At 49.1% G+C, this 57671-nt stretch carries 46 protein-coding genes and 1 pseudogene (1 of these 47 running past the window's edge); 14 read left to right on the top strand and 33 right to left on the bottom strand.

Translation table 11 applies throughout. The annotated features are described in order from the left end of the window. The 3 genes from ACMP1L_RS00420 to ACMP1L_RS00430 all read right to left on the bottom strand — a co-directional run. The coding region (locus ACMP1L_RS00420) for a tripartite tricarboxylate transporter permease (protein WP_418451593.1) at positions 1-1233 on the bottom strand (1233 nt) is incomplete at its 3' end. Between the two features lie 18 nt (positions 1234-1251). Then, on the bottom strand, positions 1252-1689 hold the full coding sequence (locus tag ACMP1L_RS00425) for a tripartite tricarboxylate transporter TctB family protein (protein ID WP_418451595.1): 438 nt from the start codon (positions 1687-1689) through the stop codon (positions 1252-1254). A 65-nt stretch (positions 1690-1754) separates the two neighbouring features. Then, a complete protein-coding gene (locus tag ACMP1L_RS00430; RefSeq protein WP_418451597.1) occupies positions 1755-2879 on the bottom strand; it encodes a type 2 periplasmic-binding domain-containing protein in 1125 nt (374 codons plus the stop codon). Positions 2880-2980: 101 nt separating this feature from the next. Between ACMP1L_RS00430 and ACMP1L_RS00435 the strand changes: the two genes are divergently transcribed. Continuing rightward, a complete protein-coding gene (locus tag ACMP1L_RS00435) occupies positions 2981-3850 on the top strand; it encodes a hypothetical protein (protein ID WP_418451599.1) in 870 nt (289 codons plus the stop codon). 298 nt (positions 3851-4148) lie between these two features. Continuing rightward, positions 4149-5057 carry a LysR family transcriptional regulator gene (locus ACMP1L_RS00440; protein ID WP_418451600.1) on the top strand — a complete coding sequence of 303 codons (909 nt, stop codon included), beginning with the start codon at positions 4149-4151 and terminating at the stop codon, positions 5055-5057. A 75-nt stretch (positions 5058-5132) separates the two neighbouring features. Here the strand turns inward: ACMP1L_RS00440 and ACMP1L_RS00445 are convergent, their stop codons facing one another. Both ACMP1L_RS00445 and ACMP1L_RS00450 read right to left on the bottom strand, forming a co-directional pair. After that, positions 5133-6221, bottom strand: coding sequence for an iron-containing alcohol dehydrogenase family protein (locus tag ACMP1L_RS00445; RefSeq protein ID WP_418451601.1), 1089 nt, complete (start codon positions 6219-6221; stop codon positions 5133-5135). A 200-nt stretch (positions 6222-6421) separates the two neighbouring features. Continuing rightward, positions 6422-7741, bottom strand: coding sequence for a nickel pincer cofactor-dependent isomerase, group 22 (locus ACMP1L_RS00450; protein WP_418451602.1), 1320 nt, complete (start codon positions 7739-7741; stop codon positions 6422-6424). Positions 7742-7992: 251 nt separating this feature from the next. Here ACMP1L_RS00450 and ACMP1L_RS00455 point away from each other — a divergent pair, with 251 nt between their 5' ends. Beyond that, a complete protein-coding gene (locus tag ACMP1L_RS00455) occupies positions 7993-8925 on the top strand; it encodes a LysR family transcriptional regulator (RefSeq protein ID WP_418451604.1) in 933 nt (310 codons plus the stop codon). On the opposite strand, the pseudogene ACMP1L_RS00465 reads toward ACMP1L_RS00455, so the two are convergent. After that, positions 8882-9978 (bottom strand): annotated as a pseudogene (locus ACMP1L_RS00465) (FAD-dependent oxidoreductase). The gene ACMP1L_RS00455 and the pseudogene ACMP1L_RS00465 overlap by 44 nt on opposite strands. Positions 9979-10258: 280 nt before the next feature. Continuing rightward, a complete protein-coding gene (locus tag ACMP1L_RS00470; RefSeq protein ID WP_418451610.1) occupies positions 10259-13870 on the bottom strand; it encodes an MBL fold metallo-hydrolase in 3612 nt (1203 codons plus the stop codon). Positions 13871-14075: 205 nt separating this feature from the next. Between ACMP1L_RS00470 and ACMP1L_RS00475 the strand changes: the two genes are divergently transcribed. Continuing rightward, complete coding sequence (locus ACMP1L_RS00475) at positions 14076-14993, top strand: LysR family transcriptional regulator (protein WP_418451612.1); 918 nt, start codon at positions 14076-14078, stop codon at positions 14991-14993. A 54-nt stretch (positions 14994-15047) separates the two neighbouring features. On the opposite strand, the gene ACMP1L_RS00480 is transcribed toward ACMP1L_RS00475, so the two are convergent. From ACMP1L_RS00480 to ACMP1L_RS00495, 4 genes are all read right to left on the bottom strand, one after another. Continuing rightward, a complete protein-coding gene (locus tag ACMP1L_RS00480; RefSeq protein WP_418451614.1) occupies positions 15048-16778 on the bottom strand; it encodes an AAA family ATPase in 1731 nt (576 codons plus the stop codon). Between the two features lie 117 nt (positions 16779-16895). Next, positions 16896-17255, bottom strand: coding sequence for a DUF1667 domain-containing protein (locus ACMP1L_RS00485; protein ID WP_118531625.1), 360 nt, complete (start codon positions 17253-17255; stop codon positions 16896-16898). Beyond that, positions 17249-18484 (bottom strand): NAD(P)/FAD-dependent oxidoreductase, encoded by a 1236-nt coding sequence (locus ACMP1L_RS00490; RefSeq protein ID WP_418451615.1) that lies wholly within the window; start codon positions 18482-18484, stop codon positions 17249-17251. The genes ACMP1L_RS00485 and ACMP1L_RS00490 overlap by 7 nt, the downstream gene beginning before the upstream one ends. Beyond that, the gene (locus tag ACMP1L_RS00495) at positions 18481-19944 is read right to left on the bottom strand and encodes an NAD(P)/FAD-dependent oxidoreductase (protein WP_418451616.1); all 1464 of its coding nucleotides are present in this window, start codon (positions 19942-19944) and stop codon (positions 18481-18483) included. The genes ACMP1L_RS00490 and ACMP1L_RS00495 overlap by 4 nt, the downstream gene beginning before the upstream one ends. A 177-nt stretch (positions 19945-20121) precedes the next feature. On the opposite strand from ACMP1L_RS00495, the gene ACMP1L_RS00500 reads away from it, so the two are divergent. Beyond that, positions 20122-21024: a LysR family transcriptional regulator gene (locus tag ACMP1L_RS00500; RefSeq protein ID WP_418451617.1), complete on the top strand. Its 903-nt coding sequence runs from the start codon at positions 20122-20124 to the stop codon at positions 21022-21024. A 120-nt stretch (positions 21025-21144) separates the two neighbouring features. Here the strand turns inward: ACMP1L_RS00500 and ACMP1L_RS00505 are convergent, their stop codons facing one another. Next, on the bottom strand, positions 21145-22485 hold the full coding sequence (locus ACMP1L_RS00505; RefSeq protein WP_418451618.1) for an enolase C-terminal domain-like protein: 1341 nt from the start codon (positions 22483-22485) through the stop codon (positions 21145-21147). 222 nt (positions 22486-22707) lie between these two features. On the opposite strand from ACMP1L_RS00505, the gene ACMP1L_RS00510 reads away from it, so the two are divergent. Next, positions 22708-23628, top strand: a complete 921-nt coding sequence (locus ACMP1L_RS00510; RefSeq protein WP_118531619.1) for a LysR family transcriptional regulator — start codon at positions 22708-22710, stop codon at positions 23626-23628. A gap of 189 nt (positions 23629-23817) precedes the next feature. Next, positions 23818-25200 (top strand): GntP family permease, encoded by a 1383-nt coding sequence (locus tag ACMP1L_RS00515; RefSeq protein WP_418451619.1) that lies wholly within the window; start codon positions 23818-23820, stop codon positions 25198-25200. 92 nt (positions 25201-25292) lie between these two features. Here ACMP1L_RS00515 and ACMP1L_RS00520 read toward each other — a convergent pair whose 3' ends face one another. From ACMP1L_RS00520 to ACMP1L_RS00535, 4 genes are all read right to left on the bottom strand, one after another. Then, positions 25293-26663 carry an SAF domain-containing protein gene (locus ACMP1L_RS00520; RefSeq protein ID WP_418451621.1) on the bottom strand — a complete coding sequence of 457 codons (1371 nt, stop codon included), beginning with the start codon at positions 26661-26663 and terminating at the stop codon, positions 25293-25295. A gap of 60 nt (positions 26664-26723) precedes the next feature. Continuing rightward, positions 26724-27713, bottom strand: coding sequence for a zinc-dependent alcohol dehydrogenase (locus ACMP1L_RS00525; RefSeq protein ID WP_418451623.1), 990 nt, complete (start codon positions 27711-27713; stop codon positions 26724-26726). A gap of 31 nt (positions 27714-27744) precedes the next feature. Further along, complete coding sequence (locus ACMP1L_RS00530; protein ID WP_418451625.1) at positions 27745-29070, bottom strand: GntP family permease; 1326 nt, start codon at positions 29068-29070, stop codon at positions 27745-27747. A 238-nt stretch (positions 29071-29308) separates the two neighbouring features. Continuing rightward, entirely contained in the window at positions 29309-31270 is a 1962-nt protein-coding gene (locus ACMP1L_RS00535; protein ID WP_418451627.1) for a sigma 54-interacting transcriptional regulator, read from the bottom strand. Positions 31271-31518: 248 nt separating this feature from the next. Here ACMP1L_RS00535 and otnK point away from each other — a divergent pair, with 248 nt between their 5' ends. Both otnK and ACMP1L_RS00545 read left to right on the top strand, forming a co-directional pair. Then, entirely contained in the window at positions 31519-32778 is a 1260-nt protein-coding gene (gene otnK / locus ACMP1L_RS00540) for a 3-oxo-tetronate kinase (RefSeq protein WP_418451629.1), read from the top strand. A 38-nt stretch (positions 32779-32816) separates the two neighbouring features. After that, positions 32817-33413 (top strand): class II aldolase/adducin family protein, encoded by a 597-nt coding sequence (locus tag ACMP1L_RS00545; RefSeq protein ID WP_418451631.1) that lies wholly within the window; start codon positions 32817-32819, stop codon positions 33411-33413. A 112-nt stretch (positions 33414-33525) separates the two neighbouring features. Here ACMP1L_RS00545 and nagA read toward each other — a convergent pair whose 3' ends face one another. Continuing rightward, on the bottom strand, positions 33526-34827 hold the full coding sequence (gene nagA / locus ACMP1L_RS00550) for an N-acetylglucosamine-6-phosphate deacetylase (protein ID WP_418451633.1): 1302 nt from the start codon (positions 34825-34827) through the stop codon (positions 33526-33528). A gap of 153 nt (positions 34828-34980) precedes the next feature. Here nagA and nagB point away from each other — a divergent pair, with 153 nt between their 5' ends. Beyond that, on the top strand, positions 34981-35706 hold the full coding sequence (gene nagB / locus ACMP1L_RS00555; protein WP_118531616.1) for a glucosamine-6-phosphate deaminase: 726 nt from the start codon (positions 34981-34983) through the stop codon (positions 35704-35706). An 81-nt stretch (positions 35707-35787) separates the two neighbouring features. Here nagB and ACMP1L_RS00560 read toward each other — a convergent pair whose 3' ends face one another. The 3 genes from ACMP1L_RS00560 to ACMP1L_RS00570 are packed head-to-tail and all read right to left on the bottom strand — an operon-like array spanning position 35788 to position 38901. After that, complete coding sequence (locus tag ACMP1L_RS00560) at positions 35788-36690, bottom strand: alpha/beta hydrolase (protein WP_418451635.1); 903 nt, start codon at positions 36688-36690, stop codon at positions 35788-35790. Position 36691: 1 nt separating this feature from the next. Continuing rightward, positions 36692-37591 (bottom strand): alpha/beta hydrolase, encoded by a 900-nt coding sequence (locus ACMP1L_RS00565; RefSeq protein WP_118531613.1) that lies wholly within the window; start codon positions 37589-37591, stop codon positions 36692-36694. A gap of 14 nt (positions 37592-37605) precedes the next feature. Next, positions 37606-38901, bottom strand: coding sequence for an SLC13 family permease (locus ACMP1L_RS00570; RefSeq protein WP_418451637.1), 1296 nt, complete (start codon positions 38899-38901; stop codon positions 37606-37608). A 261-nt stretch (positions 38902-39162) separates the two neighbouring features. Between ACMP1L_RS00570 and ACMP1L_RS00575 the strand changes: the two genes are divergently transcribed. Both ACMP1L_RS00575 and ACMP1L_RS00580 read left to right on the top strand, forming a co-directional pair. After that, the gene (locus ACMP1L_RS00575) at positions 39163-40152 is read left to right on the top strand and encodes a LysR family transcriptional regulator (RefSeq protein WP_418451639.1); all 990 of its coding nucleotides are present in this window, start codon (positions 39163-39165) and stop codon (positions 40150-40152) included. Then, entirely contained in the window at positions 40149-41045 is an 897-nt protein-coding gene (locus ACMP1L_RS00580; RefSeq protein ID WP_418451641.1) for a LysR family transcriptional regulator, read from the top strand. The genes ACMP1L_RS00575 and ACMP1L_RS00580 overlap by 4 nt, the downstream gene beginning before the upstream one ends. A gap of 80 nt (positions 41046-41125) precedes the next feature. Here ACMP1L_RS00580 and pflA read toward each other — a convergent pair whose 3' ends face one another. The 5 genes from pflA to ACMP1L_RS00605 form a co-directional block, all read right to left on the bottom strand. After that, positions 41126-41872 carry a pyruvate formate-lyase-activating protein gene (gene pflA, locus ACMP1L_RS00585; RefSeq protein WP_118733466.1) on the bottom strand — a complete coding sequence of 249 codons (747 nt, stop codon included), beginning with the start codon at positions 41870-41872 and terminating at the stop codon, positions 41126-41128. Between the two features lie 118 nt (positions 41873-41990). Then, positions 41991-44243 carry a formate C-acetyltransferase gene (gene pflB, locus ACMP1L_RS00590; protein ID WP_418451643.1) on the bottom strand — a complete coding sequence of 751 codons (2253 nt, stop codon included), beginning with the start codon at positions 44241-44243 and terminating at the stop codon, positions 41991-41993. 342 nt (positions 44244-44585) lie between these two features. Beyond that, positions 44586-47195, bottom strand: coding sequence for a cation-translocating P-type ATPase (locus ACMP1L_RS00595; protein WP_418451645.1), 2610 nt, complete (start codon positions 47193-47195; stop codon positions 44586-44588). 108 nt (positions 47196-47303) lie between these two features. After that, a complete protein-coding gene (locus ACMP1L_RS00600) occupies positions 47304-48164 on the bottom strand; it encodes a hypothetical protein (RefSeq protein WP_418451647.1) in 861 nt (286 codons plus the stop codon). Positions 48165-48431: 267 nt separating this feature from the next. Beyond that, positions 48432-48968 (bottom strand): HD domain-containing protein, encoded by a 537-nt coding sequence (locus ACMP1L_RS00605; protein WP_418451649.1) that lies wholly within the window; start codon positions 48966-48968, stop codon positions 48432-48434. Between the two features lie 228 nt (positions 48969-49196). Between ACMP1L_RS00605 and ACMP1L_RS00610 the strand changes: the two genes are divergently transcribed. Further along, the gene (locus ACMP1L_RS00610) at positions 49197-49961 is read left to right on the top strand and encodes a hypothetical protein (RefSeq protein ID WP_418451651.1); all 765 of its coding nucleotides are present in this window, start codon (positions 49197-49199) and stop codon (positions 49959-49961) included. 81 nt (positions 49962-50042) lie between these two features. On the opposite strand, the gene malQ is transcribed toward ACMP1L_RS00610, so the two are convergent. Continuing rightward, a complete protein-coding gene (malQ, locus tag ACMP1L_RS00615) occupies positions 50043-51599 on the bottom strand; it encodes a 4-alpha-glucanotransferase (protein WP_418451653.1) in 1557 nt (518 codons plus the stop codon). 13 nt (positions 51600-51612) lie between these two features. Beyond that, positions 51613-52932, bottom strand: coding sequence for an MATE family efflux transporter (locus ACMP1L_RS00620; RefSeq protein WP_475544497.1), 1320 nt, complete (start codon positions 52930-52932; stop codon positions 51613-51615). A 210-nt stretch (positions 52933-53142) separates the two neighbouring features. Here ACMP1L_RS00620 and ACMP1L_RS00625 point away from each other — a divergent pair, with 210 nt between their 5' ends. Then, positions 53143-53373: a hypothetical protein gene (locus ACMP1L_RS00625; RefSeq protein ID WP_118733461.1), complete on the top strand. Its 231-nt coding sequence runs from the start codon at positions 53143-53145 to the stop codon at positions 53371-53373. Positions 53374-53462: 89 nt separating this feature from the next. On the opposite strand, the gene ACMP1L_RS00630 is transcribed toward ACMP1L_RS00625, so the two are convergent. The 6 genes from ACMP1L_RS00630 to ACMP1L_RS00655 all read right to left on the bottom strand — a co-directional run. Continuing rightward, positions 53463-54032 (bottom strand): NUDIX hydrolase, encoded by a 570-nt coding sequence (locus ACMP1L_RS00630; RefSeq protein ID WP_418451656.1) that lies wholly within the window; start codon positions 54030-54032, stop codon positions 53463-53465. A 58-nt stretch (positions 54033-54090) separates the two neighbouring features. Continuing rightward, the gene (locus ACMP1L_RS00635; RefSeq protein ID WP_418451658.1) at positions 54091-54501 is read right to left on the bottom strand and encodes a TIR domain-containing protein; all 411 of its coding nucleotides are present in this window, start codon (positions 54499-54501) and stop codon (positions 54091-54093) included. Between the two features lie 196 nt (positions 54502-54697). Next, positions 54698-55387: a LytR/AlgR family response regulator transcription factor gene (locus ACMP1L_RS00640; protein ID WP_118733458.1), complete on the bottom strand. Its 690-nt coding sequence runs from the start codon at positions 55385-55387 to the stop codon at positions 54698-54700. A 160-nt stretch (positions 55388-55547) separates the two neighbouring features. Beyond that, positions 55548-56132 (bottom strand): hypothetical protein, encoded by a 585-nt coding sequence (locus ACMP1L_RS00645; RefSeq protein ID WP_418451659.1) that lies wholly within the window; start codon positions 56130-56132, stop codon positions 55548-55550. Positions 56133-56214: 82 nt separating this feature from the next. Further along, complete coding sequence (locus ACMP1L_RS00650; RefSeq protein WP_418451660.1) at positions 56215-56733, bottom strand: DDE-type integrase/transposase/recombinase; 519 nt, start codon at positions 56731-56733, stop codon at positions 56215-56217. A 310-nt stretch (positions 56734-57043) separates the two neighbouring features. Next, on the bottom strand, positions 57044-57671 hold the 3' portion of the coding sequence (locus tag ACMP1L_RS00655; RefSeq protein ID WP_418451662.1) for a hypothetical protein. Its footprint extends 368 nt past the window's final position; the window shows 628 of its 996 coding nt (coding positions 369-996); its start codon lies off the right edge, out of view; its stop codon occupies positions 57044-57046.

The raw sequence follows: 57671 nt of genomic DNA on the forward strand, positions 1-57671 counted from the left end.
GATGAGCAGTGCCCATACATCGAAGATACGGCCATTCTTGGTTGCATATGCACCAACGATACAGATCATGATGATAACCGGGTACATTCTCTGACGCGGAATGTAGATGATCTTGCTGATCCACTTGATCGGGTAGAACATGCAGATAAACATCAGGATGTTGCAGCATAACAGCGCGATCAAAATGCTGTTCCAGGTTTCCGGATTCTGGGTGATGAACAGCGGTCCTACCTGTACGCCCTGCAGCATAAATGCACTGATCAGGACAGCAGTAGTAGAGTCACCAGGAATACCAAGGCTTAACAGCGGGATCAGCGCACCGCCGGTCAGGCCGTTGTTGGAGGTCTCAGAAGCTACCAGACCCTCTGCCACACCGGTACCTAAGAGTTCCGGATGTTTGGAGAAGTTCTTTGCCTGCGCGTAAGCCAGAATGGAAGCAGCGGAACCGCCCACACCCGGAAGCACACCCATGAAAGTACCGATCAGCGCAGAACGAACCAGGTTCACGCCCTGTCCTTTAAAATCCTTCAGAGAGAATTTGGTGTTGCCGTTCATTTCGCCGTCAACTTTTTCAATCTTGAAGCGCATGCCTTCCTCTGCCTCTTCAAAAATCTGAGCGATCGCAAACAGACCAATCAGAACCGGAAGCAACTGGAAGCCGTCCTGCATTTTGGACTTGAACATAGCCGGAACCATACGGTAAGCGTTATTTACGCTGAACATACCGATCAGGCTGGTCAGTACGCCAAGGAAACCGGCAAATACGCCACGAAGCATCTGGCCCTTGGACAGAGCTGCGATAACCGTCAGCGCAAACAGGATAATAAGGAATTTCTCGACAGCGCTGAATTTCAGGGCTGCGGCACTTAACATCGGAGTGAACAGCCACAGACAGATCAGAGAGATCATACCGCCGATAAAGCTGGACAGGATACCGATTTTCAGGGCTCTTTCGCCCTCGCCGCGTTTTGCCATCGGATAACCATCAAAGGTGGTCGTGATGGAAGACGGAGTTCCCGGAATATTGATCAGAATTGCCGGAACCAGTCCGCCGGAAATACCGCCGACATACAGGCCAAGCAGCAGATACAGCGCCATATTCAGGTCATATGCGTAGGTCATCGGCAGGAATACGGCTACCGCCATGGTAGCAGTCATTCCAGGGATTGCACCGAATATGATACCTGCTACCACGCCAAGCAGTGCGATAAGTACATGAGCAATTGAAATCATAATCATGCTCTCCTTTCCTTAATATATTGTAAAGCCCCAGTTTGGGAACGGTATGGTGCAGATTCCGCTTGGGAGGGTAATATTGAAGATGACACCAAACATCACTGCGATTACTACAGAACTGATCACCGCAATCAGAATACTGATGAGCAGGGATTTTGGTGCAGTTCCTGCATATAACACATTAAACAGGAATACAAAAATGATGCTGGTGATGGTAAAGCCGATCACATTCAGACAGGCAATGTAGCCGATGAACAGGATCAAAGTGCCGAACAGCTTTACATAGTCACAGTTATCCTTGAAGAATTTACCGGGCTTTTTAAAAAACGGCTCGCCCACTTTCACCCGGGCCATGCCCTCTGTAATGATGATCGCTGCCAGAAAGACGATCAGGATTCCGATCACAATCTTCGGCACGATCCAGTGCTGTGTAGAATAAACAATATGGATCATAGTTTCCCCTTTCCGCCCCGCCGGACATTACTCCAGCGGGACCTTCCTTTTCAATGACGTTATATTTACTGGGTCAGGGTATCGAGAGACGGTGCCTTCTCGATCAGTTCTTTACACATATCACGCTTGTTGTAGATGAATTCCTTGGATGCCTCTACGCCAACCTCATCTGCGCTCAGAGCGTTGTAGTACAGCTTCTCCATATCTGCTATAAAAGCAGGATCCTCGGTCACCTTCTGCATAGCTGCCTCATACTCGGCCAGTACATTGGCATCCATGTCTTTCGGGAAGTACATGCAGAAATCCTTTGCAAACTCAAACGGCTTGCCGTTAAAGGTAATGCCATCTTTTGCCATGGAATCGATTGCTACACCCTTCACCTCACCACAGGAACCAAACATGGTCATCTTTAACTGATCTTCAACACCATCCTTTGTGTACTGCTCAAATGCGGAAGTATCACCGTAGATAACATCTGCGTTACGATCCCACAGTCTCTGCAGTTTCTCAGCGGTGGTGCCGCCAACGATTGCTTTGATACGGCCTGCTACGTCATCACCGTAGGTATCTTTTACATACAGATAGTAAGCAACGAATGCCAGATGAGAGGTTGCGCCGGACTCAATGTTAAAGGATACGGTTGCATCCGGGTTGTCCTGCAGGTATTTGGTAATATCACTTAAGTTGTTCCAGCCCTTCTCGGCTGCTGCACCGAAGCATGCGCCCGGGTTCTGGCCGATACGCGGACCAACAGTCATGTTCTCCAGCGCATACTGCTCATCAACAGAACCGAACAGAACGCTTAAGAAAGTCATGTCATGGAACATCATCACAGTCTTGCCGTCACCCTTTGCATTCTGCATCTCATCCAGAGCTGCTGCGTTGCCGATTGCATCAACCTTGCCGTTGAAGCCCATTTCCTTGCTTAAATAACGGGTTACCAGGTCTGCAATCATATAGGAATCACCAGAAGTAGATGTAGAACCAATAACTACACGGACATTCTGTCCTTTTAAGCTGCTGTTTCCGCCGCCAACATTCGCTCCGGCATCTGCTGCAGCCTCAGAGCTGCTTCCACTGTTTCCGCTATCTGCTGCAGGAGCCTCTGTTTTCCCTCCGCAGCCTGCCATGGAAATCACCATAGCTGCAGATGCCGCAACTGCCAATACTTTTTTTAATGTCTTTTTCATCTTTTTCTCCCTTCCTGTTAAGAAAAATTTTAATATCTTCACCTTTCGAAACAACTGTGCTAGAATGAATACACAATTTTTTCGAAAGGAGATATTCACAAATGATTTCAGAAGATCTGAAACTTGTCACACGGTACTACCGCCAGTTCCGGCTGTGTGTACTCGTTATGCTGTTATTTCTGGTTGCCACCCTGGCCGTGATATTTATCAAGCGGCCACTGGTTTTCGCCATGCTGGCCATTGCTGTATTGTTCCACCTGTTTGTACTCCGGCCAAAGCAGAAGGCCTATGCCGATGCGTTTTCAAAAGCGAATCTGCGCCAGACCATTTGCAAAAGGCTCGGCACTGACACCATTCTGGAAAAAGCTCACCAGAACATCAACGAGGAAACCATTGAACAGGCCCGCCTTATGCCGGGCGGCAGTGAAAAATCTGCCCCGCTTTTCCGCTGGGAAGTAAGCGGCACCATCAAAGGAATTCCGGTCACGCTCTGCGACACTACCATTCCCCAGAGCTTCAGGCTGGCTGAAAAAGGCAAACCCCGCGTCCACTTCAACGCCGGTGTCTGGGCTCATATCACACTGCCATCGGACTCCGGAATGCATTTTCGTCTGTTAGACGAAACCTCCGTTCCGACTCCGATCCGTATGGAGTACTTCTCAAAGAGCATTCGCTATGAAAACGCTCCGCTTGAAGATCGTGATCTGAAAACACACTGCGTTCTTTATCGTCCTATGGGAACGGAACAGCAGCCGTCTTACTCCTTCTGCAAGAGCTTAAAGGCTCTCATGAAGTACACTCCAGGTTATGTTGCGGTAAGCGTTCACGGTTCGTCCATGGATGTATTCATCCGCGGACGGTTTCTGACCCGCACACTTCCGCTGACTCAGAAACCAACTCAGCAGCTGTTAGAGTTTGATCCCTTTCCTGAGCTTTCTTACCTGGCTGATCTTGCCAGATCCGTCTTTTAAGACGGGTCTGACAAGATTTCTTAACGGCCATCTTTACGCTTTTTTAATGTCGACAAAGATTTTCTTTGCATCTTTTTAATAATTCTGCACAAATTATTGTCATTTCATCTGGCATATTTTGATTATATTGCATAATTCTCGATAGGTAAAATACATATATTTTAGTTTTCTCTAAATTATTTTTATACTAAATTGTCATTCCTGATTTGACGTGGTATAATACCTCATGGATAGAATTGTTTCTTTACTGATTTACCGTTTTCGGAAATCCCTTCAACATCATGCAGGAGAACACCCTATGGATTTAAAACAGATTGAATATATTTTGAAAATTGCAGAAGAGAATAATATTACTCATGCAGCAGAAAAGCTGTTCATTACTCAGCCTGCATTAAACCAGCAGCTTCTGAAGCTGGAAAAAGAACTGGGCACCCCTTTGTTTCACCGTTCCCGCTCCAACTGGAGGCTGACCGAAGCAGGGGAAATCTATGTACGCAATGCCAAACAGATTCTTCAGATTAAAAAGAATACCTACGAACAAATCCGGGATGTAGCCAACCGGCAAAAGGGCATCCTCTCCATCGGCTTTACTCCCGGGCGCGGTGTTGCCATCTTTGGTAATGTCTACCCAATCTTTCACCACGAATTTCCGGATATCACCGTAGTTCCAGTAGAGAAACGCGTAAAAGAGATGCAGAGCATGATTGCCGGAGACCAGCTGGATGTCGCCTTTATGACCTTAAACGACTACGACCGTACCAAGGACAACTACATCAGTCTTTCCAATGAGGAAATTCTTCTGGGCGTCCCGGATGGGCATCCCATCTGCCAGTCTGCCACTTCCTCCCCCGGCCATCCCTGGCCGATTCTGGATCTGAATCTGCTGAAATACGAGCCATTTGTGCTCATGGACAAAAAGTCCACCATGTGGAGTCTGGTCGAACGCATCTTCCAGGAATCCGGCTTTGAGCCCAATATCCTGTTTGAGACCCAGAACAACAACACGATTTTAACCATGATCCGCGCAAAAATCTGCTGCGGACTCATCCCAGCTTACTACGTACAGGGAGACATATCCGGAATTTCCGTTTTCTCCATGCCGGCCCACCCCTGCTGGCAGATTGCGGCCAGCTATAAAAAAGGGCGCTACTTAAGCCAGGCAGCGCAGCGGTTTATTGAAATCGCAAAAACATTCTACATATGCTAAAAAAGAGACAGGATATGCCGAACACATTTCAACATATCCTGTCTCTTTTCTAGCAATGCTATCAATGATAATCTATCAGCGCATCTGACGCATAGCCTCATGCAGACATGCATAGCTCTCTTCGCTCTTCTCTACATACGGAGAATCGATAAGGTAATCCTCCAGGAGCTTTAAGTTCTCATCGGTACTCTCTACTCCCAGTTCATCAAAGGTCAGCGGCATATCCATGGATTTCATGTAAGCCTTTAACTGCTCCTTCTCCTCGATCAGGTGGTTGTAGTACAGCTGTGCAAACAGACCGACTGCAACAATTTCACCGTGCAGTGCCTTCTTAGCCTCCTGGGTGAAGAAGGTACGGGTTCCATCGTAAATCATGTGTGCCAGGGCAGACTGGCTAAAGCTCTTGGTGATGTTTGCAATCACACCGGTAACTGCGATATTGACAAAAGCAACCTCCTCTAACACCTTGGTTACCTTGTGCTGGCGGTTATCCTCAATTGCCTGCTGGCCATATTTTTCCAGAACCTCATAGGTATTCTCAGCCATTTTGAAAGCCATATACAGATCGTACGGGTTGTCCTCCAGTCTCATGACCGGCTTACCATTCTGGATCTCAATGCGTTTTGCCATAGCATCCAGGATACCGGCTGCATTGTAGCGGATTGGGCACTGTGCGATCACATCCATATCAACCAGTACTGCGTCAATCTCATGCTCATATCTCCAGCAGTTTTTCTTTGCGCCTTCCGGTGTATACATCACACTCATGGTGGTGAACGGTGCGCAGGTAGACATGGAAGTCGGGATATTGACTACACCAAGCCCTGCTGACTCGCCCACAGCCTTTGCAAAGTCCATGATCTTTCCGCCGCCGATGCCGACAACCTCATCACAGCCTGCTGCCAGACACTTATCACCGTATTCCTTTGCTCCTTCGTAGCTGCATGCTCCCTCATAAATCTCAACCACATATTCCAGTCCTGCTTTTTCAAATCCAGGAATCAGGCGTTCTTTGACTGCTGCAAACGCACGCGGACCTGCAACGATATAAGCTTTTTTGCCAAAACGCTTTACTTCCTCACCACACTGCTCCAAGAGGCCCTGCTCCTGGCGGTATCTTCCTGCTCCAAATTTGATTGCGGTATCTAATACGATTTTTTCCATTTTTCTCTACCCCTATCCTGTGTTGTTATGTTGCTTTTTGTTTCTGTAATGATTATAACGTTCTTACTATTATAAGTAAAACTCATAGTTTTTAGAATTCTCTAATTAATTCTTTGTGCTGTTTGCATACAAAAAGGAGACCCTGCTTCTTGCTGGATCTCCCTCTTTCTCATTTCATATTTTCCGGATGTTGAAATGGCTTATTTATCCAGCTTCACCGGAGTAATCACGTTGCCATTCTCATCAAACTCCATGGCCTTCGGCTCGTCCAGTGCTTCCACACCAGGATACTTGCCGTTCCTGACATCTTCATAGTAAGACTCAGAAAGCATGATCTCACCGATGTGAAGACTGTTTGCGATACGCACCATTCTTGCATGCTCGCGGTCGATCTTGTTGCAGGTGCGGACGCAGATCTGCATTGCCTCTTTGTCATTTGCCACGATACATGGAATCCGTGCGGATGCCAGTACAGTGCTGGTGATGCAGTTCGGGTACATCTTTTCTACATCCATCTCATCGAATATCTTCTTCGTGATGGCTGATGCAAGGCCGCAGCCCAGGGCATTGCCATGGGATGCCTCGCTTAAGTTCAGGAAACAGGTACGCTGTACCTTGATACCACCGGTTGCGTACGGAGTGGAGAAGGTTCCAGTGATATTCGGGTCAACGCCGGTACCACTGAAGTTCTTACCGACTTCATCAACAACCAGAACATCTGTCTCTTCTACCAGCAGCTTCGGCATATTGGAAAAAGCGAACTTTAACAGCTCCGGCTCTCTGGTCATGATGTCTTTTGCCAGGATTGCTTCGATCTTGCAGGTTTCATCATAGGCATTCTCGATACAGGGAATTGCAAAAAGAATCTTTGCCTTCTCCAGAACTACCTTCGCCATGGTCGGAATGTTTTTGGAGATAACATCCATACCATCGGTATGTACCAGAGAAGCTCCCTTCTGCTTGCCCAGGCCTACGGTCATCATCTTGCACGGGCCGCTCTCGTATGGACCGCGGAACGCATTGTGCGGTTTTAAACGGCAGGAAACGATGATACCATCTGCCTCATAAGCATTTTTATCCAGATATACCGTTCTTCCGCGCTCAGAAACGCCCAGCTCTACGACTTCCATGGAAGACTTAATCGGGCAGCCCATAGTTTCCGGAGTGATGTTGTAGCCGGCCAGAATCTCCAGCTGACCCTCAGCAGTCGCTCCGCCATGGCTTCCCATAGCCGGTACGATGAACGGATGCGCACCCTTGGCCTTTACAAAATCTACAATCGCTTTGGTAATGATGTCAACATTGCGAATTCCGCGGCTTCCTGCAGTAATCGCAATCTCCATGCCCGGTTTGATGAGGGAAGAAAACTGCTCCTGTCCCATCTCACGATTTACCACCTCCGGAATGTCCTCCGGTCGTATCATCTCTCTTGGGAATGTCTGTCTTGCATGGAACATTTTCGGAATGCTCACATCATGTAATAACTCTGAAACTTTTCCGTTTGACTGAATTTCTTTCATCGCAACCTCCTGATTTATATAAAAAACATGGTCTGTTTCTATGCCTTACCGGCCACAAAAGAACGTCAGCAGTTCTTGTTCTTTCTTCTGATAATCTCATCATATCAGCCCAACATATGAAAGTAAATTTAAACCTTTTTTTGTTTTATTTAGTTTTTCTAAATATAAATCTTGCCGGTTCTGTTTTTACCGATTATACTGATTCTATACTTTCCATAAAGTCTCTGACCAAGAAAGGAGCTGTATCTCATATGAACCTCAAAGAAATTGAATATATCGTCACCATTGCCGAAGAGCAGAAGCTGAACCGTGCTGCTGAAAAACTTTTTGTCACCCCATCTGCCCTGACCCAGCAGGTAGCCAATCTGGAACGCGAGATCGGGGCTCCGCTCTTCTACCGCTCCCGAAACGGCTGGACTCCCACCGAAGCCGGAAACATATACCTGACCTCAGCCCGGGAGATTCTGCAAATCCGCTCCGAAACAGATAAGCGCCTCCAGGATCTGGTAAATGCCCGGCGCGGCACCCTCACAGTCGGCATTACTTCCGAGCACGGAAGTTCCATGTTCACCCAAATCTATCCGCTGTTCCATCAGGATTATCCGGAAGTAACCATTAACATTTACGAAAATAATGTGCGTGACCAGCAGCAGATGCTGCGAAACGGTGAACTGGATCTGGCCTTCCTTACATTATCCGAGGAGCAGCGCACCGATGATATTTACACCCTGTTAGCAAAAGAAGAACTGCTTCTGGCTATTCCAGCCGGACATCCGGCCTGCCAGTATGCCCGGAAAACCGAAAAGAGCCGCTATGCAGAGCTGGATATCTCTATTCTGCATAACGACCCTTTTGCCATGATGTACAAACAGTCTACCATGTTCCGTATGCTGGCTGAGCATTTTGAAAGCTGCGGATTTTCTCCCAGAACCCTGTTCTATACCCAGCGTTCTGTCAATGCCCTGGAAATGGTCTCCGCCAACATCTGCTGTACCGTAGTTCCTGCATTTTTCGCTGCAGGTGCCCACCGCAGCACCTTTGACAATGTAGCATTCTTCTCCATGCCGCCACATCCGGTATGGGATATCACTGTCAGCTGCAAACGTGGCAGTTACCTGACAGATGCCGCCCATGCCTTTATCAAGCTGGCGAAGGATTACTGGGGAACTCTGAAACTGCGTTAGGCCTGCGCGCCTCTGCCAGTTCTCTGCGCATGTATTTGTCCATCGCATCGGCTACCATCTTGGCATAGGCTGCTGCCTGCACCACGGTCTTGGCTCCCAGCATCACATCTCCGGCCGCAAAAATCCCCAGATGGGTGGTCTCACCAAAGCTATTGGTCACCAGAAGGCCGTTTTCAGAAGCCTTCAGGCCATCGGTAGTGTTGACCAGCTTGCTCTTCGGACCCTAGCTGATGGAAATGATCACCCTATCTGCCTGAACCTGCACCGGAGTCGGATCCATTCCGGTCTGATTGCCATCCTCATCAAAGAGAATCTTCTTAAATACCGGGCCGTCATCATTGATTTCCACCGGCTGCCAGACGAAAGCCAGCTCCGCGCCATCCAGCTTTGCGTAGGCAGTTTCTCATGATCACTCGCCTGGCTGGTCAGGCCTCTCGCGTACAGTGTCACATGGCGGCTGCCCTTGCGCAGGGCAGTTCTTGCCACATCCATAGCTGAGTTACCCATGCCAATGATGGTGTTCGGACGGATCTTAATGCCAATCTCGCGAAGTTTCAGTTTATAGCGCTCCAGAATAGACTTCGGCAGGCTGAAGGCAGGAATGCCATACTGCAGCACGCCGCCGATCTTATCTCTGGAATCAAAGATGGTCACGCCATAGCCCTTCTTCGCCAGTAAGATGGCAATGGTAATTCCCGCAGGACCCGCACCGATGACAGCCACCTTCTTGCCGTTCTTTGGCTGGCACGGAATCTGCATTTTATCAAAATAGGTATCGGAAACATAGTTCTCAATGCTGCTGATATGCACCGGTTCACCCTTGCGGTCCAGCACACAGTGACCCTCACACTGATTCTCATGGTTGCAGACCAGAGAACAGATCATGGACATAGGATTATTCTCAAACAGCATCTCTCCGGCTTCATTTAAATTTTCTTTCTTAAATGCCTTGATCATCATAGGGATCGGGGTATGGATCGGACAAGCCTGCATACACATCGGTTTCTTGCAATTCAGACAACGGTTCGCTTCATTAATTACATGTACTGCCATAACTTATCTCTCCCTTTTCTTTCCGATCAGTTGCAACGCAGCCGGTCTTCTCATTCTATACACAATGTTTTCTCAACTTCGTCCTTATTTTACACCCGCTGTATTCTGTATATAAGTCAAGTTGAAAAGGCGTCTAGTATTTTTGAATTTCGTACAATGTGCAGAATCCCTATGCCGGCAGTGCACACAAAAATGGCCTGAAACCGTCAGTTTCAGGCCATTTATTGCTTTAAGGAGAGATTATTTTAGGTTGTTAATTAACGAACAGATTTTTCAGGCTTTACTGAATCCACTGACCATCGGCACCAACCTGGTAGCCATCCGGAGTTGTGGTATTCACATACAGCTTGCCCTGTCCATTTCCTGCTACTGTCTCAAAGTAGTAGTACTTGCCATCAATCAGCTGCCATCCTGTATACATTGCTCCAAACTGACCATCATGAGCACTGTGGAGATAATATCTTGCTCCATCACTATCGGTGAACCAGCCACCCTGGCAGTATCCATTCTCATCGAAATGATACCAGTGATCCTGTCCATTCCAGGTTACCTTTGCCCAGGAAGACTTCACAAAACTTCCATCCGGTCTGACCAGTTTCCAGCCATTTGCGTCTGTGTTCCAGGTCCCAGCCTGACCAGAAGTGCTGCTTGCTGTACTTCTTCCAGAAGAACTATGTTCTCTGTTGCTGCTTGCCTGATAGGTCTTTGCCAGCAGATTTAAGGTAATCACAACGTCTTTTTCCACTGTATTTCCAAAAGCATCAGCGCCACTGAACTTTACAGTCAGTTTGCATAAGCCATTGGTTCCTGCTGTATTTGCTGCTGTTCCAGCTATCGGCGCAGTATACTCAGCATCGGTAATCTGAGCCTGTACTGTTGTGTTGTTTGCTGCATTGTACGCATCCAGCTGCGCTTTGATCAGGGTCTCTGCATAAGCCTTTACACTGTCTTCGCTGGTGCTGATACCTGCCTCTACCTGCTGTCCGTTTACTGCGTTCTTCACAGTTCTTGCTGCGGTATCTGCAACTGTCTCACTGCCAACCTCTACAAAGGTCTTCATGATATCATCTTCATCATTGATGATATCGCCAGTCTTTTTCAGATTTACAATATAGCTCTTTCCAGCTTCCAGGGAATCTGCGAGTGCTTCTGCCTGCTCTTTTGTCATGGCACCGGTACGGATGATCTCGCACCATCCATCACCACGAAGAGAATCTACTGGACCGCTTACCAGTTCAATGCCCTCATTCGGACCTTCATTGCTGTAAACGTTTCCATCGTAATTATCTTTTACATGAGCGGCAATCTGCACATACCACTTATCCGGGTCGTATACATAGCCATCTTTCGCAAACGCAAATCCTTTTACTACATCCCAGTTACTCTTTGCAAGACCAGTTGTAGCAGAAATAGTATCAATTTCTCCCTCCGGAACAACGCCCTTATTCAGGAATACATCGTAACCATGCATAACAAGAATATCTGCCTGATCACTGATCTCAATTTCAGTCTCACCGCCATTGTGCTTGTACGGACCTGCATCTTCCAGCGTATTGTTCTTCAGATTGGTACTGGTAATATCGGTCTTAATCTCAATACCATCATAGTTATAATACGGACTGCTGTTGCCATTGGCCTCATAATCTTTCATATACTGCTGCGTATAATCACTGTAAAGCATTGCGGAAGCTCTCTTCTCACAGAAGTTGATAATTTCTTCTCTTCCCTCTCTCATGAAATGAAGAAACGGATAATTGGTGCCTTTCTTCTCATTGTACTGCTTCATAACCTCGGCAGTCTCGGTATACGGATACTGGTTGGTATGCTGAGCCAGGTTGTAGACACCATCTGCCTTTCTGCCTTCCTCACCCGGAACATCCAGGTTGCTGAATACACTCTCAATGTAACGGAGAGAACTTACAAAAGCGGTTCTTCTAAATCCTGCCTTCTTAGCACTATCCAAACCATTAATGCCATATCCGCCCATGTAAGCAAACATGATATGATCTCCTGGTTCATAATCACTGTAAGTGCGGACATAACCCTCGGAGTCTGCTGCGGAATTTTCCGGCTCATACTCATAAGTCAATTTTGCGTCTTCCATCGGCTCCTGCACTTCAACATCAAAGACAGCAGAACCACAGCCCTGAGAATGACCAGGTGTCAGCGTTACCATCATGGAAAGGCCGTCACCTAGCTCATTCCACTCATCATTTGGATACCAGTTTGTAATAATAGATCTTACCGGCTGGTCCGTATAGATTCCGCCAATCTCCGGAAATCCATGAATATCAAAACCGATGGTATCCTCGTAGCTCTCATAGACAATCGGACTTCTGGAATTATCTTCATTGCCTTTGGAACGTACCACTGTCTCCCACTCATCATAAAGAGAACCATAATGATCACCATGACCATGCGGCACTAAAAGCATATCCAGCTCACGCGGATCGTTTCCGGTGATCTGAATATTTCTCATATACTGGTATGCCTCCCGCGGCCAACCGGTATCGAACTGGACCAGGAAATCTCCGCCGTTCTCATCCTCGCCACCTTTAAAAATCGGACAGTTATCTTCAATATCACCAATGGTCCACATTTTGTCTTTTACCACTTCGATCGGACTCGCAGCAACCAGATATGGCGCATTGGTCGGTTTCGGGCTTCCCTGCTTCGTAGTTGAAAAATCACTAGTGATACGGACAATTTCCGGCTCTTTTCCTACAAACTTGGCAAGATTCTTATCGTCACACTCTTCGTACTCATAAATCTCTACAACCTTGGCATCACCAGTATTTTCATTAAAATGCTCATAATCCTGGTCAAAAACTACTACAACCTGTTTCCGTTTAGCAGATGGGGTATTATAAATGGTTCCATCGTCATTCAATTCCGAAGCCTCTAACTCGCCTTCCTGATCAACCGGAGCAAAACCATTCTCATCTTCTGTGATATCATCCTCGAGGTCTGCGTCTTCCATGCCTTTCTCTTCGTCATCATCTTTCTCTGCATCGGATGCCGTTGCTTTCGAAGCATCAGACGGAGTTGCCTTGCTGGCATCAGACGGAGTTGCCTTGCTGGCATCTGACGGGGTTGCCTTGTTGGCATCTGACGGAGTTGCCTTATTCTCGTCATCATCAGAATCTTCTGCTTTGTCAGACTCAACCGTCTCTCCATTAAAACTAATCTTGGTTGCTGAGAAATCACCCTTATTGCTAATGCGGTACACTTTTACATCATCTGCAACCTGATAGGTTTCGTTAAATACATCTGTGGTACGGTTACCATCACCTACCGTAATAGTCCGGCCATTTCCGTCTTTTTCAAACAGCCAGCCCATCGCAACCATCTGTCCGGACGTACCCGTCAGTGCACCGGTGGTTCCGGTACCGCCTCCATAAATATCATCGTAATCTGCGCCTTTGTTGGATACAGTACTTCCAATTGCAGTCAAATCTCCGCCATACTTTGCAGTATCAAAATTCAGGCCACTCTGAAGTACTCTTCGCATATCGATGACTTCGCCGCCTTCATTCAGACAAATCTCAACAAAACTTCCTTTCGTACATCTTGCCACAATACTTCCTGCCTGAGAAGCCCCCGTCATGTCATTAGAGCTACCATACTTGACTGCTGTGGTATACTCCACTTCCTTTGTCCGGCCTGCCGGCATGATTTTAATGCTGACAGAATGATCACCATTCTCCTTTGCATTTTCTGTTGCCCATCCATACACAGTTTTTGCAACAACCATGTCATCCGCCAATTGCGTCTCGCTACCAATCTCAACTGCTGCAACAGTTGGAATTGGCGGCACTGAAGCCAGTGTACCAATCGCCATCGATGCACTGAGTGCTACCGATAATGCTTTTTTCATTTTCCGCTTACTCATACTGTCCTCCTCCGAAAATTGATACTTTCAGTTTAGGCAGTTTCATGACAAAAAGCAAATTACAAACCGTTATTCATTCATCACAAATTCTTATGGCTTAGTTTTTCTAATAACGCTCTTAGAAAACAAGATCGACAATCATCTTTCTTTTTTGTTAGTATATAGTAGATATATTATGCTCTGTTGTCATTTAAGGAGGATGAATATGGAATTCAATCAATTAGAATATGTCATAGAAGTCGCAGACACCGGGAGTTTCTCCAAAGCCGCTGAAAATCTTTTTTATTCTCAGCCTGCACTTACCCAACAGATCATCAAGTTGGAAAAAGAATTAGGCATTCAGCTGTTTCACCGGGCACACGGAAGCGTGTCACTGACAGAAGCAGGGATCAATTTTGTTAAATACGCTCACACCATTCTGCTGAATAAAAATGATGCATTATCTGCAATGAATGACTTTGCACAAAACCAGACCGGTTCCATCACAGTACTTCTTCCCACGGAACGGGGGGACAAAATAATATCGGAATTCTTTCCGAAATTTCACAAAAAATTCCCCGGTATTGTCATGAACGCTATTCAGACCAGTGTGCACCGACAGTTAAACCGGATTAGCCGCGGAGCTGCCGATCTCGGCTTTGTCCTACTTCCGGATACTTCCGAACTTGGCGGAATCGACTACCATATTTTAACAAAAGAACCATTCCTGTTTGCTGTATCCAGAAATAATCCTCTTTCCCGTGGTGCCGCAGATATGGCTACTCCTACCGAGGATCTGCCAGTTTGCACGCTCGATCAGCTTTCACAGGCAGAATATGCCCTTACGCAGCCATTTACATCCTCCAATACAATGGTTATGGGGTTTTTCACAGCATTAGAAATCAAACCTGATATTCTTCTGTACTCTAACACCCATGTCTCCACGTTGGAATTCATTAAAAGCAATATTGTCTGTAGTATCCTGCCATCCTGGTACCGCTCCTACGATGAAAAAATTGCATATTTCCGGCTCCCCAAAAATTTGAACTGGTCCATGTACGCAATTTGGAAAAAGGGACATTATCGTACCAATGCATCATTTCTGACGGAAAATCTGATTGCTGATTACTTAGGCAGACATTGACAAAGCTCCATGAAAGCCTGCAGGCAGCATTTGCTTTCATGGAGCTTTGTCATATCATATTCTGATTTCCTCCGTTGCCATCACAACCCTGCATTTCTTCCGGTTGCATGCAATTCCGTATTTCAGGATCTTATGGATCCCATCCTGCCGGAGGGATTCTTCATACTGCTTGTCAATGATCTGCCTCAGTGCCTTCTGACATTCTTTTTCTTCGCATCCCTGTTCCGCATACTTCACTTCGATTACAATTCCGAGATCGGCATCATCAATTCGAATGGAAATATCACTGAATCCATCTCCTGACTCCTGATTTGAGCGGACAGACCAGCCGCCTTTGAAGCTCAGGATTCCCAGCAGAATTCCATGATAAAAGTTTTCCTTTGCCGGTTTCCGCACAAAGGTATCACGGACACTGATGGTTTTCTTCAGATACTCTGTCAAGACAGCTTCCACGGTTTCCGGATTTCCGCAGAGCAGCGCATTGCAGAACTTATTTACCATTCCGCCATCCTGCTCCACGCTTTCCTGAAACAGCTTCAGCACCTGACGGATCATGATTTCACGGACTTCACGGTTGGGAATAGCCAGATTATAACGGTTTCCATCCGACTTTCCACGCTGGGTCAGGTATCCGGTCATAAACAGAGTGCTCCACAGATTGTCCATAGAAGAATACAGATCCTGATAGGTCAGTTCCTGGTTAATTTCCTTCTGGACCGTATCTCCACTGATCAGACTTTCCAGCTCCAGCTTCGTCAGCTTCTTTTCCGTTCCCATTTCCTCAATGAAATGCCGCAGGATCGTATTTCCACTGGTATTGATCCAGTAATTCTGCGGTGGAAGATCCGGTTCCAGCCGATGATCGCCGCAGTAATTGATCACATCCCACGGACAATAAACCTCTGTATTTCCGAACTGATAACCATCATACCATGACTTCACGGTTTCATAATGCTCATCCAGATTATAATAATGAAGCATTGCCACTACTTCTTTATCCGTAAAACCGAAAAACTCATCAAAGGTCGGATTGGTAAACGGATATACTTTAAAATTGTTCAGACCGGTAAAAATACTTTCCTTCGCAATCCGCAGACACCCGGTGAGAACTGCAAATTTGAGGTTTTCATTGGTTTTCAGTGCATTTCCCATAAGTCCGCGGATCAAAGATACCATCTCATCGTAATAACCATTCTGAAAAGCCTTGTCAAGCGGTACATCATATTCGTCTACCAGAAGAATGACCGGAATTCCATAATGCTTCTTTAACAGTGCGGACAGAAGTTTTAAGCTTGCTGTCAGAAGATCTTCCGACATTGCATACATGTCATTCCCAGCCTGACCGATTTCAATCAGTTTTTCATAAATCTGCTTTTCTTCCAGCGTCAGCTGCTCACTCTGCTTCAGAAAGGAAAAGCGCATTGCCTCATTTCCAATAATGATCTTAAGTGCAGCCCGGGCTGCCTCAAACGTGCTTCCGTCTACACCCTTTAAGCTGACAGAAATAACCGGATATTTTCCCATGTACTGCTCACACAGATCCATCTTTCCGGCAATATTCAGTCCTTCAAACAAAATCCGGTCACAGCCAAGCTCAAAAAAGCTCTGCAGCATGCTCATGTTCAGCGACTTGCCAAATCTCCTTGGGCGCGGAAACAGATTCACGGCACTGCCAAGATCCAGAAGCTGGGCGATCAGCCCGGTTTTATCAACATAGTAATAATTCTCCCGCCGGATCTGTTTAAAGCTTTCCAGTCCAACTGGAAGTTTCATCTTCCCTGCCATAGCTGCCTCCAATCCTGCTTTTTAGTCTTTATACTCATTATATCATCGGTTCCCAGGTCCCACAAGCACCGAAAGGAGCCGCAAAAGCGGCTCCTTTCGACAAAGCTTTCTCTTCTGTTATTCTGCTTCCACCGTTCTGGTCACAATGACATTGCTTCCCAGTCCCAGCACATTTTCTATCACGACCTCGCCTTCATGAACCGGCGCGGTGCGTTTCACTTTCCGGATCTCATTCATAACGTCAAAGATCTTAGCCTTCGGGATCGGCGCGCTTAAGCGGACGCTGGCCAGCGGCATCTCACCGCCCTCCACCAGAATGGAGGTTGCGATGTTCCGCATCGGATTTACCAGTTCCTGCTCTACATATTCATGGCCGCGTTTGCACTTGTTTCCAGTGATGGAATACGGCGCTTCGCTGCCCTCCGCGGTAATCTCACAGCCCTGAGGGCACATAATACAGGTAAAGGTTCTTAACATACCACTCTCACCTCCAGGTTATCCTTCTCATTCAGTTCTTCCGGCTTTAAGGCGATCTGGATCATCTCTGCCGGGAGAGCCTTCGGAAACTTCTTCTGTTTTACCAGATGGTCACCCTGCCACAGCTCTACGGTGCAGTTTCTCACCGGTTTTCTCATACGGAAGGACACCGTTACATTTCCGGTACCGCTGAAGCGGGCCGGGGTAAGCTGTCCTACCATACTGTCTCCCGTAATGGCAAGGCCGCAATCCGGAAGTGCTCCCTCTTTGATGTAGCGGGCTGCTCCGTCTGCCAGCTCCTCTGCCTCCATGGAAACAAAGTCTACCAGATCATGTACGTGAAGCACGTTTCCTGCCGCGAATACGCCTGGAACAGTGGTCTGGAAGTTTTCATCTACGGACGCACCCTTGGTTCCATCATCCTGCTTCGCGCCTGCCATCCAGGTCAGCTCGTTTTCCGGAATCAGTCCGACGGAAAGGATCAGGGTGTCACACGGATACTCTTTTTCGGTTCCCGGGATTGGCTGCAGCTTGTCATCTACTTCGGAGATCACAACGCTCTCCAGGCGGTCCACGCCGCGGATCTCGGTTACGGAATGGCTTAAATGCAGTGGAATCTGATAATCATTTAAGCACTGTTCAATATTTCGCGGCAGTCCGCTGGCATATGGCTGAATCTCAAACACGCCCAGTACCTTCGCCCCCTCCAGGGTCATACGTCTTGCCATGATCATGCCGATATCACCGGATCCAAGGATCACGACATTCTTTCCCGGCATGCGGTTCTTTAAATTGATATAAGCCTGAGCCACACCGGCAGTGTACACACCGGCCGGCCGGGTTCCCGGAGTGCTGATGGCTCCGCGGGTGCGCTCCCGGCAGCCCATAGCCAGGATCACAGCCTTTGCCTGGATCTCTAACAGTCCCTCCGGGGATGCCGCAAACACCTGCTTATCCGGTGTCAGCTCCAGCACGGTGGTATCAGTCATATACGGAATGCCCAGCTCTTTCACCTGCTTTGCGAAGCGGGATGCATACTCCGGTCCGCTTAAGGTCTCGCCAAAACGGGTCAGGCCAAAACCATCATGGATGCACTGGCGCAGGATTCCGCCCAGTCCCTTTTCTCTCTCCAGGATCAGAATATCATGAATGCCCTTTTTCCAGAGCTCCAGCGCAGCCGCCAGTCCGGCCGGGCCGCCGCCAATAATTACAACATCTACATTTTTCATTTTACGTCCCTGACCTTTCCTGTGAAAATATAAGAATCCCGTTTGGAGTACCGAACCTCTTCCGGTGCAAGGTGCTTCTCCTGCTCGATCATCTCGGTGATACGGGTTTCGCAGTAGCCGCCCTGGCAGCGCCCCATGGTGGCGCGGGTACGGTTCTTGATGCCGGTCACGGTGCAGACGCCCAGCGGATTGCGGATCGCATCCAGGATCTCGGCCTTAGTCACGGTCTCGCAGCGGCATACCACCTCACCGTACAGCGGATTTTCTTTGATGGCCGCCATCTGCTCCTCATGGCTCATCTCATGGAAGCGTTTCTTTACCGGACGCACCGGATCAAAGCCTTCATTTTTCTGCGGCTGTTCCTCTTTCACTAATAATGCCACAGCACGGCGTGCCAGCGGCAGGGCGCAGGTCACACCCGGAGACTCAATGCCGACCAAGTTTACAGTATGCGGATGCGCTCCATCGGACTCTAACAGGAAATCCAGGATTTCTCCGGTTTCCGGATTATAGCGTTTCCAGCGGATGCCTGCAAAATTCCGGATAAAGTACTCACGCTTCATCTGCTTGAACATCTTGCTGCCATCGCGGAACAGACCGTCCATATGCTCCTTGGTTACAATGTAATCCTCGCGGTCTTCAGTTACATAGGAATCCGGTCCTACCAGAACATTGCCGTCCACAGTCGGGGTTGCGTGGGTGGAGAAGCCGCCCTTATCATTCGGAGCCGGGTAAACAGGGATGGAAAGGAATTTTCCAGCCTTTTTATCCAGTACATAGTACTCACCCTTAAAGCCCTTTACCGGGTAGTTCGGGTAGCCAAGCATCTCGGAAATCTCCGATGCATACATACCGGCACAGTTGATGACCCATTTTGTCTCAAAAGTATCCTGCTCCGTCTTTACTGCCCAGACATCCTTCGTCTCGTCCCGGGTAATGCCGGTCACCTTCTGTCCAAAGTGGAATCTGACGCCATTCTGACAGGCATTCTCTGCAAGACCGATGGTGTACTGCATCGGATCCAGAATGCCGGAGGAGGGCACATACATGGCAAACTCACCGCCTGCATTCGGGTCAATGCGGTTGATCTCATCTTTGTCGATCATGCGCATGCCCTGGACACCGTTCTGCTCGCCAATGGCCTTGTATTTTAAAATGTTTTCCCGGTCATGGTCGGTAAAACCAACTACCAGCTTTCCGGTACGCTTAAACGGCACGCCAAGCTCCTTTGCCACCTGGTCAAACTCCTGGTTTCCCTCTACGGCGCACTCTGCCTTTAAGCTTCCCGGCTTATAAGTAAATCCGGCGTGGAGCATGCCGGTATTGCGGCTGCTGTTTCCGCACGCCACATCCAGCTCCTTCTCCAGCACCGCAGTCTTCAACTGGTAACGGGATAATTCCCGCGCCACGGCCGATCCGACAACGCCGGCGCCGATCACGATCACATCATAGGACATCATTTTGATCCATCCTCCTCATTTCTCCTGTGAAACTTGTCTTATTGATAATCACATTGTATAATAGCTCTGTACGTCAGTCAAATTTATATAAATAATATTTATGTTAGTTTTTCTAACATTCATTTCAAAGCACGATTCCGGTATTACATAGCATTCTTATGACAGGAGGGTTTTCGGTTGGATACCAGACAAATGGAATATATCATACAGATCAGTGAAGAACGCAGCATTACCAAAGCTGCAGAGAAACTTTTTATCACCCAGTCCGCCTTAAACCAGCAGCTGCAGAAGTTGGAAAAGGAGCTGGGGCTCCCGCTCTTTGTGCGGACCCGCTCCGACTGGCACCTGACTCCGGCGGGCGAAATTTATGTAAATACGGCAAGACAGATCCTGAACCTGAAAAAGGATGCCTACAGCCAGATCCAGGATTTAAAAGAAAGCGGGAACCGGCGTATCAGCCTGGGACTTATTCCGGAGCGCGGCGTCAATATGTTCACTGCCATCTACCCGGAATTCCACCGGAAGTTCCCGGATATCCGGATTGAGCCGGTGGAGTGCAACGTCCGGACCATGCAGAATCTCATCACACGCAATGAGCTGGATCTTGGTCTTATCACACTGGTGGAATCCCAGAAGGACGACAATACCTATCTTTCCATGGCAGAGGAAGAAATTTTTCTTGCTGTTCCCGCCTCCCATCCGCTGGCCTGTCTGGGAAGTATACAGGCTGAGGATGCGCCCGAGATCAGTCTGTCCCGTTTTCTGGAGGATCCGTTTATCCTGATCACCCGCCGGTCCACCATGTTCCAGCTGGAGGAGGCTCTCTTTCGCGAAGCAGGGTTCCAGCCCCAGGTTCTCTTTTCCACCAGCAGCAATGTCAGCAAATACCGCATGGTCCTGGCTGAGGTAGGCTGTGCCCTGCTGCCGCGGATTTTTGCAAAGACAGCTCCGGGGGTTGTCTATTTCCGGCTGGAAGGACAGCCGCGCTGGGAAGTCACCATGTGCTGTCGGAAAGGAGCCTATCTGAGTCATGCAGAGCAGTATTTTCTGGAGTTGTGCCGGGCGTACTGGAGAAAATAACACGCTCCCGCCACTTAGCTGACATATCATTTCTGATACTTTTATTATATACAACTGCAAAGAAGCCATCTTCCAACAATCGTCGGAAGATGGCTTCTTTATTTATTATGAAATATTCAATTACCGAACCATGCACGGTTTCTTGTTATCGAAGGTCCAGCCCGGGATCAGGTACTGCATACCAACAGCGTCGTTACGAGCGCCCTTGCCGTAGCACTTATCCATGTAAAGCTGATGAGCCTTCATGATCTGGTCGCGATCAACCTCTACACCAAGACCCGGCTTCTTCGGCAGCTCGATGCATCCGCCTACGATCTGCATCGGCTCTTTGGTCAGGCGCTCACGGCCCTCCTGCCAGATCCAGTGAGTATCGATACCGTTCATCTTGCCCGGGATTGCAGCTGCACACTGTACAACCATAGCCAGGGAGATATCGAAGTGGTTATTGGAATGGCAGCCCCACATCAGACCGAAGTCGTTGCACAGCTGGCCTACACGTACAGAACCTTCCATGGTCCAGAAGTGCGGATCTGCTAACGGGATATCTACGCTCTGCAGAGCGATTGCATGGCACATCTGACGCCAGTCAGTGTTGATCATGTTGGTAGCGGTCGGCATCATAGTTGCTTTTCTGAACTCAGCCATAACCTCACGGCCGGAGAAGCCATCCTCTGCGCCACACGGATCCTCACAGTATGCCAGAACCTTCTTTAAGTCCGGAGCAACTTCCAGAGCCTCTTTTAAGCTCCAGCAGCCGTTCGGGTCAAGGTCTACACGTGCCTCCGGGAATGCTTCCTTGATTGCGGTAACAGCCTTTACCTCTTCCTTCGGAGCCAGAACGCCGCCCTTCAGTTTGAAATCTACAAAGCCGTATTTCTCATTGGTAGCCTTTGCCAGTGCCACGATTGCTTCCGGAGTCATAGCCTCCTCGTGACGCAGACGGTACCAGTCGCACTCTGCATCCGGCTCTTCCTCGTACTCAAGATCGGTTTTCTTACGGTCTCCAACATAGAAAAGATAGGACAGGAACTGAACCTTCTCACGCTGGATTCCGTCACCCATCAGGGCAGCAGCCGGAACATTTAAGAACTTGCCAAGCAGGTCAAGAAGCGGAGCCTCTACTGCGGTAACTACATGTACGCCTACACGCAGGTCGAAGGTCTGAAGACCACGCTTGTCATCTTTGATGTTTGCAGACAGCCATGCGCGGATCTTGTTTAAGGTCTGCTTGTAATCACCGATGCTGGAACCGATTACGAGATCTTTAATCTGCTCTAATGCAGCAGTGATCTTCTCACCGCCCGGAACCTCACCGATACCCTCGTTACCGGTGCTGTCGGTCAGGATCACGATGTTACGGGTGAAGTACGGAGCGTGCGCACCACTTAAGTTCAGCTCCATGCAGTCATGTCCTGCAACCGGGAAAACTTCCATCTTGGTAATTGTAGGAATTGCGTTCATTTGAATACCCTCCTTAAATAATATATAAATGATATTTTGAAGTTCTTTGTATCTCTTACTGATGCTATCATAGCACCTTCATGCAAATAAGTAAAATTAATAGTTTTTATATTTCTCTTAATAATTTTTCTTATTTATTTTCTGTTTAGAAACTGTTATAATCAAATGTGCTTTATTTATAGAAGAAACACATACAACCGCATTTGTTCATGGGAGGTTTACATGGATACCAAACAAATCGAATACATATTAAAAATCGCAGAGGAGAACAACATCACCAAGGCTGCGGAAAAACTGTTCATCACCCAGTCTGCCTTAAACCAGCAGCTTTTAAAGCTGGAAAAAGAACTTGGCACACCTCTGTTTCACCGTTCCCGCACCAACTGGCGCCTGACAGAAGCCGGGGAAATTTATATCGAGGGTGCAAAAGCTGCTCTTCAGATTAAAAATACCACATACAACAGAATCTACGATGTTGTCAGCGCCCGCAAAGGCCATCTGACTATCGGCCTGACACCGGGACGGGGACTTCGCATGTTCACGTCCATTTACCCGGAACTGCACCGCAGCTTTCCGAACCTGGATGTGCGCCCTATTGAGATGCGGGTCCGGGCCCAGCAGGATGCCATTGCCAAAGGGGATATTGATGTGGGTCTTATGACCCTCACGCAAAAGGATCAGACTAGCGATACCTACTATCCGCTAAAGCAGGAGGAGCTGGTACTGATCATCCCAAGCGGGCATCCGCTGGCAGCAAAAGCTGCACCTTCCGGCGAACCACTGACAACCCTGGACCTGACCGAGCTGCGCTATGAGCCCTTTGTGCTGATGGACAAGACCTCCACACTTCGTTCCTCCTGCGATCTGCTGTTTGAGAAAGCCGGTTTCGCCCCAAATATTCTGTTTGAAACCAACAATACCAGCGGTATTGCCGCCATGGTGCAGTCTACTCTGTGCTGCGGTATCATTCCGCGGTATTATACGCTGGGACTCACCGAAGGCGTTGCCTGCTTTTCCCTGCCGGAACGTCCTTCCTGGGAAATTGTCATTTCCTGCCAGAAAAATGGTTACTTAAACTCCGGTGCACGGGAATTCATTCGGCTCGCACGGGAATACTGGGAAAACTCAGCGCCATTATTTTAAGAACAAATATTAATTATTTTAAGAGTTGGCTAAGTACAGTTAATTTTACTTATGTATCAATTTTCGCTATAATGCCTCTTGTCATAATTTTATCACTTCGTTCACAGCCTTGCAACAGCGGCTTTGCGAATGCATCCCCCCATATTTGATGCATACGAAGTGAGCACACTACAGAAAGAGGTATGAAATATGTCACATGAAACCCAGATGCTGCTTGGCCTGTTCTTAGGCATCGCGATCATGATCTTCCTGGTTATGAAGACCAAAACCCACACCTTCATCGCGCTGCTGCTTGCTGCACTGATCACAGGTCTGATCGGCAAAATGTCCCCGTCTGATGCCATTACCGCAATCCAGGATGGCTTCGGAAACACCTTAAAAAGTACCGGTATCATCATCGGCCTCGGCGTTATGATGGGCGGTATCCTCGAAAAGACCGGCGCTGCAGAGCGTATGGCTTACTCCTTCATCAAGAAAATCGGAAGCGGCAAAGAGGAGCTTGCCCTTGGTATCACCGGATGGCTGGTATCCATCCCGGTTTTCGCAGATTCCGCAATCGTAATTTTCGCACCGTTATGTAAGGCAATGTCCCGCGTAACCGGTAAATCCGTTATCGCTCTGGCTCTGGCTCTGGCCTGCGGCCTGCAGTGTACCCACGTAATGGTTCCGCCGACTCCGGGTCCGTTAACCGCTGCCGGAATGATGGGCGTAGATGTTGGCCAGATGATCATCGCAGGTGCCCTGATGTCTGTTCCGATCCTCATTGCAGCTCTGCTGTATGCACACTGGATCGGCAAGAAGATCTACCAGATCCCGCGCGAGGACGGTACCTACGACCGCAAGGAATTCAAGAAAGAATACTTAAAATCCATGGATCAGTTAGATGAGATCATGGGCAGCAAAAAGCTTCCGGGCCTGGGCGAGTCCCTTGCTCCGATTCTGATCCCGCTGGTACTCATTCTGAGCAAAACCGTTTGCGATTTCGCAGGTGTTGACAAAGAAAGCTTCATTTACAGCATTATTACCCTGGTAGGTTCCCCGATTGTAGCCCTGGCTCTTGGTACCACCATCGCTGTTTACGGCATCGGTAAGGATATCCCGAAAGATAAGCTGATGAACATCATGGGCGACAGCATCAAGGATACCGGTATGATCATGCTGATCACCGGTGCGGGCGGCGCTCTCGGAAACATCATCAAAGTCAGCGGTATCGGCGATGTACTCGGTGCTACCGTAGTTTCCTGGCCGATCCCGGCTATCCTGATCCCGGTCCTGATCGGTGCCCTGATGCGTCTGGCTCTTGGTTCCGCAACCGTAGCGATCACCACCTCAGCATCCTTGACTGCTCCGCTCATTGCCACCCTGGGCTTAAATCCGGTTCTGCTGGCACAGGCTTCCTGTATCGGCGCTATCGCATTCAGCTACTTCAACGACAGTGGCTTCTGGGTGTTCAACGGTATGTTCGGCTTAACCGAGATCAAAGACCAGCTCCGCTGTAAGACAGCCGTATCCTTCGTCATGACAGGTGTCGGTATCGTAGAGCTGCTGATCTTAAATATGATCTGGAAATAAAATATTGCTTTATATTAAAAAAGAGAGAAACCCGTCCGATAATATCGTTCCGGTTTCTCTCTTTTTGCTTTCACTTGATTTTCAGATTTTTCTTACTTCAGTTCCAGGCCTTTCTTATAGTGCTGGTAAGTCTCCAATCCAGACAGATCTACATCGTCTGTGGTCACGGGCTGTCCCTTTTTCACATCATTCAGAAGAACAGAACCATTCAGCAGATAGAACGGAGCTGCATTTCCTGTTGCTTTTAACTCTAACAGTTCCGGAGTCAGACCGTCGATGGAATGATGATGTCCCTCTACTTTCAGAACAGTTCCCTTCGGCAGATCACGCTGTGCCACACCGGCCATCACGGAAACCTGGCGGCACTCATCATGAGTTCCGATTCCCATCAAATCACCAAGCAGGATGGAGATTGGGGTTTCCAGTCCCATATAGTGATATGGATAGTAGATACAGCAGTACTTGCCGTTCTTGCTCATCACATGACCCTTGCCCTTTAAGATATCCCACATCTTCTCATTCTCACATTTTACAACGATAAACTCTCCTCCACAGAAGCTTGCCTCATCCTTGCCTCTGAGGTTATAGAAGACATCGACAACGCCCGGCTTGTCCAGGATACCGCCGTCTTCCTTCGGAATGAAGATGTTAGCCAGTTCGCTTGCTTTAGCGATCGGGTAGCTTAAGAACGGGGAGGACGGAACCATTCCGGTTACATTGGATACCAGGTTCATTTCGCAGAGATCTGCAGAAATGACTTCACGGTATTTCTCTAACAGACGACTTCTCTCTTCCAGAGTTTTGGTTCCTTCATAATACCAGCAGTTCATCATCTCCGGCAGCTGCTCAGGGGATGCATTACCATCCAGATAGGTAAACTCGCCCGTCTCGCGGTCCCATACAAAATCATACTCACTGGATTTTCCGGCTGCCACGATTTCCAGGCCCAGAAGCTTTGCCCAGGACCACAGATCCAGAAGATTTCTCGGCTGGTCGCCATTTACCAGGGAATACACAGCGCCGTGCTCTGCCGCAATCTGGTTTAAGAGCGGTCCGCAGACACTGTCCGTCTCCTTGGAAACCATATAAACATTAATACCTCTTTTCAGGGCAGAAATCGCAGCATCAGAGCTGACTTTGGTATTACCGGTGCACTCAACCAGAGCGGTGATTCCGCATTCCATCACAAGGCGGTAATCACTCACGATCAGGACTGCATCTTCCGGAGCCGCATTAATCTCATCAATATTGGCACAGGCAATGATCTGTTTATCTCCAAAGCCGGTTTCTTTTAATACTTCTTCACACTCTTCCAGATGACGAGAGCAGATGACCCGCAGTTCCATATGGGCTACCTTCGGAATCTGTGCCAGCAGGGTATATCCATATCCCTTGGTTGCTCCGACAATACCAACCTTTGATACTTTTCCACTCTTATCCTTTAATAAATTCGTGTAATCCACAACACATCACTCCTTGTCCTCTATTTTTCTTAATGAAAGACCTGTTGCTGCACAGACTGCTTATGGGCGGAAGACAATCTTAATTGCTGCATCATCCTTATCTGCCAGATCAAATCCTGCCTTGATGTCTGCCAGTTTGAATTCATTGGTAATGAGCGGTTTGATCTTAACACTTCCCTGGATGATCGGCCGCATGGTCTCCGGAACCCATACATAACGCTGCTGCCAGGTATGATGAACCAGGCAGGTATTCACAAACTCAAGACCATCATCATGCCAGCGGCTGATATTTAACGTGATCGGAGTTGTAACCCAGCTGTAAAATACAAATTTTCCATTATGCTTGATCATAGCACTTGCCGCATTGAAAGACTCTGCTGTTCCGGCTGCTTCCACGACTACATCCGCACCTTTTCCGCCGGTCAGAGCCTTCACCTTCGCTACCGGATCTTCCTCTTTGGAGTTGATGACAACATCAGCACCAAGAGATTTTGCCAGATTTAATTTACCCTCCAGCACATCTACCACAATGACCTGATAAGCACCTTTTAATTTTGAGCACTGGGCAATGATCTGTCCGGCATATCCGCCGCCCATGACTACCACGGTATCACCCAGCTGAACTCCGGTATTTAAGCCGGAATACATGGCACAGGCAGTCGGCTCACCAAGAGCAGCAATATCCATATCCAGCCCTTCCGGTACCGGCTGCAGCTGGAATGCCTTGGATTTGAAATAATCTGCGAAGTTATTGTTCCAGCCAAATGCCATAACCTGATCGCCGACCTTATAATCGCTGACGCGGCTTCCCACAGCCACAACGGTACCTCCGCTCTCATGACCTAACAGGAACGGAAATTCCGGCGGCTGGCGGAACTCTGCGGTCTGCGGCGGCATGAATCCGCGGTAAAAGCTTTTATCAGATCCGCAGATACCCATCATATGATTTTTCACGATGATATCATCTTCGCCGCATTCGAGTTCCCGTTCAATCAGCTCAATATCATATGCTTTATTTAATCTTGCTGCTCTTGTCACGAACTTTTCCATAACTTTCTCTCCTTTTCGTCTTCTTTTTAGATTAAATTACATGCAATGCAACTAAAATGCAGGTCACAATCGCACCAGTAAGACCAGCTATTGTAGATGCTCCGCCAACGCCGCGGATACCCTGGTTTACATCCATGTTAGACATGGAAACAGTTACCCAGAAACCAGAAGAGTTTGCATGCTTAAACATCAGAGCGCCGGTACCGCATGCCAGGAATGCTGCAACCGGGGAGATACCCAAAGTAGCAAGCATCGGTTCAACCAGTGCTGCGGCAGTCATAACACCAAGGGCGTTGGAGCCAGTTACAACATGGATCAGTGCTGCAATGATGATCGGGATCAGGATTGCCGGGAAAGAAGACTGCATAACGATCTCTGCGATCTTGTCTGCAACGCCTGCGTTCTTTACAAATACTGCCAGTGCGCCGCCCATACCAGTTACAATAATCGGCATAGCTGCTGCGGTGATGCCTTCGTTTACCCAGTCATTTAAAACTTTTTTGGTCTTCCACTCTTTGCCGCATAAAAGCAGGGAAGCAATACATCCACTAAACAGTGCAGCCAGCGGACTTCCGATAAATGCCATAAAGTTAGCAACCGGTGTTTCCGGAATCATAACAGATGTCACAGTGTTTAACAGAATCAGTACTAATGGAAGTAAAATTGGAAGAAGGGATCTTCCCAGAGACGGAAGTTCCGCATTCTGGCTTTCTTCTGCTGCTTTCAGGAATTCTTCTTTCGGTGCTACCGGAGTTTTTAACGTCTTACAGTAAAATACAGCTGCGATAACACTCGGAACTGCTACAACTACACCCCAGAGAATTGCCTGACCTAACGGTACGTTTAACAGTGCTGCTGCCGAAACCGGTCCAGGTGTCGGCGGCACCAGGGATGCTGTTACCAGTGCACCAATGTAAAGCGCCGTACCAAAACTCATCATGGACTTTTTAGATTTTACAGCCAGTAAAGATACGATTGGAATCAGCAGGATTACTACGGTATCTGCAAAAATCGGAATACCAAGAATTGCAGAACTCAGTGCGATGGCCCAGATGATATTCTTCTCACCAACCAGGTCAATAGCCCACTTTGTGATGCGGACTGCGGCACCGGTCTTCTCCAATACGGTACCCATGGCGCATCCGAGGAAAATAACGATAGCTACACTTTTAATCGTACCGGAAAAGCCACCGTTGATCGTGCCCTCAATATCCTGCCACGGAGTCTTCAGCGCAATGGCCAGAACCAACGCTGCGATCAGGATACCGATTGCTGCATTCACCTTACATTTAGAGATCAAAAAGATCATCAAAACAATGGCGATTGCAAAAACAATAAGTACATACGATGTTGACATAAGCTTAACCCCCTTAAGTAGTTTGTTATGCCAATTTTAGAAGCACAAACTGTGCCAACTTTAATCTTCACTTTCAAAAACGACGGAAAATCTGCTAAAAATTTTATTTTAGCTGTGCAGTTTTTCCATTTCTTTCATTTACCGCTTTGTTGCATATATTGCATATTTATTTCAATACGCAACAATCGCAACGTTTTATCGCAACAATTGTGACGGAATATTCCCCGATATTCCGCAATCAGTTCTCCAGGCCATATTTTTTCATTCTCCTCCACAGGGTAGAACGATCAATTCCCAGTAATTTTGCCGCTTTTCCCTTATTTCCGCCACTTAAATGCAGCGCCTGACAAATCCGTTCCTCCTCACCCGGCAGACCGGAATCCTGTTTTGACTCATTTTTGAATTCTGAATCAGAAAATGGCGCTGCCCGCCCGGACAGCAATGAACCTGCTGTCCCGGAATCGTTTCCCGGCAGATCCGTTGGATACAGCGCCTCCTTCATATCCTCAAGGGTAATCACACTGCCCTCATGAAGAACATAAACGCGCTCTGCAATATTGCGCAGCTCCCGGATATTTCCCATAAACGGATACTGCCGCAGCAAAGGAAATACTCCTTCCCCGATATTTAACGCTTCTCCGTTCATTTCCTGCTTCATGGCAGCCAGCTGATTTAAAAACAACAGTTCTACATCTCCCTCCCGTTCGCGAAGCGGCGGCAGAAACAAGCGCAGGACATCCAGTCGGTATACCAGATCCCGCCGGAATTCCCCATTTTCCGCCAGCTTCTGGATACTCTTATTGGTTGCCGAAATAATCCGGACGTCAATATTTATCACCTTGTCATCGCCGATTCTTCTCACCTGCCGCTCCTGCAGGACACGCAGAAGCTTGGTTTGGATCGACATAGAAATTTCCCCCACCTCATCCAGAAACAGGGTGCCGCCGTGGGCCTGCTCAAAAAGTCCCATTTTTCCGCCCTTGCTGGTTCCGGTAAAAGCACCTTCCACATAACCAAAGAGTTCACTCTCCAGCAGGTTTTCCGGCAATGCCGCGCAGTTAATTGCCACAAAAGGACCGTTTTTCCGGCTGCTTGCATTGTGAATGCTCTGGGCAAAGAGTTCTTTTCCTGTTCCGGTCTCGCCTACGATGATAATATTGGAATCCGATGCCGCATAGCGCTTTGCCACTTCAATGGCCCGATCAATAATTTTGCTCTGATGAAGGATGTCATCAAAGGTATAGCGGGCCTTTAATCCCCGGTCACTGAGCTTGCGGCGGATCTGCCCCTCCAGTTCCTGAATCTGCGTCACATCAGTCAGATTGAATACTGCGCCTGAAATTTCATTATTGGCAATCACCGGTGAACATTTCACGGATACTGTCATCTTTGTGCCGGGTACAATAATCAGCCGTATATCGGCCTTTTCTGTTTTCATTACATGATCATACAACGCTGTCAGCCACGGAACTGCCTCCACCAGCGGTTTCTGCATCATACTGTTATTTCCGTTCATCTGCCTGGCTACCCGATTGCGCACACGGATGATTCCTCCGCGGTCTACATACAAAAGTCCCGCATCGGAAGTATAAATAATCGTCTTATACATCTGTGCTATGATCCGTTCCTGCCGGATCCGTTCCACTGTGCGGATGGCCTCATCCATAGCCTGGGAGAGTGCTGCCATACCAGTCCGGATCACCACCGAATTCAAGCCCATCCCTTTTGCAAGCACATTAGCCGAATAACCGCCCACAATGGCGTCACATCCATCTTCCACCGCTTTTTTCAATATCTGCGGCAGTTCCTGATTCAGGACAGGGGCGTAAACCTCTGACTCCACTCCCAGCACCCTGCAGATATTTGCCGCCTCATACAAATTTTCTTCAAACCCGCACACCGCAATCTTTTTCGGATGAAACTTCTCTTTACATTCATAAATTGCCCGGACAATATCATAACCGGAAATATGGACACGGATGGTCGGTATCGTTTCCGAATACTTTGCCAACGTTTTCTGGGCACTGTAGCCACGGGCAATGATCGCATCATACTCATCTACCTGAATATCCGGCATCTCCTCCGCCCGAAGTGCCTGAACATCCGCTTTAACCTTCTCTCGCTCCGGATGATTCGCCAGTATTTTCTTCACCAGTTCCATCAGTTCCGGATATGGAACAATAAATAGTAAACGTATCATATAAAAACCTGCCTTTCGCAATGTTGCATATTGCATCAATATGTTTTCATGTTACAACATTGCAACATATACTGTCAACGGATTTTCTATCATGCGGCACATCCCTTATTGTCATTCTGCCGCAGTTTCGCTCCCATTCACGCCCTGCACAAGTATTCTCTGCCTTTCAACCTTGCATCTGGCATAGATTTTGCTATATTGTTATAGTACAGACAGATAATCTTGGTTACAAGCAGGAGGATTTTCATATGGCTATTTTAGGATGTATCGCAGATGACTTTACCGGAGCCAGTGATGCGGCTTCGTTTCTTGTAAAAGGCGGCATGAGTGTTCAGCTCTATAACGGCATTCCGGAAAGTGCCGCCGATCTAAAACCGGTCCAGGCCATTGTGATCGCATTAAAATCACGGACCCAGGAAACTGCACAGGCTGTGGCTGACAGCCAAAAGGCCGCACAGTTTCTTTCAGCGCAGGGCATTACACACCTTTATTTCAAATACTGTTCCACCTTCGACTCTACCCCAAAAGGTAACATTGGCCCGGTATGCGATGCGCTGATGGAACAGATGCACTCACCGTATTCCCTTCTCTGTCCTTCGCTTCCGGTAAACGGTCGGAAAGTTGCGGACGGAAAGCTGTTTGTCAACGGAGTTCCGCTGGATGAAAGCCCCATGAAGGACCATCCTCTCACCCCGATGTGGGACTGCCGCATTGCCGAACTGATGCGTCCCCAGAGCAAATATCCCTGCCAGGTGCTCTGCCGTCGGGATTTCAGCAAATTTTCTGACATTCAGCCCCAGGAGACAGAAAGACCATATTATCTCATCCCGGATTATGAGACAGACGAAGACGGCGAAGCAATCGTCCGTCACTTTGGTCATCTCTCCTTTCTTTCCGGCGGAAGTGGTCTTTTAAAACCACTGGCAGAATATCTGCTTTCCAGCTCGGATCATAAGGATACGGCATCCATCCCGGATACCTCAGTTCCAGGAAAAGCGCTCCTGATCGCAGGAAGCTGTTCCAAAATGACTCTGGCTCAGATCGCCTGGTACCAGGCGCAAAATCTGCCATCTTACCGGCTGGATCCGCCATCTCTGTTAAACGGCAGCCAGACCCTCGATGATGTCTGGGACTATGTGGAAAAACATACCAGTGAGCACCAGGCTGTTCTGGTATACAGTTCCGATACGCCTGAGATGGTACGCAAATACCAGGAACTTGGAACCGAACGGATTGCGGCTTTACTGGAACAGACTTCCTCTGATCTGGCCAGACGCGCTGTGGATCATGGCTATACCCGCATTATCTCCGCAGGCGGTGAAACCTCAGGTGCTGTCACAAAGGGGCTTCATTTTTCCTCTTACCAGATCGGCGAAAGCATTGCACCGGGCGTTCCGGTCATGGTGCCAGCCACCCGTCCGGATATCCGCCTTGTCTTAAAGAGCGGCAACTTTGGCCAGGAAGACTTCTTCGGACGTGCTCTTTCCATGACCCGCAAGAAGGCATAAAATTGCATCTAAAATAATCACAAGGAGGCTTCAGACTTATGGAAATGACTACAGAACTGAAACAAAAATTAGAAGATGCCGTGTGGGCCGCACACAGCCTTTTCGAGCGCGGAAAAACCTCCGGTTCCTCCGCCAATATGAGTTTTGCACATGATGGAAAAATCTATGTCAGTGCCAGTGGAACCTGCTTCGGAACACTGACCGCCGAAGATTTTTCTGTTCTTCTTCCCGACGGAACCCATATAGACGGAAGAAAACCAAGCAAGGAATGGCCACTTCATCTGGCGCTATATGAAAAATCTCCAAACGTGCAGGCCGTCATCCATACCCACAGTCCCTACTCCATCCTCTGGAGCTTTGTCCCGGATTTAAACGAGATCGACTGTATTCCGGATCACACCCCGTACCTGAAAATGAAGCTTGGAACCGTTGGCATGATTCCCTACGAAAAGCCCGGTACCCCGGAACTTTTCGCCGCTTTCCGGGAACGTGCTGCAGCCAGCGACGGCTATCTTCTGAAAGCACATGGGCCGGTCGTTCCGGGAAAATCTGTCATGGATGCTTTCTACTGCCTGGAAGAGCTGGAAGAAAGCGCACACATTGCCTGGGAACTGTACCGGGCAGGATTGCGGTAAAAATGCCAGGCATATCTTCAAAAAAGGGAGACTTCACACAATGTGTGTCGTCTCCCTCTTTCTTTTAATTTGAGAAATGCTGATTTCAGCCGCTCCACTTTACACCATTACTTTAAAGAAATGGCAGCTGACCGTCCTTGATCACCATTTTCAGTTCCAGGTCTTCATCCAGCAGTACGATATCTGCTTTTTTTCCCTCCGTAATGGAACCATAGGTATCATACACACCCAGGCACCGGGCCGGGTTGGCTGTTGCGCAGGCCACTGCCGTTTCCAGCGGGATCTGCATGACCTTCACTACCGTGCGCATGCAGTCCATCAGATTGGTCACGGAACCGGCCAGTGCACCACCATCCACCAGGGTTGCCCGGTTTCCGTTCACGCTGACATCCAGACCGCCCAGCGTGTAAGTACCGTCCGGCATTCCGGTGGCCCGCATACTGTCACTGATGAGGATCATCCGGTCCGCTCCCATCATGGTAAAGGTGGCCCGCACCACTGCCGGATGAATGTGTACGTTGTCACAGATAATCTCAGCCACCACATGTTTGCTGTCTGCCACTGCACCAATAACACCCGGAGCCCGATGGGTAAAGGCAGGCATGGCATTATACAGATGTACCGCATGGTTCGCCCCGGCAGTGAATGCTGCCATGGCCGTATCATAATCTGCATTGGTATGCGCCAGGGAAATATCCACAGAATCTTTCATTTCCTGAATAAAAGCAACTGCCTCACTGCTCTCCTCCGGCGCAATGCCGATGAATTTCACCAGACCCTCTGATGCTTTCAGGAAACGTTTTGCGATCTCCACATTACAGGGAACAATGTTTTTCTCATCCTGCGCACCCTTCTTGACCGGACTGATGAACGGGCCTTCCATATTCAGGCCGATAAGATCTGCCTCCGGAAATATCACTTTTCCTTCCGGCATCCCGTCTGCTTCCTGTTCTGCCTTCTGCATACTTTGGCCTGCCGCCGCATTCGCCGCCCTGTGCTCGTCCTGCGCCCGCTTATAAGCCGCCGCATTCTGCAATATCTGCTCCAGCTCCTCCACCGGCAGCGTCATGGTAGCCGGAGCAATGGCTGTAACTCCGACAGATGCCTCATACTGTGCAATCTTTTTCAGCGCCTCCGGTGTTCCATCGCAAACATCTGCCCCCACGCAACCGTGGAAATGCAGATCAATAAGACCCGGAATGGCGTAAGCACCTTCCCCGTCCACCACGACCTCTTCCGCTTCTTCAGCTTCCGAAAATCCGTTTACTGAAGACTCCGTTTCCAGAGCTTCTGCGGCAGTCTGTCTCTTCTCCCCATCGGCACGCACCTCTGTGATCCGGTCTCCCAGAACCACGATTTCGCCAGGTACAAATTTCTGTTCTTCTGTGTAAACCTTTACATTTTTAATGATCATGCGTATGCACCCCCTATGGGCGTAGTATAGTTGACTCTGCGCAGAATTACAATAGTTTTTGCTGAACTGTTTTTTCTATTGTATTTCCGCCAAAAACCGATATACTTAAAGGTGGAAGGGGTATTTTATAATAATAAGGGGGTATTACTTACTATGAATATCTGCAAAGCAAAAAACTATCAGGACATGAGCCGCAAAGCGGCTAACATCATCTCCGCACAGGTTATCATGAAACCGCACTGTGTATTAGGCCTGGCCACCGGCTCTTCCCCGATTGGCACCTACAAACAGCTTATCGAGTGGTACAACAAGGGCGATCTGGATTTTGCCCGGGTTATGAGCATCAACCTGGATGAATACAAGGGATTAAGCCCGGAAAACCCGCAAAGCTACCGCTATTTTATGAACACCAACCTGTTCGACCATGTCAACATTGATAAAACCCGCACCTTCGTGCCTAACGGTCTGGAACCGGACCCGGAAAAAGCCTGCGCGGCATATGAGGAAATCATCCGCCAGTCCGGCGGCATAGACTTACAGCTTCTCGGACTTGGCCGCAACGGCCACATCGGCTTCAACGAACCGGCAGACTCCTTCGCCCGCGAAACCCACTGCGTCAACCTGACCGAAAGCACCATTGATGCCAACAAGCGCTTCTTTGAGTCTGAAAACGATGTTCCGAGACAGGCCTACACCATGGGCATCGGAAGCATCATGAAGGCCAGGAAGATTCTGGTGGTAGTCAGCGGCGAAGACAAAGCCGATGCATTAAAAGCCACCATCTGCGGACCTATCACTCCGCAGGTTCCGGCATCCATTCTGCAGCTGCATAATGATGTCACGATCGTGGCCGATGAAGCTGCGATGAGTAAATTATAGCAATATCCCTAACGTAACAGGACCGCGGAAATTACCAAAGGCAACTTCCACGGTCCATTGTTTTACGCTCAAATTATTTACTCATTTTTCCAGGATTTCCCGCACCATCAGGTCAGCTGCTTCCTTCCAGCCATCCATGAAATGCGGAATAAATCCGTGGGATGCTTCCGGGAAGCGTTTTAAGATAACTTCCGCACCTGCGTCTGCCAGGCAGATCGCGTAATCTTCGTCTTCATAACGGAAATTGCAGAGACCTGCGGACAGAATCAGGGTTTTTGGCTGCTTTGCCAGAATCTCTCTCGGCGCATAAAGCGGAGAATTATGAATATCCTCAAAATTTTCTTTCTTATCATCGAAGTAGAGATCTGCAAATGCCTTGCACCGCTCCATTCCAATCTGGCGGTCGTAAGCATCGATCTTGTACTGATCCGGGATACGGTATTCCAGCGGAGGATAACACAAAATCTGAAGTTTTGGCACAAAGCCGCCGCGCTCTGCACAGCAGATTCCCATTGCTGCTGTCAGGGCGCCGCCGGCGCTGTAACCGCCAACGCTGATATCTTTCGCCGACGCGCCCCACGTGTTTGCATGCTCTGCCACATAATCCAGCGCATCCATGCACTGATGGAGTGCCACCGGATATGGTGCTGCATCAGAAAGGGTATAGTCCAGATCTACCGTAATTCCATGAATCTGATCTGCCATGTACGCACTGAAATAAGTATCGTTTTCCCGGTGCGGACCAATAAATCCGCCTCCATGGATATTGATAAACAGCGGGCAGTTTTCTCCCCGGTTCTTTGCCCTCAGAATATCCATGCGATAGGAAAAGCCATCCACGGTGCGGCTAATGCTTTCTATCTCTTCACAAAGATTGGGATATGCCATAATTTCTTCCGGGTACAGCGGTTTGCCGGTTTGTGCCGGTCTCCGGTTTGTATTTCTTATGATTTCGAGAATTTCCTGTTTTCTCTCCTCTGTCATCTTACTTTACCTCCCTGTACTCTGCTTTTTTCAGATACCGTATGATGAGGTCCTGGGCTTCTAACCATGCTCCTGTCATGCGGATGGTAAATCCATGGGCACTTCCCGGGAAAAGCCGAAATGCCACTTCGTTTCCGGCCTGTGCCAGCCGCTGTCCATAACGCTCGGTAACCGTCCGAAACGGGCAATGCTCTGCGTTGATGATCAAGGTGCGCGGCTGATTTTTCAACATTTCACCGGACGCAAAAACCGGAGAACAGTATGGGCTCTTTAATACACGTACATTTCCATCGCAGTAAAGCATGGAGAACGCGCGGCTGCGTTCATTTCCGCCCGGCTCAAACGACATTGCATTATCCAGTGCCGCATAATCCAGGATCTGAAGCGCAAATTTCATGTTTCCTGTTTTTGCTGCACGCAAGCAGATAGCTGCAGTCAGCGCACCTCCAGCGCTGTGACCGCCGATGGAAATCCGGTTCGAGTCTGCGCCAAGCTCTTTTGCATGTGCAAAAGCCCATTCTGCCACATCCCAGACCTGCTCAAACGCCGTTGGAAATACATATTCCGGTGTTACCGCATAATCGACATCCACTACAATTCCACCGATTTCGGCTGCCACCCTGGCGCAGAACAGGTCGTCATCTCCATCCTGCGGATGGACAAATCCGCCCCCGTGCAGATTAATAAACAGCGGGGCATCTTTCTCAAGATTGTTTGCTTTTGTGATCACACACCGCACCGGCACACCGGTTGACGGGCTCTCAAGCATCGTCTCTTTCTGTTCCACCTGGTTTTTGTAAGCCAGATAGCTTTCCGGGATCACGCGTTCTTTTGCTGCGTTTTTATGCATATTGGTGCGATCCAGGATTTCAAGCTGTTCCTGAAGCAACTCTTTCGTCATATCACTTTACCTCCTTAACTGTAAACCGGGAAAAAAATACTTGCGGAAATGATCAGGGAAACAGATCCCAAGATCAAAAACGGCAGCGTAAACCGAAGCAGCTTCATCGGGTTATGATTTCCAATGGAGAATGCCATCATCGCTGCGGCGCATCCGGTTGGGAATGCAATCGCCAGGCAGGATGCACCGAATACAACCAAAACAACTGCCTTTGGATTCATGCCCCCGGCCAGTGCCGTCGAAACTGCGATCGGTGTCATGATTGCAATGGTTCCATTGTTGCTTAAGAACGTAGTCATAATCACGGTAACAACACAGAACACCGTAATAACCAGGGTGCTGGACGGATTACTTCCCAAAAGCTTCAGCACAAAATCACCGATCAGCTGACCTGCACCGGAAGAGTTCAGCGCTGAAGAAACAACCAGAACACCCGCTACGCAGAATACCATGTCACCGGCAAGTGTGCAGGAAGCTTCCTGACTGGAAACAACACCGGTCAGCACCAGGATAATGCAGCCTGCGATCGGAAGCAGATAAACCAGATTTCCAAGCTGGGTAGAAAATACAAATGCCAGCATGATGACTCCAAATACGCCCCAGACAATCTGCTCCTGACGTTTTGTCAGCTGGGATGCCTTTGTATCTTTGTTGGTGTGCTGCATCGCATTCACGTCCATCTTTGTCTTTGGAATCAGCTTCCATGCAAACAAGCAGTAGATCGTCAACACGATGGACGGGATCAGTCCCACTTTCATATAGTCAAATACACCAAGCAGGAATTCCGGATGCTCTGCTACCAGCCCCTCATAGTAAGAGTTATGGATCATCGGCAGGGTTGCACCCATACCGATCGGAAAACGTCCGAACCAGGCTGCATTGACCGCTGCGATCAGGAAATAAATTCTGGACTGTGCCAGATCGCTGTCATCATCCAGTGTAACGACTAACATCAGCATGACAGACATCAGGGCAGTCATACCGATCAGCTGGGTCAATAAAATGGTGAAACCAAGAATCGCCAAAAGCAGGAAAATTCCGCTTTTCTCCTGAATGGAAGACATCCGCTTGCGGATTACGCTTACCAGACTTGTCTTTCCGATACAACCAGCTACCAGCATCATAGTTGCAACCAGAATTGTGGTTTTATTGGAAAAACCGGAAAACGCCGTGTTTAAATCTATGACTCCGGTCACTGCCAGTGCGAGCATGCAGATCATGCCAGTCAGACCGAATGATATTTTTCTCACCATAAACGATACTGCCATGAATACCAGCACCGCCAGGGTAATGGTCAGTTGTGTGTTCATTTTTTGTTGCCTCCTCCTTTGTACCATAAGAAAACTGCATCGTAATGATTTTGAATCCAGGCCTGATTCCAACAGGTTACTGTTTACACATGCGTACCCAGCACCTCTTATAGTTCCATCATACGCTTGAATCTTCGGATTTTCTAATATATACTAAACATAATACTATAAGAAAAAAGCATAGCATCTCTGTCCATACGCGGAATTACTGTCTCCACCGTATTTCTGACAGCAACTCAGATGCTTTTCAGGAGGAGACTCGTGAACACACTCCACTACGATTACTTCATTGCCATCGCTGAAAATAAAACACTTTCCCAGGCTGCGCGGACGCTTCATGTCTCACAGTCCGTGCTGAGCCGCTACTTGAAAAATCTGGAGGAAGAAACCGGGATCCGCCTTTTTCTCACCTCTTCCGGCTGCTATACCCTGACCCAGGCCGGACAGATTTATCTGAAAAGCGCACGCAAGATCCAGCTGCTGCAATCCCAGCTTCATCAAAAGCTGACTCTTCTGGAACAGGATTCTCCAAACGAAGTACGTTTCGGGATTCCGCCCATCCGTGGAGGCGCTGCGCTTGCCTATATTTATCCGTATCTGTTGGAGCAGTATCCATACATTCAGGTTTCGGTGACAAACGAGGGATCTGCCTCTCTGCATGAAAAGCTTCTCGCCCATCAGCTGGATTTTATTCTTCTGATGATCGATGACTGCGAACTTCAAAGAAAATACGACTACCTGTTTTTCTCTCTTGAACAGAAACAGATCCTGCTTGGCATTCCCAGTTTTCACCCGCTCTATGACAAAGGAGGTACTGCCACCGCGCCTGCTGCCTTATCCGTTTCAGAGCTTTCTGCCATGGAAGATGCCCCGTTTATTCTCCCAGATATCGGAACCGTAATCGGGGAACGCGTCAGCCGTTTTCTGGAACAGAATCATCTGAAGTTCAATATTCAGCTCAAAACTTCGAATCGCCTGACAAACGAACATCTGCTTGCAGAAGGAAGCTATGCCGGTTTTCTGGATGAAGCAAGCGCTTTTGGTCTTCCACAGCTCCATTATTTTTCACTTCCAGGTATGCCCACTCTTTTCGAAGGATTTGCCTTTCGCAAAGGGCATGTTCTGACCCCAATGGAAAAATTTTTTATTTATCTGGAATACCGACGCCTGCACCAGGCAAATTCTGCATTTTTGTGTCTGGACGAAAACACCAGACAAATTCTGAGAGAATATGGAGAAGACTGCTTATGAATTCCAGAATTTATGAATACCTTCTGGCTATTGAAGAAGAACAGAACATCAGCCGTGCGGCAGCGCGCTGCCTGCTTTCCCAGCCAGCACTTTCCCAACAGCTGAAAATCTTTGAAGAAAAACTTGGTTTTCCGGTCTTTGCGCGTTCCAAATCCGCCATGCTTCCAACTGAACGCGGAAAAATCGTGCTGGAGACCGCAAGGCAGATTGCAAAAACAGAGCAGGAGCTTCAGGATGCTTTAACCTCCCTGAAGCAGACTGCTCTGCAAAATGTCCGTATCTATATTGAATACACCATGCGAAACATGTTTCTGAAAGACATCTGGCCGAAAGTCCTGAAACTTTATCCGCAGGCGCGGCTTACACTCACAGCCGGAGACTGTGAAAATGCCTGGCAATTTCTGGAAAATGATGTCGTTGACCTGCTTATCGTAAATACCCGGACCATGTTTTCCAAGCCCTGCATCCAGCAGATCTTTCACCAGGATTCCTATCTTCTCGCCGCATCCCGCTCCCGGTATCAGCAAATGGATCTAATCGAAAGAATGAAATCCAAAGGCTCCTGGAAGTATGACCGCGTTTTTATGAAAGATAATTTTTCCCTTTTCCCATCCCTGCAGCAACAAGCTATGGAACAAACCGGGCTGGCTGACTGCCCAAACATCGTCAAAACCAGCACGTATCAGGAAGCCGCACGCCTCTGCTGCGAAAAAGAGGGACTTAGCATTCTTCCGGAAAGTCTGTTTCATATAATAGAAGCAGACCTGCTCCATATTCCTCTGCCGGAACCATTTTTTGTAAAAGGGCTGCTTGTCTGGAGAGAAGAGCAGGCGCTGAACCCACTCTACCCCTGCATACGGAAACTGTTGGAAGAACGATACCAGGAACTGTAGCAGATTACTCCTGCTGGCCAAACAGCAGATTATCCGCTTAACTGCTCTTCCGGTCAACAACCGGATGACCTGTCAGCCGGTTATCTGACAATTCCCAGAAGCTTCTCGGCCCGCTCCACTTCTTCCTTCGTCGGAGCCGGTACACCTTCCAGCGTATACGGGATTCCCAGATTCTGCCACTTGAATAGTCCCAGACTGTGATACGGCAGGATTTCTACCTTTTTCACGGTCTTTAATTCATCAAGCATACCTCGCATAGCCTTCAGATCATCTTCCTGATCGGTGAGCCCAGGTACCAGCACATGGCGGATCCACATATCTTTTCCGGTGTCGGAAAGATACCTTGCCAGATCCAGAATGTTGTCATTCGCAACACCTGTCAGTTCTTTATGGCGCACGCCATCCATCTCTTTAAAATCCAGCATGACCAGATCCGTCAGTTCCATTAATTTCCGGAACTTACCGAAGAACGGCTCTTCCCTGGTGAAAGGATTGCCTGCGGTATCCAGTGTAGTGTGAATGCCTTTTGCCTTTGCCAGCGCAAAGAACTCCAGCAGGAAATCGATCTGTAGGAGTGGCTCGCCTCCGCTGACGGTAATACCGCCATTGTTCTTCCAGTAGGTGCGGTAGCGGTAAACCCGGTTAAACAGATCCTTCGCGCTCCACTCCTCGCCGCCGGACATGCTCCAGGTCTCCGGATTGTGGCAGTAACGGCAGCGCATGCGGCAGCCCTGTAAAAATACAACGGTGCGAACGCCCGGTCCGTCTACCAGACCAAAGGTTTCCAGGGAATGCACGTGACCCACAAGTGCTTTGTTCTCTTCCATGAACTCTCCTCCTGTATTGTTTCTATGATTATAGTATCTCCCGAAAAGTAAAAACACTCCGGTATAGGGAAATTTTCGTTCCCCCCGGAGTGTTTTTTATCAGACTTCCGTCCGTAAATTACATGCTTGCGTGGCAGGTTCTGGAGATTACATCCATCTGCTGCTCTCTGGTTAAGTCGATGAACTTAACTGCATAACCGGATACACGGATGGTGAAGTTTGCGTACTCCTCTTTCTCCGGATGCTCCATAGCATCGATCAGCTTCTCGGTACCAAATACGTTTACGTTTAAGTGGTGAGCGCCCTGATCGAAATATCCGTCCATAACCTGTACCAGATTGTCGATACGCTCCTGAGCGTCGTGGCCCAGTGCATCCGGGTTGATGGTCTGGGTATTGGAAATACCATCCAGAGCCCACTCGTACGGAAGCTTTGCAACAGAGTTCAGGGAAGCTAACAGTCCGCTCTTCTCTGCGCCGTAAGACGGGTTTGCACCAGGAGATAACGGCTCGCCTGCTCTTCTTCCGTCTGGCATGTTGCCGGTTGCCTTACCATATACTACGTTGGAGGTAATGGTCAGGATAGAGGTGGTAGCCTCGGAATTTCTGTAGGTGTGGCGTTTCTTTAACTTCTCAAGGAAGGTCTTTAACAGCCATACTGCGATATCATCCGCACGGTCATCATCATTACCGTAACGCGGGAAGTCACCCTCAGTCTCGAAGTCCATGATCATGCCTTCCTCATCACGGATTGCTTTTACCTTAGCGTACTTGATCGCGCTTAAGGAGTCTACTACGTGAGAGAAACCAGCGATACCGGTTGCGAAGGTACGGCGGACATCGGTATCGATCAGCGCCATCTCAGCTGCCTCGTAGAAATATTTATCATGCATGTACTGGATCAAGTTTAAGGTATTTACATACAGACCTGCCAGCCAGTCCATCATAACATCGTATTTCCGGATGACCTCATCGTAATCAAGATACTCGGAGGTGATCGGTCTTAACTCCGGACCAACCTGCTCTCTGCTCTTCATGTCGCGGCCGCCGTTCATAGCATACAGCAGGCACTTAGCCAGGTTTGCGCGTGCGCCGAAGAACTGCATCTCTTTACCGGTCTGGGTAGCAGATACGCAGCAGCAGATGGAGTAGTCGTCGCCCCATACCGGCTTCATCACGTCATCGTTCTCGTACTGAACAGAGCTGGTGTTGATGGAGATGTGAGCTGCATATTTCTTAAAGTTTACCGGCAGAGAGGAGGAGTAAAGAACGGTCATGTTCGGCTCCGGGCTCGGTCCCATGTTCTCTAAGGTGTGCAGGAAACGATAGTCGGTCTTGGTTACCATGGAACGGCCATCTACGCCGATACCGCCAACCTCCAGGGTAGCCCATACCGGGTCACCTGAGAACAGCTGGTTGTAGGACGGGATTCTTGCGAACTTCACCATACGGAATTTCATTACCAGATGGTCGATCAGCTCCTGTGCCTCTGCCTCGGTGAGCACACCATTTTCAAGGTCACGCTCAATGTAAATATCAAGGAAAGTGGAGATACGGCCGACACTCATTGCAGCACCGTTCTGGGTCTTAACTGCGGACAGATATCCGAAGTACAGCCACTGAACAGCCTCTTTTGCGGTCTTAGCCGGCTGGGAGATATCGTAGCCGTAAGACTGAGCCATAACCTTCATATCCTTCAGAGCCTTGATCTGCATGGACAGCTCTTCTCTCTGACGGATGATGTCATCGGTCATAACGCCATCGCCACAGTTAGCAAAGTCATTCTGCTTCTCCTGGATCAGGAAATCGATACCGTACAGAGCAACACGGCGGTAGTCGCCTACAATACGTCCGCGGCCATAGGTATCCGGAAGTCCGGTAATGATCTTGTTGTGACGAGCCTTCTTCATCTCAGGAGTGTAAGCATCAAATACGCCCTGGTTGTGAGTGCGGCAATACTCGGTAAAGATCTTATGCAGCTCCGGATCCGGCTCATAACCGTAGTTCTGGCAAGCCTGCTCAGCCATCTTGATACCGCCATACGGCATGAAAGCTCTCTTTAACGGCTTGTCGGTCTGAAGACCAACAATCTGCTCTAAGTCCTTATCAGCTTCGCTGATGTAGCCCGGGCCATGGGAAGTGATACCGGAAACAATGTGGGTATCCATATCCAGAACGCCGCCCTTTGCGCGCTCCTCTTTCTGAAGACCCTGCAGGATTCCCCACAGCTTGTCGGTAGCCTCTGTCGGGCCGGCCAAGAAGGACTCATCTCCCTCGTAAGGCTTGTAGTTATGCTGGATAAAATCACGGGTGTTTACTTCTTCTTTCCACAGGCGGCCGGCAAATCCATCCCACTGATCAAAGTTAGTCATTTGGTGTTTTCCTCCTTAAATTGTACTGTGTTTTTGCATACTGTATACATAGCTGACAGAAAAAAATATAACTTCTCAAATATTTTGCTATCTGATTAGTCATATTGTCTGTCCGTCATCTGCCGCTGTCTTTTTCATGGGGGATCAGCAGCTTCTCTGTATACCTCAATACCGCTATGATTCGTTAAAATCATAACGATTCATTCTATAGCAGGCCATTCATCTGACCTGCATATAGAATATCATATTTCCTTAAAATTGCAAGCGGTAAATCTGCGTTTTTTTCTCAATATGATCCAGGTATCCATTTTTGTACAATCTGCATTCTCCTGTATGCACAGTCTAAGATACTGCTTCGGCCAGCATTTTTGCGGACTGGAGCACCAGTGTCGGTACAAACGCACAGACCAGCACTGCCGCAAGCTGCCGTACGCTTAAATCTGCCACTGCAAACATAGCCTGCAGCCCCGGTAAAAACAACACCGCTGCCAGAAGCAGCGTTCCCGTTTCAAAAGCCATCACACTCCACATATTGCTCCAAAGTCCCAGATAAAGAACAGATCTGCTGCTCCTGCAATTAAATCCGTGAAGCAGCCTTGCCAGCGTCAGTGCCGAAAATGCCATTGTGCTGGCTGTTCCAGCTCCTCCGGTTTCCATCCCTATCTGATAAGCAGTCATGGTAGCCCCTGCGATCAGGATTCCCTGCACCAGAAGACGCCACAGAAAGGAGGGCGTCAGGATTCCTTCCTGCGGATTCCGCGGCGGACGGTCCAGAAGTTCTTCCTCCTGTGGCTCCATTCCGATCGCAATGGCCGGAAGTGAATCCGTCAGCAGATTGATAAACAGCAGATGCACCGGAGCAAACGGCATCGGCAATGCAAGAACGGAAGCATACAGCACGCAAAAAATCCCGGCCATATTTCCTGACAGCAGAAACTGTATCGCATTCCGGATATTCCGGTACACATTCCGGCCATTTGCCACTGCCTTGATCATGGTGGCAAAATTGTCATCTGTCAGGATCATGGAAGCTGCATCCTTGGATACTTCCGTTCCCATCATTCCCATGGCCACACCGATATCTGCCTTTTTCAGTGCCGGGGCATCGTTTACGCCATCTCCTGTCATAGCCACGATCTGTCCCCGGCGCTGCCAGGCTTCCACGATCCGGATCTTGTGCTCCGGCGATACCCGGGCATAAACCGCAGCCGATGACAGCTTTCTGTCCAGTTCCGCATCTGTCATCTGATCCAGCTCCTGTCCCGTCACCACCAGATCTCCCGGTTCCCAGATTCCGAGCTTTTTCGCTACCGCAAATGCGGTAACCGGATGATCTCCCGTAACCATAACCGGGTGGATGCCGGCTTTTTTCGCCGTCAGCACTGCCATCTTCGACTCAGGTCTCGGCGGATCCAGCATGGCAGCCATTCCCAGAAAAACACCGGAATTTTCCAGTTCCGGGCTGCAGTCCTGCATCTGCTCTAACGGACGGTACTTTACAGCCAGCACACGGAGTCCACCGGCTGCCCATTTCTCATTCTGCTGCCGGAGCTGCTTTTTTTGCTCCGACGTCATGAGCTTTATTCCCTGCTTCGTCAGGATCCTTTCGGTCCGTTCCAGAAGCACATCCGGAGCGCCTTTTGTAAACAGCACAAAGCCTCCGTCGCAGTAATGCAGCGTGCTCATCCGCTTTCTTTTGGAATCAAACGGCAGTTCCCCGAGACGGGGCATCTCTCTGCGTACCGCCTCCGGTGAAACCTCTGCCCGCAGCGCCATTTCCAGAAGCGCTGCTTCTGTCGGATCCCCCGTGCAGACACCATCGTGCAGTACCGCATCGTTATCCAGGACCGCTCCGTATAAAAAATACCGATGTACCGGATCATACAGCCTTAGCTGCCCCGGCGTCAAAACAGTTCCATCCACCAGTATCTGCTCAACCGTCATGCGGTTCCGGGTCAGGGTCCCGGTCTTATCCGAACAGATCACCGACACACAGCCCAGGCTTTCCACCGCCTTTAAATCCTTGATAATGGCATGTTCCCGGGCCATCTGCTGGGTTCCCATGGCCTGGACAATGGTCACGATGGAGCCCAGTGCTTCCGGGATAGCCGCCACAGCCAGCGCCACCGCAAACATCAGGGCTTCCAGCACACCTGTCCCCCGGTACAGACTTAATCCGAACACCAGCGCACAGATTCCAAGGATCAGCGCTGCCAGATGGGTGCTGAACTGATCCAGACTGATCTGCAGAGGTGTTTTCTTCTCCTTTGCCGAATTCATAAGACCGGCGATCTTTCCGAGCTCCGTCTCCATGCCGGTAGCTGTCACCACAAAAACGCCACGGCCGCCGGTTACCAGGGAGCCGGTGAATGCCATATTGGACTGATCGCCCAGGGGAGGCTCTGCTTCCGTCTTAAGTACGCCCGACCGCTTCTCCACCGGCAGAGACTCTCCGGTCAGCGAGCTCTCATTCATCTGAAGATTGTGGCACTCCAGCAGCCGTCCGTCTGCCGCCACCAGACTTCCTGCATCCAGCAGCACAATATCTCCCGGCACCAGCTTCGCTGCCGGGATTTCCAGCTCCCGGCCATCCCGCAGTACCCGGGCAGCCGGTGCAGAAAGTTTTTTCAGGCTTTCCAACGATTTTCTGGCCTTTTCGTGCTGGATCGTTCCCAAAACCGCATTCATCGTGATGACCGCAAAGATGACCGCCGCACTTTCCCCACTTCCGGAAAGAATGGAAATGGCTGCCGCCGCGATCAGAATCAGCACCAGAAAATCCTGAAACTGCTCCAGAAAGACCTGCCAGGTCTTCTTTCCCGGATACTCCTGCAGTGCATTCTCACCATATTGTGTATACCGCGCTTCTGCCTGCCGCGTCGAAAGCCCGGACCGGCTGCTCTCCAGCCCGCGCAAGGCTTCCTCCGCTGTCATCCGATACCATGTTTTCATTTCGCCACCGCGCTCCCGGAGATTTTCAGGTTTCCGCGCGCTCATACAAAATCTGCCGGGAACCGTTCTTATCTATGAGTATGTATCGGCCGGGCTGTTCAGTACCTTTTATTTTCTCCGGTCATTCGCTTTCCGCAGCTTCCGGCCGATCCACAACAGCGCCAGAACAAAAAGTCCTCCCACAAAGAAAACAACTCCGATTCCCACCGCGACCAGAAAAATCCTGGTTAGCTTTTCCAGATATTCCTGCAATCTGGATTTTCCGTGGGGCGGCTGCTCTTTTGGCTCTTCACCCTCTGCTTCTGGCATCTTTTCCAGCGTTTCTGTGACCGCCCTTATCGACTCCGGCACAGTTTCTTCCTGCCCTTCCTCGTTCAGTTCCCCGTCTGCGCCGCCCCGCTTCAGCTCCTGCCACCGCTCCGGTTCTACAACGCCCTCATACTGCACCCGCCAATCCCTAAGCAGCCGGTTTCCGTACGCCATGGCATCCCGGCACACGATACCGTCTTCCTTCTCATATGGTGTGCCGGTCCAGACAATCTCCTTTACCTCGTATTCTTCTGCAGAAAGCCCCATGCTCTCAAGCAGCTCTGTTCCATACTGCTCTGCCAGCTCTGTCAGCTGCTCCGGCTCTTCCAGATCTGTTTTCTTTACCGTTATCTCCCCAAGCTGATATGCTCCGGCTCCGTACTCATAAAATGTTATCGGAAAGGAAAAATCATCCTGCCAGTAAGCCGCTTCTTCAACCCAGCCCACCGCCTGGCATGGAACCATTTCCCCGTCATGGCCTGCCAGGACAGAAACCATAATCTCCTCCGGAAGCGCTGCCTCATCCTCTACCGCTTCGTATGTTACTTCCCGGTGCACTGTTTCCGCGCGCACCTCCAGACAGCCCACCACACCCATCTGCACCAGAACCAGTGCCGCCCAGAGTGCCGTCTGGATCCCTTTTACTGCATCCTCGGTCACTTTATCCCTCCATAATCCAATTTTCCTGTTGCCCTAACCAGTCAGTTTTCATTTCTGGAATTCCCTGCCGCGAACGGGCCGGGTTGTCTGCACATACCGGAACCGGCGAACTGTGCTGAATGATTCTTACCCTTTATTCTACTTTGGGCCGGAACACACGTCAAGCGCATTCCAGCCCATCTCTTTTTTCTCTGCCGCATGATTCGACAGACCTACGTTTTCTTACTGCTGACACCATCCATATACGAAGCAGCAGCGCGATGATGCTCATCTGGTTTCATATACCAGCTGATACAGCCGCTCCAGCTCCTGAAATGCTGCCAGATCCCTTAAATCCTGCAGACCATCCAGAATTCCGGCCAGATACCAGCGATGGCTTTCCCGGTTCTTTTCATTGAACCGCTGCCAGATCTCATCCCCGATCACCATGTAATCCCGGGCCGTGCTGCGCATATTGCTGAGCTTGTCTCCCAGCGTCAGCAGCTTCACCTCGCGGGAAGCCTGCTTTAAATGCTCGATCGTACTGGCCTTTCGTTCCCTCCAGGTCCGCTCCTTGTCCTCACTTTCCTCCTGCACCAGGGACAGGATCCGGCCGCCAAAGGTCCGCTCCAACTCCTCCGGCGTCACACTGGTATCCTCCAGCACATCATGAAGATATGCCGCCGCAATGACCTCCGGGTCATCTGTCATCTGCGCCACAATGAGCGCTACCTCCATAGGATGATAGATGTAAGGGATCCTGCTTCCCTTCCGCATCATGCCCTCATGAGCTTTTGCCGCAAAAACCGCTGCTTTCTGAATCATTTGTTTATCCCCATTCATAGACCGCTTTCCTCTTCTGCACAAAATACTTAATCTGATTGTAACACACTCCCCGACTCCCCGAAAGGGGCAAACTCATATTTCACTCATGGAATCGTAAGAAAAGTTATCTTGTAAATCCGCCGTTTTTCTGCTATGCTAATGAACAGATTGTAACTGTCCAGGCGACAGATCATCGGGCATTTTGCCTTGCGATAAAAGGAGTTTTTTATGGAACAGAATCAGCAGCCCACATCCCGCCGTGACCATCGGTACCGCAGGAAAAAACAGAGTGAATGGCCTCATATCCTGTTATTTTATGTGCTTCCCTTCCTTGTATTCAACAGCATTTTATTTTTCTGTCTCACCACAAAGCCCAAGCTCAGTGTTGTGGTAGAGGACACCAACGACTACCTTTCCACCAACGTTGTCCTGACCGTAAAGTCGTTCTTTCCGACTAAATCCGTCAGCATGACCCTGGACGGAGAACCGCTGGAGCTGGAAAAAGGCAGACACCGTACATACACCGCCACCGTTTACAAGAACGGTTCTGTCGAAACCTCCGTTGTCAACTTAAACGGCATGCCGGCTACCGTATTTGAACATGTCAATGTATTAGATGACAATCCGCCTGAATTTTCCAGCACGGACATTCAGGACGGTGTAGTTACCCTCACGGTAGCAGACAGCCAGTCCGGCATCAACTTTGACTCCATCTACGCACTGAATTCTGCAGGTGAGCGTGTGGAGCCGCTGAGCGTTGACCGTGCCGGCAACACCCTTTCCTTTGAAATGGACCCGGCAGGACTCCATGTCTTCGCCCGCGACAAAGCAGACAATGAAGTACAGGGCACCTTCACCTCCCACAAGGAGGGCAATGTAGAAACTCTGGAGGGCGGCGCAGTCGATCCGGAGTCTGCCGAGAGTGGTGAACAGCTCCCGGATGCAGAATCCGATGCGACATCCGGAACCACAGAGGTTTCCCTTCAGCAGTAACACACACGTCTAAAAACAATATTACCAAAACAAAACGCACAGAACCTTCGGGAACCATTTCCGGGTCTGTGCGTTTTTCTGTCATGCTTTCTGCAATTTTTCCGGTTCTTCCGGCTGGCCGGATTTCTCTTTTTTCACCCGACCATAGGTCTCTGCCATCTCCCGGCACTTTGCCAGAAGCTCCGGCGTCAGATCATCCTTCTTCATACGCCAGCGCCAGTTTTTCCCCAGCGTAGACGGCTCATTGGTGCGGGCCCAGTCCCCAAGTCCCAGATAATCCTGAACCGGGATCACCGCCAGCTTTGCCACACTTGCCAGTGCGAGGTGGATATAATCCCAGTGGATCTCGCCCTCCGGCGTATATGGATTGCCCAGATACCGGATCGCAAATGCCTTGGCATCCGGCTCTAAGCTGCGGTACCAGCCCTGCAGCGTCATATTGTCATGGGTCCCTGTATACACCACACAGTTTTTCGGATACCGGTGCGGCAGATAGCTGCTCTCACCACTGGCATCAAACGCAAACTCCAGCACCTTCATGCCCGGAAAGCCGGTCTTTTTCACCAGCTTCAGCACCGAAGGCGTCAGAAAGCCCAGATCCTCCGCAATGATCGGAAGCTTGCCAAAGCGTTTCTTCATCGCCTTAAACAGCTCATAGCCAGGTCCCTTTTCCCAGTGGCCAAATTCAGCGGTCTTGTCCTTTGCCGGGATTGAATAGTAGGCATCAAATCCACGGAAATGATCCACGCGCACAACATCATACAGACGGAAGCTGTACTCCATGCGGGACAGCCACCATGCGTAATCCGTTGCCTTATGATGCTCCCACCGGTAAAGCGGATTGCCCCACAGCTGGCCGGTCGCGGAAAAGGCATCCGGCGGGCAGCCGGCAACCGCCTCCGGCTGTCCGTCTTCATCAAACTGGAACAGCTCCGGATGAGCCCAGCTGTCTGCACTGTCCATGGCGACATAGATCGGGATGTCACCGATGAGCTTTATACCTCGCCCGTTTGCATAATGTTTAAGCTTTGCCCACTGCTCCTGGAACTCATACTGCAAAAATTCATAGAACAGGATTTCCTCCCGGCAGGCTTCCCGGTAAGCCTTCACCGCCTCCGGCTTTCTGGTACGGATATCCTCATCCCATAACAGAAAGCTTTTTCCGTCAAAATGATTCTTCACTGCCATAAAAAAGCAGTATTCCCTGGTATCTGCCGTAAGTGCGTCCGCAAAAAACTCCATCAGCTTTTTATCGCTGCGGCCCTTTTTCTTCTGCTGCTCTCTCCAGCGCCCAAAGGCCCTTTTCAGCAATGGGAAACGGTGAAAATACTGCTTCTCATAATCAATATCCTGCGGATCCGTTCCAAGATCTGCAGCGTCACACTCCGCCTTTGTCAAAAGTCCCCGCGCGATCAGCTCCTCCAGATCGATAAAATACGGATTCCCGGCAAATGCGCTAAAGGACTGATAGGGCGAATCCCCATATCCGGTCGGCCCCAGCGGCAGGATCTGCCAGTAACGCTGTCCCGCCTCTGCCAGCTGGTCTACAAACGCATATGCCTCCTTTGAAAATGCTCCGATTCCATACTCCGACGGCAGACTCGCCACCGGAAGCAGCATGCCACATGCCCGTTTCATACTCCGTTCCTCCTTATACCTGACGCACCCGCGTCGAAAATCCCTTAAACCTCCACACAAACACGATCAGACGGAAGATCCAGTCTGCAAACATGGCGTACCAGATACCCAGAACGCCCATGTGAAGTCCCATTACAAATACATAGCTCAGTCCGATGCGGAATGTCCACATGGAAAACACCGAAACCAGCATGGTAAACCTGGCATCCAGCCCGGCACGCAGTGTATTTGGCAGCGCAAAAGCCAGCGGCCAGAGCACCATGCCAAAGGAATGGGCCAGCAAAAGCTTCTGCGCCAGATCCGATGCCTCCGGGGAAAGGTTATAGATTCCTACCACCTGACTCCGGAAAAATGCCATGCATGTGCAGATCAAAAGTAGCAGTCCGTAGTTTACCGCAATGACTTTTTTCGTGTAAGCCTTCGCCTGCTCCGGCTCTCCGGCACCCACACACTGACCTACAATGGTGATCAGGCCCAGCCCAAGCGCCACCCCCGGCAGATACTGGAATGTCACCAGATTTGTTGCTACCGCATAACCCGCGATAGATGCCGTACCAAGCGTGGAAACCAGACTCTGCAGCGCAATCTTTCCAAACTGGAACATGCCATTTTCCAGGCCGCTCGGAATTCCCACGGAAAGGATCTTTTTGATCATATCCGGCTGAGGGATCAGCTGGGACAACCGGTTTACCCGGATACTGTTTTTCGGGCTGCGCACCAGAAGCACCATGACCACTGCCGCAAACATACGGGAGAGCAGGGTAGGAATTGCCACGCCCTCCACACCCATGTGAAGTCCGAATACACAAAGGGCATTGCCTGCCACATTGATGGCATTCATGGCCAGGGAAACCTTCATGGAAACCTTGGAATTTCCCATGGAACGGAACAGGGCCGCGCCGGAATTATAAAGTGCCAGAAATGGATATGACATGGCAGTAAACCAAAAATACGTTGCCGCATTGTCCATAACCTCTGTCTCGACTGAGCCAAAGATCAGCCGCAGCAGATGACGGTTTCCGATAAATGCCGCCGACGCGATCAAAAGAGAAAGCACCGCCGTGATCAGGACCAGCTGTCCCGCTGCGCGGCACGCCTGGTCCTGCCGCTTCTTTCCTATGTATTGAGCACAGACCACTGCACCTCCGGTAGCCATGGCCGATAATACCTGAATGACCAGCACGCTGATGGAATCCACCAGTGCCACGCCGGACACCGCCGTCTCTCCGACAGCCGCCACCATCACAACATCCGCCATGCCTACCAGCACCGCCAGCAGCTGCTCAACCAGAAGTGGTCCAAAAAGCCGGACCATATCCTTTCGTGAAAACATACCCATTTTCTTATCCTCTGTTTCTACCGCATCATACGGGAATTTCAGTTTCATAACAAATTTATGATACCTATTTTGCCTTAAATTTACAAGTATTACTTTTCAGAGAATCGATTCTGGGCTATACTAAAAAATGTTGCCGGCCAATCCAAAGCCGGCAACGATATCCCGTCTGACAAAAAATATTTGAAATTAAGAAAGTGAGACACTATGATCAATCCAATGAAGCTTATGAAAATAAAAAACGCCTGGTCCCGCTTCGCGGCAAACCATCCGAAATTCCCCCTCTTTCTCAATGCCATCGTAAAAAAGGGCATTCAGGAGGAAACCATTTTTGAATTTAAGGTTACCTATCCTGACGGTCAGCAGCTCGTCACCAATATGCGCCTCCGTGCGGAAGATATCGAGCTCTGGAAGGAGATTTCCGAAGCCGTGCGCTAAACTGATTTTTTTCAGTCAGTCCGCTGCGCCGGACGCTTCACCAACGTGCTCATCGACTGCACTGGCGCCGCTCTGATCTGGGTTCTGGTTTATCTTTTCTCCCGCCCTTCCAGAATATCCAGAGCTGCATAAAGCGCCGCCACATGTACCGCCTGCTCAAATGTGCCTTTCCGCAGTGCCCTCCGCGCATCCTTTACATCCATAAACTCCACCGCCACGTCCTCCATCGCATCCAGATGCTGTGCCGCCACCCACTCAGCATCCGTCGCGAGATAGCAGTACGCATATGCGGTGGAATTGGCCGCATTCGGCGCTGTTTTCATCAAAAACTCCAGATGTCCGGCCTGATAGCCTGTTTCCTCCAGAAGCTCCCGTCCGGCAGCCACCTTCGGATCTTCCCCTTTTTCAATCGCGCCGGCCGGAAGCTCCAGCAGCACCTTCTCCACACCATGACGATACTGGCGCACCAGCACCAGACGCTCATCCTTTGTCAACGCAACCACCACTGCAAAGTCCGGATCCCTTCTGATATAAAATGGTTCAATGATCCGGCCATCCGGAAGTTCACAGCGCGATGCCTCCAGCTGCACCCAGGTATCCTGAAAGACAATGTCACGCTTCAACACCTTCCAGGCCATATCGTTTCTATTTCCATTCATGAATATGCCTCCCATCTGAAATACTTTTATGATACGATTTCTCTGCGTTTTTTGTTTTCTACAGCGAATGCTCCTGAATTGCCGCCACGATCACATTGCGCTGATACCTCACAGTCACCCGGCAATTGATCTGCATCCGCTTCGGCAGCGGGCTCTCATCCCGGGCCTTCACCCCCACCAGCGGCTTATGGAATTCATTCGCCGCATCGATCACAAGATCCATCCATTCCTGGTACTCTGCATACATCTCCGCAAAAAGCACCACACAGCTGCATGTCTCAATCCTGCGCCGCAGCAGCAGCCGGCGCCGTTTCAGCTCTACCCCCTCCAGTTCATCATTGTACGTCACCGAATCATCCGTCCATTTGAAATAATTTGTCGTATTCAGCCACTCGCTCACAGTCTCGTAAATCTCACGATGATCCCTCGAACGGCTGACCACAAGATGTCTGTTCTTCAGTGCTGGCATACCTATTCCCCCCATTAGTGAAAAAAGACAGCCGTTACTGTTTACGAAATAAGTAAACCATAACGAAGCTGTCTTCTCGTAATTTGATACTCCTATTTTACCGCACTTTTCTAAAAAGGAACACCCGGCTGTCAATTTTTTTTATTATTTGTCACCTTTCAGCGCAATGTTTCCCTGTTTTCGCCGCAAAAAACGCTTACCAGCCAGCCGCCATACGCTGCGCGATCTTTTCCCGGTACTTCGGGCTGATGCGGAATGCCTCACCATTCTTCATGTAGACTGTATGACTCTTCACAGACTCCACATACTTCAGATTCACCAGATAGCTGACCTGCACCCGCACAAAGTTATAATCCTGCAGAATCTTTTCGATATCATCCAACTTTCCGCGAATCAGCGGCTTATTGCCATTTTTCATATAGACATCAATGTAATGATTCCGGCTGGCCAGATACTCAATCTCATTGACATCCCAGACATGATACTTTGCCCCCTCCTGCACGATCACCTGCGTAGCGGAAATCTTTCTTTTATAGGAAATAATCGCCTGCTCCAGATCCTCATCCAGATTCGTTTTACGGACAAAATATAACGGATTCGTATCAAATGATGCAAACACCTTGTCATCGTGTGCAGATACAAACACGACTTCATCGAAACGGCCGGAATTCTTCCACTTTCTCGTAATACGAATGCCATCCTGCTCCGGCAGCACAATATCCATAAAGGCCAACTGATACGTCTTGTCACAAGCCTCCAGCTGAGCCAGGCTGTTCATACGGTCTACCTGAAACTCCAGACCGTACTTTTTAAACAACGCCTCCACCTTCATCTGAATAAGCTCTGATAAGATCTTATTATCATCAAAAACCAACGCATTTTTCATACTTTTTCTTCATCTCCCAACGAAGTTCACGTTCTTATGAATGAAACGAACTCATTATACTAAAGGGAAACCCCTTTGTAAAATGTATTTCGAAGATTCGGAAGTTCGCACAAATAATATGAGAGATAATGGAAGAAGATGGAAAAATTGCCATACAAAATCAGGGCTTCTGATCCCGTAACGTGACCCGATACGCCCATGCCAGCATCGACTCCTGGTATGCGGCCTTTCCGTACTGCCGGATCAGATCTGCTATTTCGGTCTCCGTAATCCACCTTTTCGCCGCAAGCCAATCAAGAAGCCGCTTCATCTTCTTTCTGAAATCTGCTCCTGACATCAGTAATATTTCTCCTTCCAGAACTGCCTTCAAATTTTCCAGCCACGGAAAATCCTCTTTCAATTCCGCTACACGATCTGCAGATACTTCCTGAACTGCTCCCTGAATAGAAGATGCCGTCAGTAATGCAGTTAATGACTGTGTCTTGGGATTCTCTGTCTGCAGCATCACCTTAGCAGCGCAGGCATAGCATTTCAGGAAAAATCTTGGTGCCAGATCTCCATTAGCATCCTGCAGATGGTTCGGCATCCAGGAATAACTGTCGCCTTTTTTCGGTGATGCACCCATATAACGTCCTATCAGATAAACGATAAACCTTTTGATGATATCTTCTCTTTCTGTTGGAAGATATCCAACCAAAGCATTCTCCTGAACCAATCCCGGAACTGCTGACATGTATTCTATCATTTCCCGCGTCTGCTCCTCCGTTTTTGCATTGGCAAGCCGACGAATCAAAAGACGATACAAAGAAAGCGTATTCCAGCTTAAATCAATCTGACGACTGGGTCACATGTACAGATTCACAGAATTCTATAAATGCCTTTGATGTAAACTGAGAACCTTGATCGCTGTGCAGAATGAGTTCACCTTGAAGCTTCGGCTGAGAATCTAACGCCTTTTTGAGAGTTCGTATCGCCAGATCACTGGTAATATCGCGGTCTGTTATGCTTGCAATTACACTCCGGTTGTGCAGATCCAAAATTGCGCAGTTGTATCGTACTTCTTCGTTTGAAAGAAACAGATATGTAAAGTCGGTACACCATTTCTGGTTGATTCCAGTTGCGCGGAAGTCCCGCTTAAGCCTGTTTTCAAACACTTTGTGAGCCTCTCCATGCTGAAATGCAGGCTTTTTAGGTCGAACGGTTGATTTCAGTCCGAGCATGCGATTCATATATTTATGCACCGTCGTGCAACTATACGAAAACCCTTCCCAATTTAAATATACCCGCATTGAGCGATAGCCTGTTATGCCATGATATTTGTGGTAAATATCTGTAATCTTTGACAACACCGTATTCCGATGGATATGACATTCAACAATTAAAGAAACAGTATGACGAGCACATCGTGTCTCATATCATTGACGATTTGCAAAAAGAACGGTTTGCAGGATCCGGCAAACCGTTATACACTTACTCTGAAGTCGCTGATAAATATCATACATCTGCATCAACCGTTGGACGCATAGCTGAAGACCACGGACTAAACCGACGTAAAAAGAATAATGCATAAATGCACTTATTTATATAAAAAATCTGGCCGACAGAGCATGAACTCTGTCGGCCAGATTTTTCATTTTCAATTATTCTTTTTAATTACTACTCAGCTGCCGCCTCTGTATTCTCCTCTGCTGTTGCCGCAGCTGCACCCACGGTAATAGTCTTAGAGGTCACTACCGGAGCTGCTTCTTCTTTTGCTGCGGTTTCAGTAGATGCTTCCTCAGTCTGATCATCCTCCGTTACCTCGCTGCAGGTTACGCTGATCTGGATCTTATTGTTCTTATAGGTCAGGGAATAGCTGTTGCCGCTGTCGGTCTTGCCTTCACGGGTCAGATTGGTAACGCCCTGTTCGCGCTGTCCCTGTACATAATCGGTCACTGCCTTACCTTCCGTGTCGCCCAATGCTGCAACTACGCTCTGCTCATATGCAGTGTTATAGAGGTTACGGTCTGCCTCCGGAGCTGCATCGTAGACGTAAACAAGATCTACTGCGTTTGCCTTATCTTTCGCACTGTTCCACATGCTGAATTTATAAAAATCTCCGGAATTGCTGTCGTGGAAGGTACGGGATACTTCCAGATTATCCTCAGTGGTCAGAATCTGCACAGAGTTATCTGTACGTGCTGCAGCAAGTGTCTTCGTAATCTTGTTGATGATCACCTTTAACTCAGAAATGTAGCTTCTGCGGGTTGTACTGACTGCCGCATTCTTATCTTTTGCTTCAGAT

This window comes from Ventrimonas sp. (assembly GCF_048380235.1).
Lineage (GTDB): Bacteria > Bacillota > Clostridia > Lachnospirales > Lachnospiraceae > Brotaphodocola.

What these genes read in the sequence shown, in the direction of transcription:
- pflA (WP_118733466.1), bottom strand. Translation starts at nt 41,872, where the DNA reads ATGGAAGAGAACAAAGCACTTGTGGGTCACGTGCATTCCCTGGAAACC.
- pflB (WP_418451643.1), bottom strand. Translation starts at nt 44,243, where the DNA reads ATGACTAACTTTGATCAGTGGGATGGATTTGCCGGCCGCCTGTGGAAA.
- ACMP1L_RS00635 (WP_418451658.1), bottom strand. Translation starts at nt 54,501, where the DNA reads ATGCCAGCACTGAAGAACAGACATCTTGTGGTCAGCCGTTCGAGGGAT.
- ACMP1L_RS00455 (WP_418451604.1), top strand. Translation starts at nt 7,993, where the DNA reads ATGAACCTCAAAGAAATTGAATATATCGTCACCATTGCCGAAGAGCAG.
- ACMP1L_RS00640 (WP_118733458.1), bottom strand. Translation starts at nt 55,387, where the DNA reads ATGAAAAATGCGTTGGTTTTTGATGATAATAAGATCTTATCAGAGCTT.
- ACMP1L_RS00430 (WP_418451597.1), bottom strand. Translation starts at nt 2,879, where the DNA reads ATGAAAAAGACATTAAAAAAAGTATTGGCAGTTGCGGCATCTGCAGCT.
- ACMP1L_RS00445 (WP_418451601.1), bottom strand. Translation starts at nt 6,221, where the DNA reads ATGGAAAAAATCGTATTAGATACCGCAATCAAATTTGGAGCAGGAAGA.
- nagA (WP_418451633.1), bottom strand. Translation starts at nt 34,827, where the DNA reads ATGATCATTAAAAATGTAAAGGTTTACACAGAAGAACAGAAATTTGTA.
- ACMP1L_RS00620 (WP_475544497.1), bottom strand. Translation starts at nt 52,932, where the DNA reads ATGTTTTCACGAAAGGATATGGTCCGGCTTTTTGGACCACTTCTGGTT.
- ACMP1L_RS00545 (WP_418451631.1), top strand. Translation starts at nt 32,817, where the DNA reads ATGGAAATGACTACAGAACTGAAACAAAAATTAGAAGATGCCGTGTGG.
- ACMP1L_RS00440 (WP_418451600.1), top strand. Translation starts at nt 4,149, where the DNA reads ATGGATTTAAAACAGATTGAATATATTTTGAAAATTGCAGAAGAGAAT.
- ACMP1L_RS00450 (WP_418451602.1), bottom strand. Translation starts at nt 7,741, where the DNA reads ATGAAAGAAATTCAGTCAAACGGAAAAGTTTCAGAGTTATTACATGAT.
- ACMP1L_RS00480 (WP_418451614.1), bottom strand. Translation starts at nt 16,778, where the DNA reads ATGGCAGGGAAGATGAAACTTCCAGTTGGACTGGAAAGCTTTAAACAG.
- ACMP1L_RS00475 (WP_418451612.1), top strand. Translation starts at nt 14,076, where the DNA reads ATGGAATTCAATCAATTAGAATATGTCATAGAAGTCGCAGACACCGGG.
- ACMP1L_RS00630 (WP_418451656.1), bottom strand. Translation starts at nt 54,032, where the DNA reads ATGAATGGAAATAGAAACGATATGGCCTGGAAGGTGTTGAAGCGTGAC.
- ACMP1L_RS00625 (WP_118733461.1), top strand. Translation starts at nt 53,143, where the DNA reads ATGATCAATCCAATGAAGCTTATGAAAATAAAAAACGCCTGGTCCCGC.
- ACMP1L_RS00595 (WP_418451645.1), bottom strand. Translation starts at nt 47,195, where the DNA reads ATGAAAACATGGTATCGGATGACAGCGGAGGAAGCCTTGCGCGGGCTG.
- ACMP1L_RS00530 (WP_418451625.1), bottom strand. Translation starts at nt 29,070, where the DNA reads ATGTCAACATCGTATGTACTTATTGTTTTTGCAATCGCCATTGTTTTG.
- ACMP1L_RS00435 (WP_418451599.1), top strand. Translation starts at nt 2,981, where the DNA reads ATGATTTCAGAAGATCTGAAACTTGTCACACGGTACTACCGCCAGTTC.
- ACMP1L_RS00515 (WP_418451619.1), top strand. Translation starts at nt 23,818, where the DNA reads ATGTCACATGAAACCCAGATGCTGCTTGGCCTGTTCTTAGGCATCGCG.
- otnK (WP_418451629.1), top strand. Translation starts at nt 31,519, where the DNA reads ATGGCTATTTTAGGATGTATCGCAGATGACTTTACCGGAGCCAGTGAT.
- ACMP1L_RS00610 (WP_418451651.1), top strand. Translation starts at nt 49,197, where the DNA reads ATGGAACAGAATCAGCAGCCCACATCCCGCCGTGACCATCGGTACCGC.
- ACMP1L_RS00525 (WP_418451623.1), bottom strand. Translation starts at nt 27,713, where the DNA reads ATGGAAAAGTTCGTGACAAGAGCAGCAAGATTAAATAAAGCATATGAT.
- ACMP1L_RS00565 (WP_118531613.1), bottom strand. Translation starts at nt 37,591, where the DNA reads ATGACGAAAGAGTTGCTTCAGGAACAGCTTGAAATCCTGGATCGCACC.
- ACMP1L_RS00495 (WP_418451616.1), bottom strand. Translation starts at nt 19,944, where the DNA reads ATGATGTCCTATGATGTGATCGTGATCGGCGCCGGCGTTGTCGGATCG.
- ACMP1L_RS00470 (WP_418451610.1), bottom strand. Translation starts at nt 13,870, where the DNA reads ATGAGTAAGCGGAAAATGAAAAAAGCATTATCGGTAGCACTCAGTGCA.
- ACMP1L_RS00605 (WP_418451649.1), bottom strand. Translation starts at nt 48,968, where the DNA reads ATGATTCAGAAAGCAGCGGTTTTTGCGGCAAAAGCTCATGAGGGCATG.
- ACMP1L_RS00570 (WP_418451637.1), bottom strand. Translation starts at nt 38,901, where the DNA reads ATGAACACACAACTGACCATTACCCTGGCGGTGCTGGTATTCATGGCA.
- nagB (WP_118531616.1), top strand. Translation starts at nt 34,981, where the DNA reads ATGAATATCTGCAAAGCAAAAAACTATCAGGACATGAGCCGCAAAGCG.
- ACMP1L_RS00560 (WP_418451635.1), bottom strand. Translation starts at nt 36,690, where the DNA reads ATGACAGAGGAGAGAAAACAGGAAATTCTCGAAATCATAAGAAATACA.
- ACMP1L_RS00510 (WP_118531619.1), top strand. Translation starts at nt 22,708, where the DNA reads ATGGATACCAAACAAATCGAATACATATTAAAAATCGCAGAGGAGAAC.
- ACMP1L_RS00645 (WP_418451659.1), bottom strand. Translation starts at nt 56,132, where the DNA reads ATGATAGAATACATGTCAGCAGTTCCGGGATTGGTTCAGGAGAATGCT.
- ACMP1L_RS00580 (WP_418451641.1), top strand. Translation starts at nt 40,149, where the DNA reads ATGAATTCCAGAATTTATGAATACCTTCTGGCTATTGAAGAAGAACAG.
- ACMP1L_RS00425 (WP_418451595.1), bottom strand. Translation starts at nt 1,689, where the DNA reads ATGATCCATATTGTTTATTCTACACAGCACTGGATCGTGCCGAAGATT.
- ACMP1L_RS00485 (WP_118531625.1), bottom strand. Translation starts at nt 17,255, where the DNA reads ATGTTAAGAACCTTTACCTGTATTATGTGCCCTCAGGGCTGTGAGATT.
- malQ (WP_418451653.1), bottom strand. Translation starts at nt 51,599, where the DNA reads ATGAAACGGGCATGTGGCATGCTGCTTCCGGTGGCGAGTCTGCCGTCG.
- ACMP1L_RS00505 (WP_418451618.1), bottom strand. Translation starts at nt 22,485, where the DNA reads ATGAACGCAATTCCTACAATTACCAAGATGGAAGTTTTCCCGGTTGCA.
- ACMP1L_RS00535 (WP_418451627.1), bottom strand. Translation starts at nt 31,270, where the DNA reads ATGATACGTTTACTATTTATTGTTCCATATCCGGAACTGATGGAACTG.
- ACMP1L_RS00490 (WP_418451615.1), bottom strand. Translation starts at nt 18,484, where the DNA reads ATGAAAAATGTAGATGTTGTAATTATTGGCGGCGGCCCGGCCGGACTG.